This is a genomic window from Sphingobium sp. YBL2, assembly GCF_000943805.1.
Lineage (GTDB): Bacteria > Pseudomonadota > Alphaproteobacteria > Sphingomonadales > Sphingomonadaceae > Sphingobium > Sphingobium fuliginis.
This window is the reverse complement of record NZ_CP010954.1, coordinates 114489-169217: the sequence shown is the minus strand read 5'-3', so window position 1 is coordinate 169217 and position 54729 is coordinate 114489. Positions and strand designations below refer to the sequence as shown.

At 62.2% G+C, this 54729-nt stretch carries 60 protein-coding genes, 1 tRNA gene and 3 pseudogenes (2 of these 64 running past the window's edge); 24 read left to right on the top strand and 40 right to left on the bottom strand.

The window, feature by feature from the left end; genetic code table 11:
* The 4 genes from TZ53_RS00825 to TZ53_RS00810 form a co-directional block, all read right to left on the bottom strand.
* Positions 1-223 carry the 5' portion of an ETC complex I subunit gene (locus TZ53_RS00825; RefSeq protein ID WP_025549586.1) on the bottom strand. It extends 56 nt beyond the left edge of the window, so 223 of the gene's 279 nt are visible here — the first part of the coding sequence; it begins with the start codon at positions 221-223; the stop codon falls past the left edge of the window.
* Between the two features lie 58 nt (positions 224-281).
* Complete coding sequence (hrpB, locus tag TZ53_RS00820) at positions 282-2753, bottom strand: ATP-dependent helicase HrpB (protein ID WP_044660118.1); 2472 nt, start codon at positions 2751-2753, stop codon at positions 282-284.
* A 39-nt stretch (positions 2754-2792) separates the two neighbouring features.
* Positions 2793-3572 carry a TSUP family transporter gene (locus TZ53_RS00815; protein WP_044660117.1) on the bottom strand — a complete coding sequence of 260 codons (780 nt, stop codon included), beginning with the start codon at positions 3570-3572 and terminating at the stop codon, positions 2793-2795.
* A 90-nt stretch (positions 3573-3662) separates the two neighbouring features.
* Complete coding sequence (locus TZ53_RS00810; RefSeq protein ID WP_025549588.1) at positions 3663-4691, bottom strand: polyprenyl synthetase family protein; 1029 nt, start codon at positions 4689-4691, stop codon at positions 3663-3665.
* A gap of 158 nt (positions 4692-4849) precedes the next feature.
* Here TZ53_RS00810 and TZ53_RS00805 point away from each other — a divergent pair, with 158 nt between their 5' ends.
* Positions 4850-5134: a chorismate mutase gene (locus TZ53_RS00805; protein ID WP_025549589.1), complete on the top strand. Its 285-nt coding sequence runs from the start codon at positions 4850-4852 to the stop codon at positions 5132-5134.
* Between the two features lie 2 nt (positions 5135-5136).
* Here the strand turns inward: TZ53_RS00805 and TZ53_RS00800 are convergent, their stop codons facing one another.
* The 5 genes from TZ53_RS00800 to TZ53_RS00780 all read right to left on the bottom strand — a co-directional run bounded on the left by TZ53_RS00800 (position 5137) and on the right by TZ53_RS00780 (position 9259).
* The gene (locus TZ53_RS00800; protein WP_044660116.1) at positions 5137-6033 is read right to left on the bottom strand and encodes a DMT family transporter; all 897 of its coding nucleotides are present in this window, start codon (positions 6031-6033) and stop codon (positions 5137-5139) included.
* 150 nt (positions 6034-6183) lie between these two features.
* Complete coding sequence (locus TZ53_RS00795; protein ID WP_044660115.1) at positions 6184-7056, bottom strand: FAD:protein FMN transferase; 873 nt, start codon at positions 7054-7056, stop codon at positions 6184-6186.
* Between the two features lie 101 nt (positions 7057-7157).
* Positions 7158-8057: a DUF4198 domain-containing protein gene (locus tag TZ53_RS00790; RefSeq protein ID WP_044660114.1), complete on the bottom strand. Its 900-nt coding sequence runs from the start codon at positions 8055-8057 to the stop codon at positions 7158-7160.
* An 11-nt stretch (positions 8058-8068) separates the two neighbouring features.
* Positions 8069-8593 carry a DUF2271 domain-containing protein gene (locus TZ53_RS00785; protein ID WP_044660113.1) on the bottom strand — a complete coding sequence of 175 codons (525 nt, stop codon included), beginning with the start codon at positions 8591-8593 and terminating at the stop codon, positions 8069-8071.
* An 18-nt stretch (positions 8594-8611) separates the two neighbouring features.
* On the bottom strand, positions 8612-9259 hold the full coding sequence (locus TZ53_RS00780) for a PepSY-associated TM helix domain-containing protein (protein ID WP_044660112.1): 648 nt from the start codon (positions 9257-9259) through the stop codon (positions 8612-8614).
* A 260-nt stretch (positions 9260-9519) separates the two neighbouring features.
* Between TZ53_RS00780 and TZ53_RS00775 the strand changes: the two genes are divergently transcribed.
* The gene (locus TZ53_RS00775; RefSeq protein ID WP_044660111.1) at positions 9520-10506 is read left to right on the top strand and encodes an MlaA family lipoprotein; all 987 of its coding nucleotides are present in this window, start codon (positions 9520-9522) and stop codon (positions 10504-10506) included.
* 54 nt (positions 10507-10560) lie between these two features.
* Here the strand turns inward: TZ53_RS00775 and TZ53_RS00770 are convergent, their stop codons facing one another.
* Together TZ53_RS00770 and TZ53_RS00765 are read right to left on the bottom strand one after the other, a co-directional pair.
* A complete protein-coding gene (locus TZ53_RS00770; protein WP_044660110.1) occupies positions 10561-15228 on the bottom strand; it encodes an NAD-glutamate dehydrogenase in 4668 nt (1555 codons plus the stop codon).
* A 342-nt stretch (positions 15229-15570) separates the two neighbouring features.
* Complete coding sequence (locus tag TZ53_RS00765) at positions 15571-16842, bottom strand: PAS domain-containing protein (protein WP_025549597.1); 1272 nt, start codon at positions 16840-16842, stop codon at positions 15571-15573.
* A gap of 183 nt (positions 16843-17025) precedes the next feature.
* Between TZ53_RS00765 and TZ53_RS00760 the strand changes: the two genes are divergently transcribed.
* Positions 17026-17101, top strand: a tRNA-Thr gene (locus TZ53_RS00760).
* A 90-nt stretch (positions 17102-17191) separates the two neighbouring features.
* Here the strand turns inward: TZ53_RS00760 and TZ53_RS00755 are convergent.
* Positions 17192-17383 carry a DUF6961 family protein gene (locus tag TZ53_RS00755; RefSeq protein WP_044662758.1) on the bottom strand — a complete coding sequence of 64 codons (192 nt, stop codon included), beginning with the start codon at positions 17381-17383 and terminating at the stop codon, positions 17192-17194.
* An 891-nt stretch (positions 17384-18274) separates the two neighbouring features.
* Here TZ53_RS00755 and TZ53_RS00750 point away from each other — a divergent pair.
* Together TZ53_RS00750 and TZ53_RS00745 are read left to right on the top strand one after the other, a co-directional pair.
* Positions 18275-18535 (top strand): hypothetical protein, encoded by a 261-nt coding sequence (locus TZ53_RS00750; protein WP_044660109.1) that lies wholly within the window; start codon positions 18275-18277, stop codon positions 18533-18535.
* A gap of 100 nt (positions 18536-18635) precedes the next feature.
* Positions 18636-18902, top strand: coding sequence for a hypothetical protein (locus TZ53_RS00745; RefSeq protein ID WP_044660108.1), 267 nt, complete (start codon positions 18636-18638; stop codon positions 18900-18902).
* Here TZ53_RS00745 and TZ53_RS00740 read toward each other — a convergent pair.
* From TZ53_RS00740 to TZ53_RS26580, 5 genes are read right to left on the bottom strand one after another with little or no spacing between them, the layout of a single operon-like run.
* Complete coding sequence (locus TZ53_RS00740; RefSeq protein ID WP_044660107.1) at positions 18888-21758, bottom strand: hypothetical protein; 2871 nt, start codon at positions 21756-21758, stop codon at positions 18888-18890. The genes TZ53_RS00745 and TZ53_RS00740 overlap by 15 nt on opposite strands.
* Entirely contained in the window at positions 21758-21982 is a 225-nt protein-coding gene (locus TZ53_RS00735; protein WP_052628063.1) for a D-Ala-D-Ala carboxypeptidase family metallohydrolase, read from the bottom strand. Before TZ53_RS00735 ends, TZ53_RS00740 begins: the two co-directional genes overlap by 1 nt.
* 46 nt (positions 21983-22028) lie before the next feature.
* On the bottom strand, positions 22029-22850 hold the full coding sequence (locus TZ53_RS25480; RefSeq protein WP_052628062.1) for a hypothetical protein: 822 nt from the start codon (positions 22848-22850) through the stop codon (positions 22029-22031).
* Positions 22850-23284 carry a hypothetical protein gene (locus tag TZ53_RS00730; RefSeq protein WP_044660106.1) on the bottom strand — a complete coding sequence of 145 codons (435 nt, stop codon included), beginning with the start codon at positions 23282-23284 and terminating at the stop codon, positions 22850-22852. The genes TZ53_RS25480 and TZ53_RS00730 overlap by 1 nt, the downstream gene beginning before the upstream one ends.
* Positions 23281-23430 carry a hypothetical protein gene (locus tag TZ53_RS26580; RefSeq protein WP_157009762.1) on the bottom strand — a complete coding sequence of 50 codons (150 nt, stop codon included), beginning with the start codon at positions 23428-23430 and terminating at the stop codon, positions 23281-23283. Before TZ53_RS26580 ends, TZ53_RS00730 begins: the two co-directional genes overlap by 4 nt.
* A 364-nt stretch (positions 23431-23794) precedes the next feature.
* Between TZ53_RS26580 and TZ53_RS00725 the strand changes: the two genes are divergently transcribed.
* Positions 23795-24004, top strand: coding sequence for a hypothetical protein (locus tag TZ53_RS00725; protein WP_044660105.1), 210 nt, complete (start codon positions 23795-23797; stop codon positions 24002-24004).
* 15 nt (positions 24005-24019) lie between these two features.
* On the opposite strand, the gene TZ53_RS26575 is transcribed toward TZ53_RS00725, so the two are convergent.
* The 3 genes from TZ53_RS26575 to TZ53_RS00710 all read right to left on the bottom strand — a co-directional run bounded on the left by TZ53_RS26575 (position 24020) and on the right by TZ53_RS00710 (position 25218).
* A complete protein-coding gene (locus TZ53_RS26575) occupies positions 24020-24190 on the bottom strand; it encodes a hypothetical protein (protein WP_157009761.1) in 171 nt (56 codons plus the stop codon).
* A gap of 289 nt (positions 24191-24479) precedes the next feature.
* Positions 24480-24851: a thermonuclease family protein gene (locus TZ53_RS00715; protein ID WP_044660103.1), complete on the bottom strand. Its 372-nt coding sequence runs from the start codon at positions 24849-24851 to the stop codon at positions 24480-24482.
* Positions 24852-24969: 118 nt separating this feature from the next.
* The gene (locus tag TZ53_RS00710) at positions 24970-25218 is read right to left on the bottom strand and encodes a helix-turn-helix domain-containing protein (protein WP_044660102.1); all 249 of its coding nucleotides are present in this window, start codon (positions 25216-25218) and stop codon (positions 24970-24972) included.
* Positions 25219-25419: 201 nt separating this feature from the next.
* On the opposite strand from TZ53_RS00710, the gene TZ53_RS00705 reads away from it, so the two are divergent.
* The 4 genes from TZ53_RS00705 to TZ53_RS26570 are packed head-to-tail and all read left to right on the top strand — an operon-like array spanning position 25420 to position 27217.
* Complete coding sequence (locus TZ53_RS00705) at positions 25420-26001, top strand: hypothetical protein (RefSeq protein WP_137710330.1); 582 nt, start codon at positions 25420-25422, stop codon at positions 25999-26001.
* Between the two features lie 3 nt (positions 26002-26004).
* A complete protein-coding gene (locus tag TZ53_RS00700) occupies positions 26005-26280 on the top strand; it encodes a hypothetical protein (RefSeq protein ID WP_044660100.1) in 276 nt (91 codons plus the stop codon).
* Entirely contained in the window at positions 26274-26897 is a 624-nt protein-coding gene (locus TZ53_RS00695; protein WP_044660099.1) for a hypothetical protein, read from the top strand. The genes TZ53_RS00700 and TZ53_RS00695 overlap by 7 nt, the downstream gene beginning before the upstream one ends.
* 2 nt (positions 26898-26899) lie before the next feature.
* Positions 26900-27217 carry a hypothetical protein gene (locus TZ53_RS26570; protein WP_137710331.1) on the top strand — a complete coding sequence of 106 codons (318 nt, stop codon included), beginning with the start codon at positions 26900-26902 and terminating at the stop codon, positions 27215-27217.
* Positions 27218-27952: 735 nt separating this feature from the next.
* On the opposite strand, the gene TZ53_RS00690 is transcribed toward TZ53_RS26570, so the two are convergent.
* The 16 genes and pseudogenes from TZ53_RS00690 to TZ53_RS27885 all read right to left on the bottom strand — a co-directional run.
* Positions 27953-28165, bottom strand: coding sequence for a hypothetical protein (locus tag TZ53_RS00690; protein WP_044660098.1), 213 nt, complete (start codon positions 28163-28165; stop codon positions 27953-27955).
* Position 28166: 1 nt separating this feature from the next.
* A complete protein-coding gene (locus TZ53_RS26565) occupies positions 28167-28364 on the bottom strand; it encodes a hypothetical protein (RefSeq protein ID WP_137710332.1) in 198 nt (65 codons plus the stop codon).
* Positions 28351-28575 carry a hypothetical protein gene (locus TZ53_RS00685; RefSeq protein WP_044660097.1) on the bottom strand — a complete coding sequence of 75 codons (225 nt, stop codon included), beginning with the start codon at positions 28573-28575 and terminating at the stop codon, positions 28351-28353. The genes TZ53_RS26565 and TZ53_RS00685 overlap by 14 nt, the downstream gene beginning before the upstream one ends.
* A gap of 9 nt (positions 28576-28584) precedes the next feature.
* Positions 28585-28971 (bottom strand): DUF5681 domain-containing protein, encoded by a 387-nt coding sequence (locus TZ53_RS00680; protein ID WP_238320091.1) that lies wholly within the window; start codon positions 28969-28971, stop codon positions 28585-28587.
* 213 nt (positions 28972-29184) lie between these two features.
* Positions 29185-29739, bottom strand: a complete 555-nt coding sequence (locus tag TZ53_RS00675) for a hypothetical protein (RefSeq protein WP_044660095.1) — start codon at positions 29737-29739, stop codon at positions 29185-29187.
* Between the two features lie 72 nt (positions 29740-29811).
* Positions 29812-31011, bottom strand: coding sequence for an IS256 family transposase (locus tag TZ53_RS00670; RefSeq protein ID WP_083199228.1), 1200 nt, complete (start codon positions 31009-31011; stop codon positions 29812-29814).
* Between the two features lie 108 nt (positions 31012-31119).
* Complete coding sequence (locus TZ53_RS00665; RefSeq protein WP_044660093.1) at positions 31120-32058, bottom strand: hypothetical protein; 939 nt, start codon at positions 32056-32058, stop codon at positions 31120-31122.
* Positions 32059-32154: 96 nt separating this feature from the next.
* The gene (locus tag TZ53_RS00660) at positions 32155-32544 is read right to left on the bottom strand and encodes a hypothetical protein (protein WP_238320090.1); all 390 of its coding nucleotides are present in this window, start codon (positions 32542-32544) and stop codon (positions 32155-32157) included.
* A complete protein-coding gene (locus tag TZ53_RS00655; protein WP_197565230.1) occupies positions 32537-32737 on the bottom strand; it encodes a hypothetical protein in 201 nt (66 codons plus the stop codon). Before TZ53_RS00655 ends, TZ53_RS00660 begins: the two co-directional genes overlap by 8 nt.
* The gene (locus TZ53_RS00650; RefSeq protein ID WP_044660092.1) at positions 32734-32925 is read right to left on the bottom strand and encodes a hypothetical protein; all 192 of its coding nucleotides are present in this window, start codon (positions 32923-32925) and stop codon (positions 32734-32736) included. Before TZ53_RS00650 ends, TZ53_RS00655 begins: the two co-directional genes overlap by 4 nt.
* On the bottom strand, positions 32918-33190 hold the full coding sequence (locus TZ53_RS00645; protein ID WP_044660091.1) for a hypothetical protein: 273 nt from the start codon (positions 33188-33190) through the stop codon (positions 32918-32920). Before TZ53_RS00645 ends, TZ53_RS00650 begins: the two co-directional genes overlap by 8 nt.
* Positions 33191-33194: 4 nt before the next feature.
* Positions 33195-33410 (bottom strand): hypothetical protein, encoded by a 216-nt coding sequence (locus tag TZ53_RS00640; RefSeq protein ID WP_044660090.1) that lies wholly within the window; start codon positions 33408-33410, stop codon positions 33195-33197.
* Positions 33411-33611 (bottom strand): helix-turn-helix transcriptional regulator, encoded by a 201-nt coding sequence (locus TZ53_RS00635; protein ID WP_044660089.1) that lies wholly within the window; start codon positions 33609-33611, stop codon positions 33411-33413. It abuts the gene before it with no gap.
* 183 nt (positions 33612-33794) lie between these two features.
* Positions 33795-34502: a hypothetical protein gene (locus TZ53_RS00630; protein WP_137710335.1), complete on the bottom strand. Its 708-nt coding sequence runs from the start codon at positions 34500-34502 to the stop codon at positions 33795-33797.
* Between the two features lie 143 nt (positions 34503-34645).
* Positions 34646-35743 carry a tyrosine-type recombinase/integrase gene (locus tag TZ53_RS00625; protein WP_238320089.1) on the bottom strand — a complete coding sequence of 366 codons (1098 nt, stop codon included), beginning with the start codon at positions 35741-35743 and terminating at the stop codon, positions 34646-34648.
* Between the two features lie 9 nt (positions 35744-35752).
* Positions 35753-35986, bottom strand: a pseudogene (locus TZ53_RS27885) (Arm DNA-binding domain-containing protein); the annotation flags it as partial.
* Positions 35987-36351: 365 nt separating this feature from the next.
* Between TZ53_RS27885 and TZ53_RS00620 the strand changes: the two are divergent.
* A complete protein-coding gene (locus tag TZ53_RS00620; protein WP_084694292.1) occupies positions 36352-37572 on the top strand; it encodes a tyrosine-type recombinase/integrase in 1221 nt (406 codons plus the stop codon).
* Here TZ53_RS00620 and TZ53_RS00615 read toward each other — a convergent pair.
* Positions 37485-38696: an IS256 family transposase gene (locus TZ53_RS00615; RefSeq protein WP_011950834.1), complete on the bottom strand. Its 1212-nt coding sequence runs from the start codon at positions 38694-38696 to the stop codon at positions 37485-37487. The two genes, TZ53_RS00620 and TZ53_RS00615, sit on opposite strands and share 88 nt — an antisense overlap.
* A 160-nt stretch (positions 38697-38856) precedes the next feature.
* On the opposite strand from TZ53_RS00615, the pseudogene TZ53_RS27415 reads away from it, so the two are divergent.
* From TZ53_RS27415 to TZ53_RS00600, 4 genes and pseudogenes are all read left to right on the top strand, one after another.
* Positions 38857-39000, top strand: a pseudogene (locus TZ53_RS27415) (integrase); the annotation flags it as partial.
* 76 nt (positions 39001-39076) lie between these two features.
* The gene (locus TZ53_RS00610; RefSeq protein ID WP_044662753.1) at positions 39077-39490 is read left to right on the top strand and encodes an MbcA/ParS/Xre antitoxin family protein; all 414 of its coding nucleotides are present in this window, start codon (positions 39077-39079) and stop codon (positions 39488-39490) included.
* Positions 39484-40209, top strand: a complete 726-nt coding sequence (locus TZ53_RS00605; RefSeq protein WP_171010091.1) for an RES family NAD+ phosphorylase — start codon at positions 39484-39486, stop codon at positions 40207-40209. The genes TZ53_RS00610 and TZ53_RS00605 overlap by 7 nt, the downstream gene beginning before the upstream one ends.
* Positions 40206-41081, top strand: a complete 876-nt coding sequence (locus TZ53_RS00600; protein ID WP_044660085.1) for a 3'-5' exonuclease — start codon at positions 40206-40208, stop codon at positions 41079-41081. Before TZ53_RS00605 ends, TZ53_RS00600 begins: the two co-directional genes overlap by 4 nt.
* A gap of 38 nt (positions 41082-41119) precedes the next feature.
* On the opposite strand, the gene TZ53_RS00595 is transcribed toward TZ53_RS00600, so the two are convergent.
* On the bottom strand, positions 41120-41398 hold the full coding sequence (locus tag TZ53_RS00595; protein ID WP_238320088.1) for a hypothetical protein: 279 nt from the start codon (positions 41396-41398) through the stop codon (positions 41120-41122).
* A 700-nt stretch (positions 41399-42098) separates the two neighbouring features.
* Between TZ53_RS00595 and TZ53_RS26560 the strand changes: the two genes are divergently transcribed.
* The 7 genes from TZ53_RS26560 (at position 42099) to TZ53_RS00565 (ending at position 50225) form a co-directional block, all read left to right on the top strand.
* Positions 42099-42455 carry a hypothetical protein gene (locus tag TZ53_RS26560; protein WP_137710337.1) on the top strand — a complete coding sequence of 119 codons (357 nt, stop codon included), beginning with the start codon at positions 42099-42101 and terminating at the stop codon, positions 42453-42455.
* Positions 42452-43606, top strand: a complete 1155-nt coding sequence (locus TZ53_RS00590; RefSeq protein ID WP_044660083.1) for a hypothetical protein — start codon at positions 42452-42454, stop codon at positions 43604-43606. Before TZ53_RS26560 ends, TZ53_RS00590 begins: the two co-directional genes overlap by 4 nt.
* 298 nt (positions 43607-43904) lie before the next feature.
* Positions 43905-44828, top strand: a complete 924-nt coding sequence (locus TZ53_RS00585) for a phage exclusion protein Lit family protein (protein WP_044660082.1) — start codon at positions 43905-43907, stop codon at positions 44826-44828.
* A 14-nt stretch (positions 44829-44842) separates the two neighbouring features.
* Positions 44843-45346, top strand: coding sequence for a GIY-YIG nuclease family protein (locus TZ53_RS26555; RefSeq protein ID WP_044660081.1), 504 nt, complete (start codon positions 44843-44845; stop codon positions 45344-45346).
* A gap of 3 nt (positions 45347-45349) precedes the next feature.
* Complete coding sequence (locus tag TZ53_RS26550) at positions 45350-45868, top strand: hypothetical protein (protein WP_044660080.1); 519 nt, start codon at positions 45350-45352, stop codon at positions 45866-45868.
* A 72-nt stretch (positions 45869-45940) separates the two neighbouring features.
* Entirely contained in the window at positions 45941-49168 is a 3228-nt protein-coding gene (locus TZ53_RS00570; RefSeq protein ID WP_171010077.1) for a DEAD/DEAH box helicase, read from the top strand.
* A gap of 190 nt (positions 49169-49358) precedes the next feature.
* On the top strand, positions 49359-50225 hold the full coding sequence (locus TZ53_RS00565; RefSeq protein ID WP_044660079.1) for a hypothetical protein: 867 nt from the start codon (positions 49359-49361) through the stop codon (positions 50223-50225).
* A 472-nt stretch (positions 50226-50697) separates the two neighbouring features.
* Here TZ53_RS00565 and TZ53_RS00560 read toward each other — a convergent pair whose 3' ends face one another.
* On the bottom strand, positions 50698-51594 hold the full coding sequence (locus TZ53_RS00560; RefSeq protein ID WP_238320087.1) for a recombinase zinc beta ribbon domain-containing protein: 897 nt from the start codon (positions 51592-51594) through the stop codon (positions 50698-50700).
* A gap of 74 nt (positions 51595-51668) precedes the next feature.
* Positions 51669-51890: pseudogene (locus TZ53_RS27880) on the bottom strand (MipA/OmpV family protein); the annotation flags it as partial.
* Between the two features lie 339 nt (positions 51891-52229).
* Here TZ53_RS27880 and TZ53_RS00555 point away from each other — a divergent pair.
* Both TZ53_RS00555 and TZ53_RS00550 read left to right on the top strand, forming a co-directional pair.
* Entirely contained in the window at positions 52230-53039 is an 810-nt protein-coding gene (locus tag TZ53_RS00555; RefSeq protein ID WP_238320086.1) for a fumarylacetoacetate hydrolase family protein, read from the top strand.
* Positions 53040-53331: 292 nt separating this feature from the next.
* Positions 53332-54729 carry the 5' portion of an FAD-dependent monooxygenase gene (locus TZ53_RS00550; RefSeq protein ID WP_044660077.1) on the top strand. It continues 261 nt past the right edge of the window, so 1398 of the gene's 1659 nt are visible here — the first part of the coding sequence; the start codon lies at positions 53332-53334; its stop codon lies off the right edge, out of view.

Below are 54729 nucleotides of genomic sequence, written 5' to 3'. Positions count from 1 at the left end.
TGACCGTATAGGGAATCCCCTCCCGCTCCGCATAGGCGCGGGCGGCTTCCTCCGAGGAGAAGGTCAGCCTGATCTGCTGCTTCGTGTCGCCGGAACCCGCCCAGCCGGTAAGGGGATCGGGCTTCTTCGCTTCGGCCGCCACATATTCCAGCACCCATTTGCGGGTCAGCGCCTTGCCGGACTGCAGGGCGTTCTTCTGGATCTGATAGATGCGCGCGCTCATCGCGATAGAGACTCCTGAGGGAAGATCGGGTTGCGTTGCACCAGCGACTGGATCGAAGTCAAGGCTTCCCCTTGGCGTCGGCGCGTTTCGTGCGCAGCGTGGCGCCGGCGGCCGCCGGGTCGTCCGGCCAGGGATGTTTGGGATAGCGGCCGCGCATCTCCTTCGCCACGGCGCTCCAACTGCCCTTCCAGAAGCCCGGCAGGTCGCGCGTCGTCTGGATCGGCCGGCCGGCGGGCGAGGTGAGGGAGAGGACCAGCGGAATGCGCCCGCTGCCGACCACCGGATGCTCGTTGAGGCCGAACAGGGCCTGGACGCGCAGTTCGACGCGGGGGCCGCCCTCCGCCGCATAGTCGATCTCATGGCCGCTGCCGGCGGGGGAACGGAATTCGGGCGGGGCCAGCCGGTCGACCTGCTGCTTCCCGTCCCAGCCGATCAGCCCTTCCAGCACGCCCGAAAGCTGCGAGCGGTCGATGTCGGAAAGGCGGCGCCTGCCCTGCAGCAGCGGGGGCAGCCATTCGTCCAGCGTTTCCATCAGCGCGGTATCTGACAGCGCCTCCACCCCGGCGAAGGCAGCGCGCATCCTGAGCGACCGCGCGGCGTCGGACCAGGGAAGCAGGTCCAGCCCGCCCTGCCGCACGCCGTCGGTCAGGGCGGCGACCACGGCGGTCGGATCGGGCCGATCGTCGGAACCGGAAGAGAGCCGCACCGCGCCCAGCCGCCTTTCGCGCAGCGCCTCTATCCCGCCATTGGCGGCCCGGAAGCGCACGGTGCGGTGTTCCGCGACGCGAGCGCTGAACAGGTCGATCACCTCCGCCTCGCCGATCGGTGCGGCGGAAAGGATGCGGGCGCCCGCGGCGCTGCCCTGCACTTCGCCCACCGCCAGCCATTCCTCCCGCGCCAGGGGGCTGAGCGGGTCGAGCCGGAAGCCGCGTCCCCCGACGCTTGCCCAATCGGCTCCGTCCGCAGAGCGGCGCCTTGCGACCCGGTCCGGGAAAGCGAGGGCAAGGCAGAGGCCGGTTTCATGGCCTCCCGCCGCACTGACAGGGATTGCGCCGGATGAATCCGTCGGGGCCAGCTTCGCCCATCGCTTCGCCATCGCCCGCGCCACATCGGCGCGCTTGCCGCTTTCCCGCCGCCAGCGCATCCGCCGCTGCGACAGGTCCGTGTCCTGTCCGCCGATTCCCCGCTCGCCCAGCAGCACGGCAACCTCCGCCGCGATCTCCGCCAAACCCATTTCGCCTGCCCGCACCAGCATATGGCCGATGCGCGGTTCCAGCGGCAAGGTGGCGAGCGTCTTGCCATGGGCGGTGATGCGTCCATCCTCGTCCAGCGCTTCCAGCACCGTCAGCCGCTTGCGCGCCTCCGCCACGGCGGCAGCGGGCGGCGGGTCCAGCCAACGCAGCTCGCCCGGATCGCTCACCCCCCAAAGCGCGCAGTCCAGCATCAGGCTCGACAGGTCGCTCTCCAATATTTCCGGCGGGTCGAAGGGCGGCATCCCGGCCGTCGCAGCCGCTTCCCATAGCCGATAGGCGACACCCGGCCGCTGCCGCGCCGCCCGCCCCGCCCGCTGGGTCGCCGCCGCCTGGCTCGCCCGCTCCGTCACCAGCCGCGTCACCCCCGCCGCCCGGTCGTAGCGTGGCCGCCGGGCCAGCCCGCTGTCGACCACGATCCGCACGCCGTCGATGGTCAGGCTGGTCTCCGCAATGGAGGTGGCGAGGATGACTTTCCGCCGTCCCTCCCGCGAGGGGCGGATCGCCGCGCGCTGCGCCGCCGGATCGAGCGACCCGTGGAGTTTGTGAACCTCCGCCCCGGCATCCTCCAGCCGTTCCGCCGTCCGTTCGATTTCCGCCACGCCGGGCAGGAAGGCGAGCAGGTCGCCTTCCGTCTCTTCGTTGAGCGCCCGGCGGATGGTGGCCGCCATTGCATCCTCTATCCGCTTTTCGGCAGCGCGTCCGACATGGCGCAGTTCCAGCGGCTGGATGCGGCCTTCGCTCTCCACCACCGGCGCGTCCTTCCCGCCATGGGCGAGCAGCGCGGCAAAACGTGCCCCGTCCAGGGTGGCGGACATCGGCACGATCCGCAGGTCCGGCCGCAGCGCGCCCTGGGCGTCCAGCGCGAGCGCCAGTCCGAAATCGCTGTCCAGGCTGCGCTCATGCACTTCGTCGAAGAGGACCGCGGAAACGCCCGAAAGCTCCGGATCGTCCTGGACCCGCCGCACGAAAATGCCTTCGGTCAGGACCAGCAGGCGGGTCCGGGCCGACATCCGCGAATCCATCCGCGTCGCATAGCCCACCGTGCCGCCGGGCTGTTCGCCCATCAGTTCGGCAATCCGTTCCGCCGCCGCGCGGGCCGCAAGCCGGCGAGGGGAGAGCAGCAGCACCTGCCCGGTGCACCAGGGTTCGTTCAGCAGCGCCGGGGCCACTGCCGTCGTCTTGCCCGCGCCCGGCGGCGCCACCAGCACGGCGTTGCTGCCTTCGCGCAGGGCGGCAAGCAGGTCGGGCAGCACGGCATCGATGGGCAGGGCAGTCATGGCTGTCCCTCTCGCGCCATTCCCGGCCGAGTGCAAGGATCAGCCGAACAGCAGCGCGTGGATGGGGTTTTCAGGGTCGAGCAGCATCTTCGCCGTCAGCGCCAGCGACATGACGATCAGCAGCGGCCGGATCAGGCGGCTGCCGAAGCGCATGGCGAGGCGCGATCCGATCTGCCCGCCGGCGATGCTGCCCACCGCCATGGCGAGGCCGACGATCCAGATCACATGCCCGCCCGCGATCATGGTAAGCAGGCCGGCGAGGTTGCTGGCGAAATTGGCTGCCTTGGTCTGCGCGGTGGCGCGCACGAGGCCCAGGCCGCCCAGCGCAATGAAGATGCTGGTGTAGAAGGCGCCCGCACCCGGTCCGAAAAAGCCGTCGTAAAAGCCGATGACGCCGATCAGCAGGCTCAGCAGCACCATGCCGATGCGCTGGTGCCGGTCGATCTCGCTCATCTTGGGCGAAAAGGTGAAATAGGCCGCCAGCGCGATCAGCAGCGCAGGCATAAGCCCCGCGAGGATGGATGGATCGACCCGCTGCACCAGCCACGCCCCGCCGACCGACCCTGCGAAGGCGGCGAATATCGGCCAGCGATAGGCCTTCAGATCCATATGTCCCGCCCGCGCATAGGCCACGCAGGCGCCGAAGGTGCCGAGCGAGGATTGCAGCTTGTTGGTGGCGACCGCCGGAACGGGCGGGATTCCGGCAGCGAGCAAGGCAGGCAGGGCGATCAGCCCGCCGCCGCCCGCCATTGCGTCGATGCATCCCGCCATAAGCGCGGCGGCCATGAGGAAGGCGATGGTTTCAGGAGAAGGGATCATGATCGGCAGGAGGTCTTGGCGGAATGAAGCGCTAAGTGCACCTGTCTGCGCAGGAACACGACGATGGAAACGAACCGGCCTGCCAGACCCTCAATAAGCCCGCGCGATGGCGAACCCGACCGCTTCGGTCAGCGCGGCCTTGGCCTTGCCATTGTCGAACATGCCCAGCGCATCGATCGCTCTCTGCCCATAATGCCGCGCCCGCGCCAGCGTATCCGCGATCGCGCCCGTCTTGCGCAGCAGGCCCGTCGCATGCGCCAGATCCTCGTCGCTCACCCGGTTGCCTGCAATGGCCTGCTTCCAGAAGGCGCGGTCATCTTCCGAACCCCGGGCGTAGGCGAGGATCACGGGCAACGTCACCTTGCCGTCGCGGAAATCGTCACCCGCATCCTTGCCCATGGTCGCGCCGTCCGATTCATAGTCGATGGCGTCGTCGATAAGCTGGAAGGCGATGCCGAGGTTGCGGCCATAGACGTCCAGAGCCTGCTCCTCGGCCTCCGTGCGGTCGGCGACCACGGCGGAAATGCGGCAGGCGGCGGCGAACAGGGCAGCGGTCTTCGCGCCGATGATGTCGAGATACTGCTCTTCGCTGGTGTCGATCTTGCGCTGGGCGGTGAGTTGGTTGACCTCCCCCTCCGCGATCACGGCGGACGCATTGGAGAGGATCTTCAGCACCTTCAGCGATTCCGCCTCGACCATCAGTTCGAAGGAGCGGGAAAAGAGGAAGTCGCCCACCAGCACGCTGGCGCTGTTGCCCCAGATGATGTTGGCGGTCTTGCGGCCCCGGCGCAGCCCCGATCCGTCGACCACATCGTCATGCAGCAGGGTCGCGGTGTGGATGAATTCGACCGCGGCGGCCAGCTTGTAATGACGCGACCCGGCATAACCGACCAGATCGGCGCAGGCGAGCGTCAGCATCGGCCGCATCCGCTTGCCGCCGCCCGCGATCAGATGCCCGGCGAGTTCCGGGATCAGCGGAATGCGCGACTGCATCCGGTCCAGAATGACGGCGTTCACCTGATTCATGCCCTCAGCGACCAGCGCCATCATGGGGGCGAGCGAAGGCGCGCTGCTGGCGCGGCCGATGGGGTGGACATTGCCGGTGGCGGATGCTGTCATGACAAGCGCCATGTGGCGGCGCAAAATGCTAAAGGCAAGCGGGAATAGCTTGCGCGGGCGTCCGGAAGCGGCAAAAAGCGCGCGATATTTGATCGACGCATCGTCAGGGCGCAAAACCCGCGTCCATTTTCGCCGGCGATGCTCTGCGGAGGACCAAAGTGGACGAGACCCTGAAGCGCTATCGCGAGAGCATCGACAATATCGACGCGGCGCTCGTCTTCATGCTGGCGGAGCGGTTCAAGATCACCCAGGCCGTCGGAGAGCATAAGGCGACCCACGACCTGCCTCCCGCCGATCCCGGCCGGGAGGAACGCCAGATCGCCCGGCTGCGCCAGCTTGCTACCGATGCCAATCTGGACCCCGATTTCACGGAGAAATTCCTGCGCTTCATCATCGATGAGGTCATCCGCCACCACGAACGGCTGCGGGAAAGGCAGGGCTGAGTTCAGGCCGGTTCGGCGATGTCCTGATTGCGCGTCGGTTGCGTCGACCGGCCCAGCATCACCCCACCCAGCGCCAGCCCGAAGCCGATGAGCTGCACCGGACCCAGCCGTTCCCCGAACAGCAGCCATGCCTCGACCGCCGCGAGCGGCGGCACCAGCAGCAACAGCATCGACATGCGCGTCGGCCCCTGATGCCGCACCAGCCACACCAGCAGCGACAGTCCGCCCGCCGACAGCCCCAGCACCGACCAGGCAAGGCCGATCCACAGCACAGGCGTGCCGTCCCAGCGATATTCCCCGGCGAACAGCGTGGCCGCGATGGCGAGCAGCGCGCCGCCCCCATTCTGCACCGCCCCGGAAATCGCGATGCCGTCGCCTGCTATCGATCCGCGCTGGATCAGCGTGCCCCCCGCCATGCCGAGCACGGCGAGCACGCCGGCGAGAGCCGGTCCTGTCGCGATCGATCCGGCGCCCGACCGCTCGATCGCCGGCAATAGCACGCAACCGACCCCTCCGATCGCGATCGCCAGACCGACCCAGGCGCGGGCGGGCAGCCGGTCGCCCAGAAAGGCGACGCTCGCCACCGCCACCATCAGCGGTTGCAGCGAACCCAGCAGCGCCATGACGCCCGCTGGCATGCCGTTGTTCACCGCCCACCAGCTGAGCGTCAGGTAGAAGCCATGCAGCATCGCGCCAGCCGCCAGATGCAGCCCCAGTCGCCGTCCACGCGGCAGCGCCTGCCGCGCATAGAGCGCCGCCCCGGCGAGCAAGGTCGTCGTCAGCGCCAGCCGCACGGCCAGGACCAGCTCCGGCGCGGCATGCGGCACCATCGCCCGTGCGACGATGAAGCCGGTCGACCAGATCAGCACGAAGAGAAGGGAAGCCATGGCAGCGATCATGCGCTCGCCTTTGGCCTATCGATACTCGGCTGTCGAGGCGCGCTTTGGGTTGAAGCGCGGTTTGGGTGGCCAAATCGCCGCTGCCAGCACGCCAAGCCGCTGCCTTCGCAGGCGTGCGGGGCAGATCCTCCGCTCGCCACCCGTTCGGGTTCAATCCAGCATCGCGGCCAGGGCAGGCGTCATATATTCCTGCCCGCGATCAGCAACCCGCCGGATCAGGCATGCGGCAATGCCGTGCCGTGTGGCGAGGGCCATGCCACGTTCATGCCCCATTATCGTGATCGCGGTCGCCCAGGCGTCCGCCAGCATCGCGCTTTCGTGGAGCACCGTTACGGAAGCCACATCGTTGGTGATGGGCGCGCCAGTGGCGGGGTCCATGCTGTGGGAAAGGCGGACGCCGCCTTCCTGGCGGAAGCGGCGATAGTCTCCGGATGTCGCGACCGACAGGCCGCAAAGCGCTATCCGGAGCGTAGGGAGCGCAAGGCCGGGCGGAGCCTCCACGTCCACCCACCAGGGCTGAAGGTCGGGCTTGACCCCTTGCCCCTGCAATTCGCCGCCGATCTCGACCAGGAAATGCGCAGCGCCGAGGCCGCGCAGGGCAGCCGCCATTGCATCCACGGCAAAGCCCTTGGCGATGCCTGAAAAGTCCAGCGTCACGTCGGCCGTGCGCCGGGCGCGGTCGCCCTCGATCGCGATGGCGGTCCAGGGCGAGGGATGATGGGGTGCTTCGGAAAGGCCCGTCAGCCCGTCCGGACCGAAGCCCCATTTCGCCACCAGCCGGCCCACCGCCGGATCGAACGCGCCGCCCGACAGCCGGGCCATCTCCAGTCCGGCGCGCAGCACGGTCAGCATCTCGCCGGGCAGCGGCATCCATTGGCCGACCGGCGCGGCATTGAACCGGCTGATGGCGGAAGCCGCTTCCCAATTGCTCATCTGCGCGATGATGCGGTCCAGCACCGTTTCCATCGCCGCCGCGCTGCCGGGCGGGGCGTCGACGATGCGGGCGGACCAGCTCGTGCCCATGGTCGGACCGCCAAAGTCGCTGATCCTGCCAGCCTGCTTGTCTGGCCCGAACAGGTCGGGCGAGAGGCAGGGCGGGATGGCGATGCGGATCGGGCGGGCGGTCAGCCCTGCACCTCCACCGTCATGGCATAGGTGGCGCGGTCCTGGGGCGGGCCCATGGGCGGACGGGGCCCGCCTACACCCTGCGGCTGGCCCTGGGGCCCGGCTGCGCCCGGCGCACCGCCGGAGCCTTCGCCGCCCGGTCCGCGCCGCCCACCGGAACTGAGGCTGACCCAATACATGCCCGCTTCCGGCCAGGTGAAGCTGACCTTCCCTTCGGCATCGGTCTTCGCATCCATCTGCTTGAGGTCCGACCGGTAGCGGATGCCGCCCGGGATGGCGACCACGTCCAGCCCTGCCGCGGGCTTGCCGTTCAACAGGAACTGGAAGGTGGCGGCTTCGCCCACGGCAAGGTCGTTGGGGTGGGTGACGGGCACCATCTCCAGCCCCTTGCCCGTGGTCGTGAAGACCTTTCGGTCCGGCTCGCCCGCCGTCACGAAGGTTTCGATCCGGGTGCGCGCCGTCGCCGTCTGCACGTCCGTCGCGCCCTGCGGCACGGCGGTCGCCAGCGTCGCGGCGGTGGTGCCGCGCGGCAGCATCTTGCGCTCGCCGTTCAGCATGTAATTGCCCATCAGCATCTCGTTGACGATGGCGATCTTGTACGTGCCCTTGGTCCTGATGCCGAGGTCGAAGGTCTGGCGCAGCTTGCCGATGGCGCGGTTTTCCACCTGCGCCGTGCTGCCGTCCGGTGCGGTCACGACCGGCTGCCAGTCCTGCCCCGGATGGTCAAAATAATAGAGATCGCTGGAAATGGCGGCGTCCACCGTCAGCCATTCATTGCCGGAGCCGGCGAACATGGTTTCGGACGGCAGCATCCAGGGCCGCGCCGCGCCCGCCATTTGCGGCAGAGCCATGGCAGCGGTGGCGGCGAGCAGCAACAGCGTCTTGCGGAACGTCATCATGGCTTCCCTCCTCAGCGCGACAGCACGGCGCTGACCGCGCCCAGTTCGAACTGGCCGCCGGCGCTGCCTCTGGCCCCGGCCGCCGTTACGTTGAGCGGCACGCGAACCACCTCGCGCCCGCCGGATTCACGCGCAGCCTCCACCACCAGCGTATATTTGCCGGGGGTCAGGACCGGCATGCCGCCCTTGCCGGCGGTGAAGCTCAGCTTATGGGTGCCGGGGGCGCGGGTGGCGCCGGAAATGCCGTCGGCGGGCAGGGCGAGCGAGCGGCCGGAGGCGCGCCACCACATGCGAATGTCGCGCAGCCATTTGACGCCGCCATTGTTGCGCTTGTCGACATCGTAGAGAACCGACAAAGTGCGGGCGGGCGCGCCCTCCTTCTCCAGCCAGATCGCGACATAGGGACGGTGATATTCCGCCACCGACAGGCGCGGCAGGGCAAGCGTGACGTCCAGGGTCAGGCCCGTGGCGGGCATGGCGACGGCGCTGGCGCCCATGGCCGCGCCGGTCAGGACGATCTTGTGGCTGATCTGCATGAGGTGAAGAACTCCCCCTTAATGGATGAAGATGATGGCCAGGACGGCCGGAATGGCGAGGCCCGCGGCGACCAGCGGCCAGGTGGTCGGGCGCTTCTTGGCATGGAGCCAGAGCAGGAGCAGGCCGGTGAGGGCGAAGAGGAAGCAGGCGACGGCGAAGATGTCGATGAACCACTTCCATATATTGCCGGCGTTGCGGCCCTTGTGCAGGTCGTTGAGATAGCTGATCCAGCCCCGGCTCGTCGCCTCGCTGGTGACTTCGCCGCTATGCCGGTCGATCGATACCCAGCCGTCGCCGCCGGGGCGGGGCAGGGCAAGATAGACCTCGTCCGCCGACCATTCCGCTTCGCCCGCGCCGCTTTGGCCGATTTCCTGTTCCACCCATCGGGCGATCGGGGCGGGGAGGGGCCTCTTGGCGTCGGGCGCCTCGTCCGCCGCGACCTGCTTCAGCAAGGCGGGGGGCAGGGTGGCCGACCTGGTCACCGTCTGCGGCGAACCCTCGACATCGGCGGCGTGGTTCAGCGTGATGCCGGTGAAGGCGAACAGCAGCAGGCCGATCAGGCTGATCGCGGAACTCACCCAATGCCAGGTATGAAGCTGCTTCAGCCAGAAGGCCTTCGGGCTCTTCTTCCTGTTGTTCGGCTGGGTGCGGGCGGGGGCGTGCATCGGAAGCGGGACGAGTCCTGTGGGAGATGAGGCAGGCTGCATAACGCGAACGACTCGCAATTGCAAACTATGGGCGTTGCAAAATTTGTATCAAAATATGCGAGGCAAAGCCGGATCGTTTCCATGGAGCGGCGGCCGGCGCAGGATGGCGGCGTCATGCTATTGACGGGTGACCCCTTCGCAATTAGCCGCCTTAATGAAACGGGCGTGACATGAAAATGTCATCCGCTCCAAAGGGCCTGCCTGCAAGGAATGACGATATGCTGACGCCGGCCATAGCCGCTGGAATGCTGATGATGGGCGCGCAAGCGGGAACGGAGGGGGCGGCGGCGTCCGACCCTGCCGCCGTTGCCGCGCCAGCGCCCGATGCGTCTGCCGCTCCGCAGGCCGCCGCCGGAGGGACGCCGCAGGTGCTGGTCGTGCCGCCGCCGCCGGTAATGCCGAACCTGCCGGGCACGGACGCGCCTGCGGCTGCCGCGCCGCAGCCGGGCGAGATCGTCGTGACGGGCCATAGCCGCCCGCCGCCGGGCGATCCGCTGGAGCGGCTGAACGAGAAGAGTTTCCAGACGGTGCAGGCGGTCGACAAGGCCGTGTTGGAACCGGTCGCCAAGGCCTATAACAAGGGTCTGCCAAAGCCCGCGCGCAAGGGGCTGCGCAACTTCTTCTCCAACTTGCAGGAGCCGGTGGTCTTCCTGGCCTATATGCTCCAGTTCAAGCCGGGCAAGGCGATGGAGACGGTCGGACGCTTCACCATCAACACCACCCTGGGCGTGGCCGGCCTGTTCGACGTGGCGAAGCGCAAGCCCTTCTTCCTGCCCTATCGGCCCAACGGCCTTGCCAATGTGCTGGGCTATTATGGCGTGGGGCCGGGCCCCTATATGTATCTGCCGATCGTCGGGCCGACGACGCTGCGCGACATTGTGGGGGATACGGTGGACAAGCTGGTCGTGCCCTTCGCCGTCGGCAAGCCGTTCAACGAGCCGAAATATGTGATTCCCGCGACGATCCTGAACCAGCTGGGCGAACGCGCCGCCTTCGACGAGACGATCCAGCAGATTCGCAGCGAGGAAAATCCCTATGCCTATTATCGCGAGCTGTATCTGAAACAGCGCAAGGCGGAGATCGAGGCGCTGCACGGACGCACGGTGGAGGAACCGGTGACGCCGGTCTATGGGCCGGGGCTGGGGAAGGCGCCGCCGCCGGAAACGGTCCCTGCGCCGGAGCCGATTCCCACCCCCACCCCATAATCGTCATTCCCGCCTGCGCGGGAATGACGGGGGTTGGAGAGAGCGTAAAGCCTCCTACCGCCCCAACAATCCCCGCGCCTGACCCGCGATCTCCGCCAGCATCGCGACATTGGGCGTCGCCGCCGTCTTGGCGCGCTGGACGAGGGCGCGGAACTGCTGGATGCGGGCGCCCCTTTCCTTCAGCCATGCCTCGACATGATGGGCGATGTCCTTGCCCGTCCCCTGCGCCAGGAAGTCGAGCCGCACCTGCTGCATGTCGCGCGCCACGCCGGAGATCAGCAGCCGCTCCCACGGATCGGACGGCGCCATGCGCGCGGCGGTGGACTGCACCCAGTCGATGCCGACCGCTTCGCCCAGATGGGTGAAGGCGCGGGTCAGGGCGACTTCATCCACCGACAGGCGCCCGGCCAGCGCGGCGATGCCCACCGCGCCGTCCAGCTTGAACAGGCCGGCGGTCCGGCGGGTCAGCGCTTCCGGCGCGCCCAGCGAGAGCAGCCGGTCGGTTGCGGCCGTGACCCGGCGCAGCGCCTCGCTGGTGAGCAGGTCGTCCACCTGCTTCGCCAGCATGCCCACGCCCTTGGCCAGCGCGCCATGGCCCGCCTGCGGCAGCGTGCCGGACGGCAGGCTGCGCAATATGTCCGCGATCTGCGCCCGCATGCCGTTGGCGATGTCCCCGAACAGGGCGAGCCGGGCGGCTTCGGACATCTCCGCCGCGTCGATGTCATCCCATAGCCGGCGGATGTCGTAGAGCCTTTCCGCGATCAGGAAGGCGCTGGCGAGGTCGGCCAGCGAGCAGCCCTCCTCCTCCGCCAGTTCGAACGGATGGATCAGGCCGAGCCGGTTGACGATGCGGTTCGCGACCTTGGTGGCGATGATCTCCCTCTTCAGCGCATGGGCGGCGATGGCGTCGGCCTCCTTCTTCCGCATCGCGGGCGGGAAGGCCTGGGCGAGTTCGTCGTCCATGCTGGGGTCGGTGGCCAGGTCGCCATGCTCGATGGCGTCCTGCAAGGCGAGCTTGGCGGTCGACAGCAGCACCGCGAGTTCAGGCCGGGTGAGGCCCAGCCCCTCCTGACCGCGCCGCAGCAACTGGTCGTTGGCGGCAAGCCCTTCCACCTGCCGGTCGAGCCGGCCCGTCTCCTCGAAGGTTTCGATCAGCCGCACATAGCTCGCCAGTTCCGCCGCGCCGCCCGCCTCCGCGATGGAAAGGCCGAGCGCCTGGAGGCGATTGTCCTCCAGCACGATGTCGGCCACCGCGTCCGTCATGCCGACCAGCAGCCTGTTGCGGTCGTCGAAGGAGAGGCGGCCTTCCGCCATTTCCTTGTTGAGCGCGATCTTTATGTTGACCTCATTGTCCGAACAGTCGACGCCGGCCGAATTGTCGATGAAGTCGGTGTTGATCCGCCCGCCGCGCAGGGAGAAGGCGATGCGGCCCGCCTGGGTGACGCCCAGATTGGCGCCTTCGCCCACCACCTTCACGCGAAGCTGCTCGGCATTGACGCGCAGGCGGTCGTTGGCGGGGTCGCCCACATCGCCATGGCTCTGTGCGGCGGCCTTCACATAGGTGCCGATGCCGCCGAACCAGAGCAGGTCGTTGGGGCTTTTCAGGATCGCGGAGATCAGCGCCGTCGGCTCCATTTCGGCGTCGGTGACGCCCAATATCGCCTGCACCTCCGGGGTGAGGCGGATGCTCTTGAGGCTGCGCGGGAAGACGCCGCCGCCCCTGGAGATCAGCGTCTTGTCATAATCGTCCCAACTTGAGCGCGGCAACTGGAACAGGCGGTTGCGTTCTTCCCAGCTTTTCGCCGGATCGGGATCGGGGTCGAGGAAGATGTGGCGGTGATCGAAGGCGGCGACCAGCTTGATCGCCTTCGACAGCAGCATGCCGTTGCCGAACACATCGCCCGACATATCGCCGCAGCCGACGACGCGCACCGGCTCGCTTTGCACGTCGACGCCCATTTCCGCGAAATGCCGCTTCACGCTGATCCACGCGCCCCTGGCGGTAATGCCCATCGCCTTGTGGTCATAGCCGTGGGAGCCGCCGCTGGCGAAGGCGTCACCCAGCCAGAAGTCGCGTTCCAGTGCAAGGGCGTTGGCGACGTCGGAGAAGGTGGCCGTGCCCTTGTCGGCGGCGACGACGAAATAGGGATCGTCGCCGTCGTGGATGACGACCTGCGCCGGGTGCTTCACCTTGCCCTTGACGATATTGTCGGTGACCGAAAGCAGGGCGCGGATGAAGATGCGGTAGCTTTCCGTGCCTTCCGCGAACCAGGCGTCGCGGTCGACCTGCGGGTTGGGAAGCTGCTTGGGATAGAAGCCGCCCTTGGCGCCTGTCGGCACGATGACGGCATTCTTCACTCGTTGCGCCTTCATCAGGCCCAATATTTCGGTGCGGAAATCGTCCCGGCGGTCGGACCAGCGCAGCCCGCCGCGCGCTACGGGCCCCGCGCGCAGATGGATGCCCTCGACGCGTGGCGAATAGACCCAGATTTCCCGCCATGGCAGCGGCGCGGGCAGGCCGGGGACCTGCGCGCTGTCCAGCTTGAAGGCCAGCGCCTCCTGCGCGGCCGGGCTGTAGAAATTGGTGCGCAGCGTCGCGGTGATCACGGCGCGCAGCAGGCGCAGCACGCGATCCTCGTCTATGGCCGTGACCTTCTCCAGCCCCGCCTCGATCGTCTGTTGCGCGGCGGCGGCGCGCGCCGGTCCATCCTTGGCCTCCGGATCGTGCAGCGCCTCGAACAGCTCGATGAGCTGGCGGGCGATGCCCTGCTCACGCCGCAGCGTTTCGGCAAAGGTCGCCATGCCATAGGCCATGCCGGTCTGGCGCAGATAGCGGAACAGTGCGCGCAGCAGCACGACCGATCGCTGGTCCAGCCCGGCGGTGACGATCAACTCGTTGAACCGGTCATTCTCCGCCACGCCTTCGGTGACCTGCGCGATCGCTTCCGTCACGATGTTGGCGCGGGCGATCACGGTTTCGGCATCGCCTCCCGCCGGCAGTTCCAGGACGAAGCGCTGGACATGGCCCAGCGCGCCCGCCTGTCCCCTGGCTTCGACCGCCGTCAGCATCTCGTCGATCACGCGGAAACCGAAATTCTCGAAGGCGGGGACCACTTCGGACAGGGCGATGGCGTCATGGCTGTAGAGCTTCAGCCGCAGCCGTTCGGGCGCATCCTCTTCGTTGCGATAGATGCGGATCGACTTGTCGCCGGGGGCGGACAGGCTGTGCAGCAGGCGGATGTCGATCGCCGCCTCGGCCGGGCCGGCGCCGTTTCGATAGCCCATGGGAAAGCCGGGGGCGTAGCGCTGCGCCAGCGTCGCGGCCCGGCCGGCCTCCTCGCTTTCGGCCAGCGCCTCCTCGACAGCGGGCAGCCAGCCGCGCACCATTTGCTTCAACTGCCGGTCGAGCGGCTGTTCATCGGGCACCACGCCGCCGTCGCGCAGGTCGAGCGTGATGCGCAGCAGCGCCAGGCCGCTTTCCTCCAGAGCGATCGACCAGCTCAGCACCGGGCCGTTGCAGGCCTGGCTCAGCATGTCCTGCACCGCGACGCGCCGCGCCGTGGTCAGCTCCTCGCGCGGCAGCCAGGCGAAGGCATAGAGATGGCGGGCCAGCGCACTGGTGCCCAGCACCAGTTTCGGCCGCGGCCGGTCGGTCAGCGACATGAAGGTCAGCACCAGCCGCTCCAGCGTCTCGCGGTCGAAGCCGATGAGGATGTCGTGGGGCAGGGCGGTCAGCGCATGGGTCAGCACCTTGCCCGCATGGCCGTGCGGATCGAAATCGAACTTGTCCATCAGCGCCGACAGCGCAGACCGCAGCAGCGGCACCCTGTCGGGCGTGGTCGCCAGCCCGGCGCTGGTCCACATGCCGGCGTGGATGGACAGCGCCGTCACCTGCTTGCCGTCCCGGACCGGCACGATGATCAGGTCCAGCAGGACGGGGCGGTGGACGCGGGAGAGGCGGTTGGACTTGATGATCAGCGGCGTGCGCTTGCCTTCCTCGAACCAGTTGAAGGCCGCCTCCAGCGTCGCGGGGGCCAGCAGGGGCTGGTCGCGCAGGCCGCAGATGCCGATGCCGGCGTCCGCCTTTCCGTCGCGGTGGCGAACCTCATGGCCGATCTGGGTGAAGTGGCGGGCCAGGAACCAGCGCAGCAGCGCCGCCCCTTCCTCGTCGGGCACGGCATCGGCATCGGCCGCCATCGCCTCCCGCATCTTCGGCCAGTCGGACACGGCGGCGCGGACGTCCGCCAGCGTTTCCTCCAGCGCCTTTTCCAGCGCGCGGCGGGCCTTCGCGTCGGCGCGGTCCGCCTCGATATAGATCATCGATTCCCGGCGCGCCCCGGCGGCTTCATTGTCGAGTATCGCCTTCAAATGGCCGTCGCCGTCGCGCTCGACCGACAGGACGGGATGAAGCAGGCGATGGATGATGATGTCGGCGGCGGCCAGCGCATTGGCGATGGAATCGACCAGAAAGGGCATGTCGTCATTGACGATGGCGATCCGCATGTAGCGCCCCGTCGCGCCTTCGCCCAGCGTTTCCATGCCGATGGCGACATGGCCGGGCCGGCGGGTCGCGGCGGTGCCGGCGATGAAGGCCGCCGCCGCCAGCATCGCCTTCTGGTCGAATCCTTCGCTTTCGCCGGGCAGGGCGCCCCGAGCCAGCGCCGCCTCCAGCGCTTCGCTTATGCTGTGGTCAACTTGCCTCGATTCAGCCAATGCCGTCATGCGCCTGCCTCTTGCCCGCGGGTTCAGCCCCGCTTCTGTGAACGGAGAAGGCGCCGGAGAACCGCCACGCGACTTCTCAAACCGATGCCGTCCACTATGCGCCACTGCGTCTTGAGGCTCAACCCAGGATGGGAAATAAAGTTACGTAAAATTGAAATAATATGATGCAGCGCAGCATGGGACGAACGCCCTGGAGAGTAAGCCACGAAATCGGCCCATGATCCCGTTCTGTCAATCCGGCGCGGCCGTTTCTGCCGATGGGAGGGGCCTGGGCCGCGATTAAGGATGCGCCCCGGTTGAATGCACCCTGCTCCCGCGCGGGAGCAGGCCGGGCGACAACGCCTAATTCGCAGCGGCGACGATCGCCCTCTGGCCGATTTCCGACCCTTCCGGCAGCGCGCCGACAATGGCGAGCGATCCGTCCTTCTCCCGCCGGGCGATGACCACCGCCAGCCCGTCGCCATCGGTGGCGACAGTGAAGGGATCGAGCGCGGCGGCCGCCTTCATCGCGGCGCGGGCGGTCTGCTGGCGATCGGGCTTGGCCGGGCCGTCGGTGCGGCGCTGGGCGCGTTCGTCGCGGACCAGCGCTTTCAGCCCGCCGTCATAATTGGCGAGATAGTCGCCGAAGCTGCCCAGGGCTATGCCGTTGGCGCGGGCATGATCCAGCGCAGTGGCATATTCGGTGATGCGCGTCTTGTCGTAGCTGGAGCCGAAGACCAGCTTCACCACGGCGGTCATCGGCGCTCGGGCCTGGACCTTGAGGCCGCTATTCTCCAGCAGTTCGGCATATTCCTCCGGCCGGGCGAGCGTAACCAGCGCGAAGTCGTAGCTGAGCCCGATGGCGCGATAGAGCGCCGCATGGCTGCGGGCCTCGCTGGTGCGCGCCTGCTCCGCGCTGTCGCGGGCGAGGGCCAGCCAATCGGCCAGCGGAGCGTCCTCGTCAGGGCTTTCCATGCCGCCAAGGTCGAGCGTGTCGAAATCCTCGACCGCCGGACCGTCCGCCCAGATCGGCGCGACCGGCGGCGCGGCGGGGCTGGAGAGCAGGGCGGCTTCCACCTCCCGGTCGATCTCCGCCGTGACGGCCTGGCTCGCCGCTTCCTTCCAGTTGATGACGCCGAAGACGAAGTCGATCGTCTCGTCATCGGAGGAGAAGGGCATCAAAATGCCGCGATAGAGGATTTCCGCGTCGCGCTGGTTGACGAAGCCGGCCTCGAACCCGATCGGCGCGGCGTTGGCGATGATCTGGAGATAATGGTCGGTCAGCCGCGACAGCAGCGAGCGGGCGGGGACGTCGTTGATATACTGGATGGGCCCGTCGATCTCGCACTCTTCGCGCAGCGCGGTGCCGAGATAGACGATGGCGGGATTCTCCAGCCCGGTGCTGAAGTCGAGCAGGACGCTGAAGGGGCCGAAATCTTCCAGATCCTGGGGCGCCAGATCCTCAATGGACGGCAGGCTGCGGTCGCCCAGCAGGGACGCCCAATAATTATAGGCACGCACCTGCATCCGGCGCTCATCGGCGCCGACAAGCGGCGGCGTCTCGATCGCTGCATCGTCGGCCGGGCCGAAATCGTCCTCGTCATCGGCGATTTCATGCCCCCGCAGAGTGTCCATCCCATCGGTCCTTGGTTCAGGTAAAAGCTTTTCCTTGAGAATCGACAGTGCCATTGGATGGTAAAGATGGTGTAAAGGCGGGGTGAAATGATGATCCGAAGCGGTTTGACGCTGGATGGGCATGGCAAATCGCATTTGCCCGCTTGTCCTTCCCGCCAAGCGCTGTTATCTGCCCGCCCCAACGCCGCTTTAGCTCAGTCGGTAGAGCATCGCATTCGTAATGCGAGGGTCACGTGTTCGAGTCACGTAAGCGGCACCAGTTTTCAAGCACTTAGCAGCACTCCACGCCAGTCCGTTCAGGTGAACGGCCGTGGATAAGCACGCGATAAGCGCGGGGAGAAAACTCGCGCTACTGGGTCGAATCCTGTCCCATCAGTTGCTCTAGCCGCCGCGCAACCTCCTTCCACAGCGCCACGCCTTCCGCCTTTCCCTCGCTGGCAAGCTGGCCGATCCTCTCCGCCACCACGACCGGCGCACGGTCGCCATGCTGGCGCAGGACCATCGACGCCATGCCCCATAGCTCCTGATCGCGGGTCATCATCTGGGCAGGATAGAGGAAGGTCGCTAGGCGCGATAGGTTTGCGGCACCGTGGCGCGAACCGATTTTGAGCGAAGGTATGTGTATGATGCCCATACCCTGCGGTCGCGGCGGGGATCAGGACAGGCCGAACGGCAATTTCCACCAACGGTGGTAACTGGATCGGCGTCACAGGCCGTTACACCGATCGGCGGCAACTCCCACCTTTGGTGGAAGCCGCAGTTCTTTCCCGTTCCGGAAAAATCTCCCGTGACGTTCGTAACAGTCTGGGACGTACGTCGCGGCACGGCACCGCGCCGGATCAAGCGAACGAATTTCGCCTGGCTGGTCACTGTCCGCGCTTCGGATAGTGGGACGCTGGCGTTCGGCTTGGTTCACCAAATCGGGGGAACCATCGGCACGTCCCCCATTGGGGATCGTGCGATCACGCCCGGCCGCCTGAAATTCAGACGCTTGGGTATTCCCCAATTTCGGGGAGTATTCCGGAAGCCAGCGGATGATCCAAATTTGGTTCATCGTCCGAATTTCGGACGAAGGGTCTATGTTGCGCATAGGGCGTCAGGGAGTTTGCTGCACAGCGCAGCAAATTCATGACGGTGAGCGCGGACGTTGAAACCTTGAAACTTTTTCATGCTGGGGCCGGATCACCTCCCATCGGACAAGACAGGTGCGTCATTTTGTCGCACCCGTCCAAACCTATGTCGCAGCGTGCGACGTTGGTTTCCTGTGCCATGTCGCGGCGCGTGACATGGGTATGCCCAAAACTGGACACACCCCAAGCGAGAACCGGAAAGCTCGTACCATCGTGCGACATGCTTTGTAGCAGCGCGATCTATAGCAGGGCGCTTAAGGGTGTGCATTGAGCGCGCCCCCATGCGAAGGGTATCACTAATAATGATACCCCTTGCGAGCGAGGAAGAAGCTATGCCCGTCCACTCCAATTTCCAGTCCCGCAGCGCTGATGAAATTGACGCCGCTCTTGTGGCCTTGGCGGCTATGATCCGGGTTCTGGGCGAGAAGGTCGAAATTGACACCGACCGGGCGCATCAACTGATGGTGTCCGCCGTGGCTGACCATCCCAATCTGAAGGCGCGTGCGCAATTGTGGATAAACTGGATGGCGGGCTACACAGACGCGGACGGGGAAAAGCAGTAGCGCTTCAAGAAAGTGATGCAGATCGCACCACTTTTACCGGGTGCAATACCGACCCGTCGATAGACTGGCGATTGCCGCGCTGATGCGATAGGCTGAACCCGTGAGCCAGACGACCCTCTCCATCTTCCTGCACGCGTTCAGCTTCTCTTTCGGGATGTTCCTGATCGCCCGCTATCGCCTATGGAAAGCCGGGCGGAGCAGTATCCCGATGGAGTATAACCCCAAGACCGGCATGTACGAGGCTGACCTGACGCTCAGAAAATGGGAGCGTCGGGCCAAGATCGCTTTGTGGGTGTTTATTGCCTCTGCGTTTGCGGTCGGCGTCCCGCTCTTCCTTAGCTTTGATCCCGCCTTAGTGGCCAAATAGCCAGCCGGGCGTCATGCCCCCGATTGCGCCGCCCATCTGGCCGACGACAGGCTCCAGCAAATTCTGGCGAGTCCGGTAGCGAGCCGTCTGGCCCATCAACGTGTCTACGGCGTCGATAATCGCCGCAGTATCGGGACTGAAAAGGCGGGGCGCCAGATCATTGGCCCGTTTCTCAGCGTTCCGGATGCTGCCAAGGCGGGCGCGATCCTTAAGCGCCGCACGGCCAAAAAATCCAATGGTGGATTTGACCGGGACCTTCATGGAGGCGATGTCCGAAATTGCGTCGAGAGCGTTGACGGCGGCACTGTTGCCGAACGTCTCATCGGCAATCATCCGTTGCGCCGTCTTGCTGTTGCCGAGAATGTCATTGGTGGAACGTGCCAGATTGCGCTCAATGTCGCGCTGGCGCAGCAGGCGGCTGACGCCAGGGAAGTTGTCGCCATAGACCGCCGACAGCCGCTGTTCCGCCGCTGGCGTCCCCAAAATGCCCTCGAACGGGTTGGACGAATAGCGCATATCGTTGGCGCGGTCGTTCAGGCCAACGCGATAGCCAAGTCGCATCTGCTCCATCTGTGCGGGAGAGGAGCGGCCCGCGATAGTCTGAACCTCACGGGGACTTTGCTTCACCGCATCACGACCGGCCGCCAGCGCGTCGCGCAACTCCATTGGCCCCTGATAGGCGGCGCGGGCCTGCGCATAGGCCGGGTTCAACTTGTCCAGTTCGGTGAGGAAGTCTGCGCGCACGCCGTTTTCCGCCCGGCCCGCCGTGGTCAGGTCCAGCTTGCCGGTGATGGGGTTACGATACTGCTCCAGCACGTCATCCATGCCGCGCTTCGCATAGTCGAGCGTTTGCGTGGTGTAGCCGGGCTGTTGAACGGGTGCACCGCCTTCTCGCCCTGCACTGGTAAGCGTCATCGGCACGGTCGGCTCCAGCACCACATTGCCGTCAGCGTCCAGACGGAAGCCCATGGCCGCAGGATCGCGACGTTCGTTTGCCGCGATCGTCCGTGCCTTGCCGACTGCCTGCCTACCGAACGGGGTATTGATGAGCGAATCCAGTGTGGGCGTGCCAATGACAGGGGCTTTGTAGGCCCGCTCATAAAGCGGAGCCGCAGCGGTGCGCGCCTGCGCCAGCAAGTCATCGCTCTGCTGCATGGGATTGGACAGCGGCCCCAGATCACGCTCAACGGCCTGTGCGAAACGGTCGATTTGGCCCAGTGAACGCGGAAAGAGAACATCGCTCGCCTGCTTGACGGCCTGCGGGGAAAAGCGCGTAGCCGATCCGGCAAGGGCCGTCAGCGCAGGATCAGCATCCGCCAGCGTCATGGGGATATTCAGGTCGCGGGCTTCGACCAGGCGATTGCGGATGCCGCCATAGCCCGCACGATCGATCACTCGCGACAAGGTATCGTCCACCGGGGCAGGCCTGCCCGGCAGGCGGGAGACGCCCCGCAGCCCAGCGCCAATACCACCGCCGAGAACGCCGCCCAAAACGGCACCGCCAAGGCGATGATCGTTCTCCTCCAGCGCTCCGCCAATGGCACCTATGCCAACATCGGAAAGGAGGGGGAGCTTGGAACCGACGCCAAGCGCGCCGCCCGCGCCCGCCGTCGCCAGACCGCCCGCAATCTGCCCGATATTGTAGGACCAAGGGTTCTCCCTGCCGATCGCATGCTTGTTGCGATTGGCTTCATAGAGGGCCGTGCCATAGGGAATATCGGTGAACGCAGAGCGACCAGCGGCGATGGCTTCATCCAACCCGCCCAAGGTGACGCCGTTCATTATGCCCGTCGCCGCTCCGCCCACTGGCCCAGCCGCGAGTTGCCCGGTTAGCGTCGGCTCCCGCCGACCCGAAGCAGGAATACTAAGCTGGGTCCGCAGGCCGCGTGCCCGTCCCTCGATTGCGCGGTCAAGGTCGTCACCAAATGCCGGAGCGCCAAAGGCCGCTGCAATGGCGTCCATCTGCTGACGGTTCGCGCCGTTATTGAAAGCGGCCTGCGCCACGGCGGCATACTGTCGGTCCTGATCGGTGGAAAACTCATCACCCCCTGTCGGGTCGACTTCCTGACGGCGTTCTGCTGGGGGCAGAGTGGACTGCGGCAATGCGTAAGGCTGGTCCCGCAGGCTCATGCCGCGCCGACCGATTATCTCCTGATAATCGCGCATCTGCTGATCGTTGAAAGGGAAGGAACCGACGACATTCAGGGGCCTCAAGCCCTCGTCCCCCGCAATCCGCTGATAATCGCGCCGCGCCACGCCGTAGCTCTTGGCAAGCTCCGCCATCTTGGTGTTCATTTCACGAATCAGGCCGTCACGAACCGACTGTGCAAGGCCGCCGCCGTCATAACCCATCTGCTTCTTGATCGCCGCCACCCGCGCATCCCAGAAGGAGGCGCTATCCGCCGCCCCCTGACGCTCCGAATCGCGCACGACCGAAGGCGGGTCCATGACCTTGGCATAGTGATAGAGCAGCGCGTCATCGCCCTTGGGATCAGGGACAGCCTTCAGCCCAGACATGAAGATCGGCACGACGCTGCGATATTGTGAAACCGCGTCCACCTTATCGAACTGTGCGCGAAGGTCCTGCTCACGCTTGGGCTTATAGCCCTCCACTTCCTGCGTGGTACGGGTCAGGGTCGCCACGGCTTGAGGCGCGGCAAAAGGAAGGGTTCCGGCATTGCGCTGGTTGTCCAAATCCTGCCCGCGCTGCTGCACCTGTGAATTGGCGACCTTAGACGGGTTGGGCGCCACGACAGAGGGCGCCGACTGCCTGCCGCCGTCCGCGTAGCCGACCACCCGCACATTGCCGTCCGGCAATTCCTCATAGACCACGCCGTTCTGCGTAAAGCGTCCCATTACATTGTGCCCTTTCGACCATAATAGGGGACGCGCCCATAACCGCGCTGACCCACATGGATGTGATTGCCTTCGTTCAGAATTTCGGTTGCATTCGGGAAGTAGGATCGAGCCTGCTGGTACAGGTCGATCATGCTCTGACCCTGCGCGGGTACGAAGTCGGCCGCGTCCCCTGAGAGGTGCAGCGAATTGGTAACGCCGCCCACCGCTTGGTTGCCAGCCACGGTCCTGCGCCCGCTCGTCATGCGCCCAGCCGAGAAGTTGGCCGGATCAACGAAAGCCGCCGGTAGCGTTGCCGCTACCGCCTCCCTTGCGAGGGTCAGGCATGATCGCGCCGATAGCTGGACGCTCTGTCGTTGCCATGGGGCTAGAGGAGCGCGGGACCTCAACCCAACGCCCGCCGCCCATGCCGTCAGGGATGAAGTTCATCTTAGGCGATGGGTCGTCATAAGCGACGTGCGGCTGTCCGTCTGCGCCCATTTCCATCAGGCTTCCGTCATTGCGCTCCCAGCGGTAAGGCGCGGCGGTAGAGGGCTTGGGGTGCCCCACCTGATAGTCCCATTGGCGCTGCCAATCTTCCCAGTCTTGCTGCCGCTGTAGCTGCCGCAAGCGCTCCTGATAGGCCATTTTCTGGCGCTGCATTTTCATCTGCGCATAGAGACCCGGCTGTCCATTGAATCCGGCCATCGCATCGCCAATCGCGCCAACTATATCCCAGCCTACGCCACCGTTGCCAAAGAACCCCGGCTTTTTCGGCTCCACGCCGGGCAGCGGCGCCATGGGAACAAATTCCGGCCCCGGTCGGCTCTCAGGCATAATGGGTTTTTGCAGCGGCATATCGAGCGGCATCAATGAGATGGGGGAACCCTGATTGCTGGGGAGGCCACCGGCAGGCGGGCCAGCAGGGGAAGCCGCCCCGGCCTGCGCACCAAAACGCGGGACGCCAAAGAAGCCGAGGCCTTGGGGCATGCTATCGGATGCCGGGGTATTGCCGCCCACAGGCAACCCGTCACCAATCCCCGGCGTCGAATAGCCAGGAGGCAAGCCGAACAGGCCGGGCACGCGACCAACACCGTTGAATGCCATCGCCATTATGCGATCTCCTTAGCTTTTTGAAAGATGTGCGGGCCTACCGTTTGCGCCATGAGGTTCAGCCCATCCGCAGCGACTTCATTTCCATCCGATGCCAACCGGTCCAGCAGGGCGGTTGCTTCGGCCAATAGGTCATTGCCGTAGACCGCGCCCTCGCTGTCATAGCCCCAATACTCTGCCAGATAGGACAGCGCGGCGATGAGGATCAGGATGTCTTGAGCTTCCCCATGGCTGGCCGCCAGCCGCGCCCAAATCATCATTTCAATTGCGTGGCCGTGGGCGGCTGCAAATGCGCCTCGCGAGACAGCATCCTTCATCCCTTGCCACGAAAGCATGCAGCCTTGCCGCTGGGCCCCCAGATCGCCACAGGCCGCGCTCCGGATAAGCGGAGATACATCACCAATGGCCGCATTGGGATCGAAGCTGATATTCATGCCGCATCCCTCACTTCCTTGCGCACCGCATGGCGCAGCAGTTCCGATAGCGTGACGCCTTCCCTCTTCGCCTTTGCAGAGGCGGCGGCGAGCAGCGCCGGGTTGATCCGAAAGGCGGTAAGCGATGTGTGTACCTGTTCCCGCATAACTGGCTCCTTTGACGGGTATCAGAATACCACTCATGTTATACAGGAGCAAAGAAAATCGCGGTTTTCTGCCTTGCCCACCGCTGCGACAAGGCAGGCACGGGCGCAGCGCAAATGTCATCCTTGCGCCAGATCGGGACAGCGCCGAGGCCGGACTTGTCAGCTTGCGGGAGTCATGGGAAATTGGGCGCTGGACGACAGGGGGCTAGAACATGAATTGGACAATCGGGGGTCTTCTATCGAGCGTTGCCAATGCTTGGTCCGGAGAACATTGGCTCTACACCCTCGCGTTCTGGATCATCGTCGGCCTAGCCACCTGGGCTTTGTCGCGATCATCAAAGGACCGGGACGAGCAGGACGGCGCATGAATTGGCGGAAAGGCTTTAGGCGCATCGGGCTTGTACTCTTCGCCCCTATCGCTCTGTTATTCGTCATCCTGACGATGGGTCAGTTGCTTGGCGGAGCCATATTCTTGTTGGCGCACTGGCTCGAACTGCTGCTGATATTCGTGCCGCTGATCACAATCATTATGATTGTCCGTTGGGTCGCGGCTGGCTTCAAAATGAGCAGTTAGGCGAATCCAGACCGATTAGGTGATCAGGCCCGCGATCCAGTGGCCCGCCGAAAAAATGCCGATGGCAATCGCCGCAAGAGACAGGCCGAGCAGTATGGCAAACTCAATCAGTGGCCACGGGCTTTCCCGGCGTCGGGTCACAAGATCATCATGCCGGTCTTTCCAGCGGTAGCGATAGCGGCTCATTATTTCCGTGTCTCCTCGCAAACCTTGATCCCGCCCAGCCCAGGGCGAGCTTCGCACTTATACCCGCACTCGTAGTCGCCCCCATCAGGATCGGGCAGCGATCTCAGGCGACCGATCGCGGCGCTCTGGCAAAGCTCGAACGTCTTGAATCCGGCGATCTCTTCATGCTTGGTCAAGTCGTTCGCATCGGGATATATGAAGGCATCCCACTGATCTGGCCTGCTTTCGCAACCGGAGAGGAGGCAGGATAAACCAAGCGCAGCTATTAGCCGGACTTGCTTCGAACGCATCACCGGCAGTCCGCCACCAGCCGCCCACCATTGTCCCAGGCTGGCTTGTAAACTGCCAGCCCGTTCCTCAGCATCTCGCATGCGACGTTCTTCCCACCGACATAGACCTGCGCCACGGTCCTGCCGTAGCGGTCGCGGGTGACAGGCGAGATCACCACGCCCGGCGCGATCAGTCTGGCGAGTTGGGCTTTGCTCTTCTCCGGATCACCCGGCGCGCAGACCCGTCCCTTGCGGCAGTGGCCAGCCATTTCCGGAGCGTCGATTCCCAACAGCCTTACCCGCCCGATCTCGGAACAGCGCAGCGTGTCGCCATCGATCGCGGTGCAGATCGTTGGAGGCTGGTAGATGCTGATGAAGAAGGCAAGGATCATAAGTGCGGGTTGCCAAGTGCTGACGGTCCAAGGCTGATGCGGCAGTTACGCGCGCGCACGCACGCGCACGCGTTATCTGTCCGGCGACCGTGCGCCCCATAGATGTCAACTGCACCACTCATCTCTCCACACCCGCGAACCTAACACCAGCGCCACCGGACAATGACGCTTCGCCATCAGCGATGAACACCACGCCAGCCGCCTCCAGTGCGCGTTGGATCGCGGCAAGGTTGTTCGGCACCGGCACATATTTCCCGGCCTCGTAATTCTTCACGGTGGATAGGCCAACGCTGGCCGACGCCGCCAACTCAGCCTGCGTCATTCCCAAAAGGCCGCGACCGGCGCGACATGTTGCTGGTGTGATCATCAGAGGAGCATGGCATCTTTTTTGGATAACATCAACTAACCGGGTTGACTGTGTGCCGTTATGGGAAGATAACCATTTTAGCTAACGAAGTCCGCTAGCGACCGAGCGGCAAGGCTGCAACCGCGCCACCCGGTCTAACTCCAACCCTGCTTAGAAGGGATTGAAGCTATGCACGAACTACACAGTTCGCGGCGCACTGTCATGCGCGCTCTGATTATCGCACCGTCTCTAATTGCGACACCTGTTGCCAGCGCCGCTACCGGGCTGGTCTGCACCCCGACCACCACACAAGACCCGGCGTGGCTGGGGCTGCTGGACGATGAGCGCGAAGCCTCCTCTGCCTACAACATGGCGCTGGAGGCGGAGGATCAGGCTTACGATCGCTATTTCGCGGCGTCGAAAGCTGCGGAGGCGAAATGGCAGGCCGCATGGGACGAGAAAGCCGGGAAGCCGCATGAATTCATCGACGCCCGGCCAGCCCACGAAACCGGCGATCTGCGCGTGACCAATGGCATTGCTGACCACAATGCATTTTGCGCCCGGATGCGCGCCGAGCGCGATACCTTGGAGGAATCTTGCGACCGGGAGAGCGGCCTTCCCGCTGCTAAAGAAGAGTGTCGGGCGGCAGGGCAGCGCCAAGGAGCAGCTATCCGGGCGATTGTTGCCTATCCTTCCCGCGATCCTGACATCATCGCCCACAAGCTGCGGCTGCTGATTGGCGAGTACGGGGATGACGAAGGCGACCTTACGCCCCTGCTGACCTCCATCGTCGGGGAGGCCTGAGCCATGCACATCGCGAACATTCATCAGGGGGCTTCGGCCCCCACCGATGGCGCACGCCCCTTTGACCCCGCCGAATGGCTGGCCCGCTATGTCGAGCTTGGCGGCGGCTACACGGTCAGCCCCGCATCCGTCTGCCTGCACTGGTCGCTGCGGATCACCGCACAGGAACGGGACGCCCTTGCCCAGCATGAGCGACCGTTGCGGCGCGACCTCACGAAGCGGGAGGCCGTCAAATCCCTCCTGCTTGCCTCCAGCCCAAAGGAGGCAATGCCATGCTGATCTATCGGCAGAACTATTCCGCCCTGGCCCATGATCGCGGTCCCGTTGCGCCGGACCCTGACATCGCATGGATTGACCAGCGCTTGAGGGAGAAGCGCGACCGGAAAACGGATGCCCCCAAGCTGGTTCCCGTCGCGCCTGCGCAGCCCGAACAGCCGCCCGTCACGCTACAGAAGCCCAAGCCGCGCCCAGCCAGATCGCAGCGAAACTATGCCGCGCCGATCCTGATGGAAATTGAGCGCTGGTTGAAGAAAGCAGGAATGCCCGCAAGCAAGTTCGGGCGCGAAGCCGTGGGGGATAGCCACCTTTTGCGCGACCTTCGCAGGGGCCGCGATCCATCCTCCCGCGTCGTCGCTCGCGTCCGGGCCTACATGAAGAAGGAGGACGAGGCGCAACAGCACAAGCCAAGACCGAAGGGTAAGGCGGTCTGTGCGCTCGACCTCATCCCCCGCATCGAAAAGGCCATAGCGGAGCGGGAGATGCTGCCAAGCCGCTTCGGGCGGAATGTCGCCAATGCACCAGACCTTATCGACAGGATCAAGTCAGGGGCAGGCATTCGGCAAGAGACGCGGGAGAAGATCGTCGCCTATCTCGCCAAGCTGGAATGGAGGCCCTGACCATGGCGAGCAAAGCACCACGCGCCAGAGCCTACCAGCCGCGCAGGAACCCCGCCACACGTCGACGCAGGGACAAGCGCCAGCCTCAACCCGTTCCGACGCTGGCGGCCCTCCTGACGGTCATTCCGAGCCTGTCCCGCCCAGAGCTTGGGCGACTGGTTCAACGGATGATCGACCACATGGACGACATGGACAGCGATCCCGATCTTGAAGATGGAGACGTGGATTATTGCCTTGCAGGAGATGACGGATGCGGGGCGGTCGTGATCGATGGTCGCACCTATTGGGGATCGAGCGTCGAGGCGATCAACGACCTCTAGCGATTGCCATCATGGCAACACCTCCGCCCCGGTTCGGAAGGATCGGGGCGTTTCCCGTTCATCGACTGAGCGATTCAATCCGAACGCACTGATTCGAATTGTCAATTTCCGCTCAGGTCACGCCGACAGGATAATCTCCCCATGCGGTACAGCCTTATCATTTTCGCCCTCGCGCTGGGCATCCTTGGCGTCGTCACCGTCGATGCCATGTTCAGCGCCGCCACCAGCATCATGCAGAGCGCGGCGGCGCAGCCGTGATAGCAGACACCCCTGACACAGCCCCGTCTATTCCATCCAATCCGAATCGATGCGGCGGGGGTAAGTGAAAGATGCGACCCGGAGGCTTACAGCCTTCTCCTTGGCCCGGCGGGAAACTGCCGGGCTTTTTTCGTGGGCAAAAGCAAAACCCCGCCTCCGGGGTAGGAGACGGGGCAGCAGGAGCAGAATGACTATAGCAGCGGGCGGGGGCCACATCGATATGGCGCACGATGTATGCCGGTCGGGCCGCCTGCAATTCCGGATTATGTCCTTCGCTGAATGGTAGAATCGGGCGGGGTGGGACATGATGCTCCTCCCTCCCCCTTGGAGGGTCCCGTAGCCCCGCATCGACCCCCTTCATGATGCGGGGCTAATCGTATTTCCACCTCTATTTTAGACGGGCACGGCTAATTTTTGCTACTTTAGCAAAGCGGCGACCGCTCTTTGATAACGGATGATTGTTTTTCACCCGTTATTTTATTCAGCGCGCACCATCGGCAATATCTCCGCTTCCGGCAGCACGCCCACCAATTCGATGCGTGTCACCAGGCCGTCTGGCTTTTGCTGCTCGCGTGCAGCCGCCTCGCTTTTCGTCAGCGTCGGCCCGCCCACAATCTCGATGATGTACGGCCCGGCATCCGCTCCCGACACAGCCTCCAAGGCGCTGATCCGCTTTTCGATATTCCCCACTTCACCCTCCTATCTGCACCGCGTAATCCACAATCTTGCGAATGATCAGCCTATCGGTTGGTGCGATCCGATCATGGCCATAGGCATCTAGCGCCTCGTCTTCCGTCTGGTCGGGCTGTTGGATGATCCGCCGCCATATCGCTGGGCCAATCGGGCTTGCCTTTTCCAGCGCAGCCAACCGGCTTTTAATATTCGACATGACACCCGCCTATTTCAGACGGCAGACCCCTTGAGCGCCCATCGACCGCACCAAGAATATAATCCCATACCGCGCCCCGGTCCGCTGGGTTGCCGCTGTCGGACAGCAGCCAAGCGGAAATGTCAGCCTCTCCCGCAAACACGGCATCCACCCGCTGCGGATCGCTATAGCCAGCCTCCAGCGCAGAGAGCCGCTTATCGAAGTTCGCCATACTCACCTCCTATTTCGCCCTGGCTTCCAACGCCGCGATCCGGGCTTCATGATCGCCAGCCTCCACAATGGATTTGTGCGCCGTCAGCAGCGCCATGACGCGCCCCGCTTCATCCGGGGTGATCTCCCCCGCCGCAACCGACGCGAGAATGGCCGCCGACGCTTCGACCGCATCAGCCGCAGAGCGAACGGCAGGCAGAGCGATCGAGACGGGCGCATCTTTCCGGGGAGGGGCCAGCCTGTCCAGGCACAGGCGAAGCGCAACCATGTCACCCTCCAGCGCCTTTTCGATGGCCTTGCGGGTCAGCGCCTCATGATCTTTGTCCAGCAAAGCTTCGATTGCCCGCGTGATCTTGTGGCGTGCACCGGCAGGCTTTCCGGCAGGATTGCCGCTCACGCCAGGCTTGAATCGTCCGCCCTGTTTCCGTCCTGTATTTTCAGGTTTCTTCGCCATCACCTAACCAGTGCGACAGACCGGCGGACACGTTCGAGGGGAAAACGAATGACTGCACAATCCGGATCTTCGCGTTGGCCCGCGTCACTGCGGCGCTGCGGGGCGCTGCGGGTTCGCTCAGGGAAGTGAAAATTTGCTGGCACCATTATAAGCTCCTCAGCCTTCGTTTGCTGCTCGATCGAGCCAACCGTTCCATGAAACATCCTCGGCCAAGCCCGTGCCCTTGGGCACGGCCGCGTGGCTAGGTGACTGGGAGGAATCGTTGATGTCACGTTGAACTCCACGTTGAACCAGCGTTGAAGTCACATTGAAGTCTGCTAACCTGCGGTCTGCCGTGCTCAGCAGCTCTGGGCGGCCATCCTGAATGATCTCCCGATAGCGCTCAATGTATTCTCGTCCCTCAACATGAAGCTGTTGAAGCCAGCGCGCTGAATTGCTGGTTTTCGCACGGTATCGTAGCCGAGGTACCCCGAAAAGTTGCACCTTCCGCAGTAAGCGTTCCGCAGGCAGCAAAACCTTCGATGTGCACCTGTCCTCATAGAACGCGGCAAAATATTCCTGCTCGGAAGTCGTGTCATCATAGAGAGCGACTGCAGCACGGATTGCGTAGCTGCCTAAGATCGTCTCAAATTCCTGCCAATCGACGCCACCCTGCCGTTCAACTGCAATAGGATGAATCAACAGTGATGTGTCGGACTCATCCTCAGCCAAGTAATAGACCCATTGATCGTGCCCCGCGGGATGGTGTAACAGCGCGGATCCTTGGTAGAGGATCGGACTGGATCAGGCCGCCACGCCGGGCAGCTTGATGAGAGGATTGTCGCTGACTGGCGCGAGACTTTCAAGGCTCATGTATCGGCGGGATACGGCCCATTCGTCCTGCTGTTCGAGCATCAGGGCGCCGACGAGCCGGATCACGGCCGCATCATTGGGAAAGATGCCGACGACGTCGGACCTTCTTTTGATCTCACCGTTGAGGCGCTCGAGAGGATTCGTGCTGGAGATCTGGGGCCAATGGTCCTTCGGGAAGGCGGTATAGGCGAGGACATCCTCTCGTGCGGCGTCCATCATTTCGGCGAGCCTGGGAGCGCGGTCGCGTAGGGCATCGGCGATTGTCCGCCACTGCTTATGGGCCTCCTGAGAGGTCTCCTGGGCAAAGATCGTCTTGATCATGGCCGTGACCGCCGGCCGCTGCTTGGTCGACACATGCGCGAGGGCATTGCGCATCCAATGGATTCGGCAGCGTTGCAGAGTAGCATGGAAGACCTTGCTGGCGGCGGCACGCAATCCTTTGTGATCATCGGCGATGACAAGTTTGACGCCCCGCAGCCCGCGATCGGCGAGAGACCGCAAGAAGCCCTTCCAGAAGGTCTCCGCCTCGGTGGGGCCGGTGGCGACACCCAACACCTCACGGCGGCCGTCGGTGCTCACCCCGACAGCGATTATTGTCGCCGTCGACAGGATCCGACCCGCCTGGCGGGATTTGATGTAGGTGGCATCGAGCCAGACGTACGGAAATTCGCCTTCTATCGGCCTGTTCAGAAAAGCGTTGACCCGCTCGTCGATCTGCTCGACCAGCCTGCTCACGGAACTCTTGGAGATGCCTGTGAGGCCCATGGCCTTCACCAGATTATCGACCGAGCGGGTCGAGATGCCTTGTACATAGGCCTCCTGAATGACCGCGGTCAGCGCCTTCTCAGCGGTACGCCGGGGTTCAAGGAAGGACGGAAAATAGGACCCCTTGCGAAGGCGGGGGATCTCCAGATCAATATGGCCGGCCCTGGTCTCCCAAGAGCGCTCACGATAGCCGTTGCGCTGAACTTGCCGCCCTGAGGGATCTCGAGCCCCATGGGGAGCGCCGGTTAGCGCCTGCACCTCGGTTTCCATCATCCGTTCAGCAGCGAAGGCCAGCATCTCGCGTACGAGATCTGCGTCTGCGCCCTTTTCAACCAGCTCGATAAGCGCCATTCTGTCTGTGGTCATCGTCGTCTCCGATAGGTTCATTGGTTTCGCAACCCGAACTCTACCGAAGATCGGCGATGGCCGCCAAGACAGGGGCCATGTCATTGCTGGGACTTAAGGCTCCGGTCGCTACGCTCCCTGCACCTCAAGCCCCAGCAATGACGCTGTTACACCATGCGATGGGACGCGGCCGACCCATTCAATCAGCCCGGCATCCTTAAGGATGCGCAGGCGATCGAAAAACTCGACAGCATGGTTCTTGCCTGCAGCTTTCTCCTCTGGGGTAGGATCGCGTCTGTGGACATCAAAAGGACCGCCCCAGCTCACATATTCGTTATCATAGGTGAAGACCCAAAGCTGATAGGCGCCAGTTGCCCGAACAGTCTCTCGGTTAAATTTACGGCGCAACCACCTACGATCAACTCCACCCAGCTCGGCAAGGTCCTGAATGCCATACAGATCAACCAAAAGCCTAAAGGCCATTGGATCGCGTGCACGCCTCACTCGTTCTACAGGGGGGCGCTCGCCGTCAGCACCATCGACCAATGTCTTCGGCATCCAAACCATCTGGAGCTTGCGCGGGGGCGGCAATGCGTAAGAACCATCAGGGTGCTGGATAAGATAACCAAGCTGGCGCGCTCGAGCTGCCGCAGCTTTCTGCGAAGATCCAATCGGTTGCTTCCCATCCTGTACCAGATCGACCGTCTGAGACGCCATCCCGCTGATCGGCGGCAATTTCTTCTCGACCGGAATAAGGTCAAGTCGCGGGCGAGCGCCCTTCCTGATCCACGACACGAAACCGGCCTCAACCAACTTATCGATGCAATCGCGCGCTTTCCGCCAGTTCAGCGACGTGCGCCCGTTAATTGCCTCTCGGGACCAAGTCGAAGTACGATTGTCCACACCCGTCCCGGCAGCCAGAATTAGATAGCTCGCAGCTATATCCGGATCCCCGAGAGAACAGACGGCATGATATGTATCAAGATCGACGGCGAAGAAGTTCCCGCGCTTCTTGGCGGGCGTAACTTCGCCTGCCTGTTCAACTGTGTCTGCGTCTTCGTTTGCCATTCACTAACCTCCGGATCAACAGCATCGCCAAGCTACCAGAGTCATGCTTTGTTCGCGATCTCAAATATTCGCTCGAAACCCTACAATAGGTGCGCGTCATGCACCGCTCTCGCGATCATCCGATGTGAAGCAGGCCAGAACCCACACCACCGCACGCTTGTGGCTGGATGGGTTCACCCGGCGCTTACCGCTATCGGCGATCAGGCCCTTGGCCTTCAGTTCCGAAAAGCGGGGCTGGACGGACACGCGATCGATGGCGAGCAAATCCGCCGCCTCTTCCGGAGTCAGCCCGTTGGTGCCACGGCCCTTCACCGCATTGAACACCTGGCGCTGGAGCCTGCCCAGCTTATCGCTGATCGCTTCTGCGGCTTCCCGGCCCGTCTCCGCCGACCCCTTGAAGCCGGGAGTATTGGGATAGACATGGCCGGGAGAGGAATAGCCGCCTGCACGGCTTGCATGGAATTCACGGTCGAACAGATCAGACATTTTCATCTCCCGCGACAGGAGGAAGCCCGGCCCGGTCCAGCAGCTTGGCAAGCCATTCAGCCTGCGCCGGGGTCATGGGCGTTGGATCGACGGCGAGTTGACCAAGGAAGGAACCAGCCTTCCGGGTCAGGCGCTCGCCGCTGTTCAGCAGCGCCACGGCGGCTGCGCTATGGTCGATGAAGGGGGCCATCATGCCTCACCCCCTTCCGCTGTCTGGTCGATGACGGGCCAGCCATGAGCAGCGTGCCGGGCGTCGGCGCAGCGCTTGGCCTCGCCGTGGTGGCGAAATTCAAGGCTGGGCCATGAGACCGAGCGCGGCTCAAAGCTGACGAGGAAGCGGCCACCGATCGCGGCCTTGCTGATGACGATCTGATCAGGCATGGCCAGCGCCTCCTTCGCCGCGAAGGAATGCGCCAGCGGCGGCAGATGCTTCCCGCTCGCGCTTTGCCATGACGACGAGCATACCGCCGATCCCGGCCAGCATGGCAGCATCCTCAAGGCCGATCTTGCCGCGATGATCGGCAAGGAACTGCGCAAGTTGCTGGGCGGAATCGAGCCAGAAGCCCGACACATCCCAACCATCCGGAAGGACAATTTCATGCAGCATGATCGACAGCATTTCCGCCGCTTCGGGCGTGACCAACATGGGATTAGGCATGACGACCCTCCCCGAAATGGAGGGACAGGATCAGGTCGCCAACGCTGGGCGAAACGCGGTGGCGCTGCATCAGCAGTTGCGCCCGCCAGTCTGAACCCTTATCCTTGCTGCTGTCGTGGTTGACGAAATTCGCGGGGCTGGGAATGTGGCGTTCCCGGCCCCTTTTCTTTCCGGCGCTATCGGCGCGCCGTGCCGTCACCAGCGGCATTCAGGCAGCGGCCTGCGAAGTGGATTCCAGAACATGCTGGCTGGCCCACGCGTCCAGGTCCTTGACCGCATAGGTGACGATCTTGGAACCGAGGCGACGGAATGCTGGCCCGGTGCCCTCAATGCGCTTCCGTTCCAGGGTGCTTTTGCCGATGCCAAGATACTTCGCGGCATCAGGCGTGCGAAGATATGCCTGCGTCATAATCGATCCTTCGCCCAGATCATGACCAGCGAAATTGCGTGGTTACGTCTGAGGTCGGATGACGATCTGCTGCCAGAATTTCGGGCTGCGGAGAGGGTAACGGGGTAACCCCCAGGCCACTGGGTTATGCCAAATTGGGGGGTACCCCTATGTCAAACCCGCAGAAAACCGTTGATTGAGGGGTTACCCTCCCTTCATGCTTTGGTCGGAAATTTCCCGGATGAAGGTCGCCATCACCCCATGGGCGGTTTCACCTAAAGCGGTCAGCCCTTTGTCGGGTCGCCACGCTGCTTTCTCCGCCTTCCTATTAGGATCACCGGCATAGGGGTTGCATTGCAGGCCGAAGCGCGGGGCAATCTCCTCTATGGCGCGTTCAACTTCGATTTTCTTCGGCTGGGGGCGCTGTCTGAGTCTGTCGCCAAACTGCTCGATCACCGCCAGCATGAGTTTCATGTAGGGCGATAGGTGCAGCCGTTCGGCCGTCGATGGAACGGCAATTTCTGGTTCGCGGATCAGCGCCAGCCTCGCCATCAGTTCATCGCGGCCTATGAAAAGGAAGTAGCCGCCAATCTGGCCCGCCGAGAATGCAGCGTCGTGCGCGGCCTTTCCGAACCAATGGCCCTGCTCCACCTTCAGCATTCGCCCGGACTTAAGTGTGAACGCAGCAACCCGACTATTACGTAACTCATCTCCGAACCATTCGATTGCGGCACTCACGCGCTTATGAGCATTCCAATTTCCTTGCCATTTTTTAGCCTCACGGTCCCAAAAGGCGTCATCTTCTTTCACCGGACTGCGGGCTTCGGCCCGCACCATCTCGGGCGGCCTTTGTGGCACCAACGCGAGAAGATCATAAAACGACCATTCATCACCATGGAGCGCTTTACCCACCTCTATTAGAGCCTGCCAGCAATAGAGATATTCGTCAGATGCTACCGGCCATGACGAGGCGTCCGACGATATTGGGATATTTAGCAGGCGCCCGCCATAGCAGGACCGAGTAGGGTCTTGCGGAGGCGTGATGCTAACCCCCCTCATGCTTGCCGCCTCGCCAGATCAATGACATTCGCCGGGCTGGCCTGCCGTGCTGCCAGTGTTTTCACCCGCTTGCCCCACGCGGTAAGCGCCTCCGCCTTTTCGTCTTGGAAGCGGTAGACCTGATAGACGCCGACGATCCCGTCGCGGGTGCCGGATCGGTGATTCAGAATTTCCTCTGTGACTTCGACCGGAACGCCGAGCTTCTGACAGCCTACGGCCAGCGTTCGGCGCAAGTCGTGGAAGCGCCAATCCTTTAACTGCACCTTCTCGACATCGCTCCCGGCCGCCTGGGCGACTTCCTGCATCTGCGCTAATATGGTTGCGTCCAACTTGGCCTTTGGTTTCGAGAAGGCGGTTAGGGCCGTTCCACTCGATGACGGGAACACAAGGTCATGGTCATTCTTGATCTTCGGCAGATCGGTTATGATTGCCAAGGCTTCGGGGCTTAGTGGGACAAGAGTTGTCTGGCCGTTCTTTGTCCGCTCGCCAGGGATGAGCCACGTCGCGGCTTTCAGGTCCAGTTCCTTCCATTCCATATGTGCCACTTCGCGGAGGCGCTGGCCTGTCAGGATCAGGAGGCGAATGATGGGGAGGAACGGCCAGCCCATACCGCCCGCAGCCTGCCACACCCCTGCAAGTTCATCGTCCGCAAGATGGCGCTCGCGCTTCGCGACCGTGCCGGGGCGCTGCACATCGGACAGCGGCGATTGCGCGGCCTTATAATGCCTCTTCTCCTTTTCCAGCGCATAGACGTCGATAGCCCGCAGGACATTGTATGCGCGCAGGGCGGTGGACGATCCGCGCTCTCCGATCTGGTCCAGCAGATCGGAAATGTCCGCCGATGCGATGGAGGGGAGGGGGGTAGAACCAAAAGCCGGTTTCAGGTCGCGGGCGATCACGCCCTCATACTCTTTCCAGCGCTTGATGTTCTTCTTCGCATAGCCGCTGATGAAATTGTCCGCGATGGTATCGAAGGCGAGGCGGCTCAACACGACTTTCTGCGCCGCCCTACTCTCCTTCTCTGCCTTCGCTGTTTCGACCTTCTCCCGCTCAGTGTCGAAGGGATCGACCTTGCGTCGTACCTGTTCCAGCAATTCGGATGCCCGGTTGCGTGCCGTCTCCGGCGTCCATGGCGATCCATGCTTCCCGATGGTCACGCGGCGGGTAGGATTGCCGCGTCCGCCGATCCGATATTGCAGGATATAGGACCGTGCGCCCTTGTCCGTCACCATCAGGCCGAAGCCCTTTAGGCTGTCGTCCCATAGGTGGCTGCGCTTGCCGGTCGCCGGCACCGGCACCGCATCGACAGCCCTTTTCGTGATCTTCCCTGTTGCCATGGGCTTATCTCCATCTGGATAAGCACAGGAATATCACGCTGGCGGTTGCATGTGAATACGTCTGAGGACGAATGACGAAACACTACGGGAACACCTAAGAAACAGAAGTGATACGCGATGGCGTATGATTGCGCTTGACTATACCGAACCTCTTATTCGTAATGCGAGGGTCACGTGTTCGAGTCACGTAAGCGGCACCAGGAACGCCCCTCCAAAGGGGCCTAAACCCTCGAAAATCAGCCAAAAATTTGGTATGCTTGAGCATCGGCTTTCCGGTGAAGCCCCCACGCGTCCACCTGCATCCAGGTGATTTGGGGGCCCCAAATCCGGGGGCCTAAATGACATGCTTGAGTCGAGGCCCCCAGATGCTGACTGCAGTTCAGATCAAGTCCCTAAAGCCCAGGGAAAAAGCCTATAAGGTCGCCGACGGCGCCGGGCTCTATCTCCTGGTCAACCCCAATGGCTCGCTGCTCTGGCGGGTGAAGTTCCGCTTTCACGGCATCGAGAAGAAGATGGCGCTGGGGCGCTATCCCGACATAAGCCTGCGAGAGGCGCGCGAGAAGCGCGACGAAGCCCGGGAATATCTTGAGCAGGGCGTCGACCCTGTTGCGCACAGGAAGCAGGAAAGGCTGAAGGCCGAGGCTGCGGCCCGCACGACCTTCCGGGTCGTGGCGGACGAATTCATCGCGAAGATGGAGATTGAGGGCAAGGCCCCCGCCACGCTCAAGAAGATGCGCTGGTTTCGCGACGTGCTGGACCCCAAGATAGGCAATCGGCCCATCAAGGATATCACGGCCCATGAGTTGCTCAGGGCGTTCAAGCGGTTCGAGCAGAAAGAACATTATGAATCTGCCACTCGCGCCCGTGCATTTTCCGGCCGCGTATTTCGTTATGCGGTGGCAACCTTACGGGCGCAGCACAACCCGGCTGACATTCTGCGTGGTGCGCTGGTCAGCCCAAAGGTAAAGCATCATGCCGCCATCCTGAAGCCGGAGAAGGTTGGCGAACTGCTGCGTGCGATCGATGGCTATGGCGGCAGGATTGAAACGCGGTTTGCTTTGCAGCTGGCCCCGCATGTCTATCTCCGTCCTGGCGAATTGCGGAAGGCAAAGTGGGACGAGATTGATTTCGAGGCGGCGATTTGGCGCGTCCCTGCCGAGCGCACGAAGATGCGCAAGCCTCATGTCTTTCCCTTGTCGAAGCAATCGCTCGATCTGCTGCAGGCTCTCCGGGCTTTGGGAAACCGGGGTGACTATCTGTTTCCTGCCAACAGTACATGGCTCAAGCCGATCTGCGAAAATACGCTGAACATCGCCATCCGGCGCATGGGCTTCACGAGCAACGAGATGACCTCGCATGGTTTCCGATCCACTGCGAGTACGCTTCTGAATGAAAGTGGGCTCTGGCATCCTGATGCTATCGAAAGGTCCCTGGCGCATCGGGAGGGTCGCGTCCGTCAATGTGGTGTAGAATTGGGTGTGGCCAGCGGGCTGCATTTTCAGGCGGCCTTGGGTGTAATCTGTAGCGGCTGTGCCTCCTCGATCATTGGTGTAGCAAGGGCGGCCATGCCCTCGATCTGCATGTAGCGGTGCTGGAGCTGGTATTCGTCATTCTGCTCCAGCAGGACGGCGCCGACGAGGCGGATGATGCTATCCTCGTTCGGGAAGATGCCGACGACATCGGCGCGGCGCTTCACTTCCTTGTTCAGGCGTTCCAGTGGATTGGTGGAATGTAATTTGACGCGGTGCTGCTCGGGGAAGGTCATGTAGGCCAGCACGTCGTGCTCGGCATCGTCCATGCAGGCGCCGAGCTTTGGCCAGCGGGTACGCAACTGGTCGGCGACCTGGCGCCAGACCTGTGTCGCGGCGGCATGGTCGGGCTGGAGGAAGACCTGGCGGATGGCAGCGGCGACGACGGTGTTCTGGCCCTTGGGCACGTAGGCCAGGGCATTGCGCATGAAGTGGACGCGGCACCGCTGCCAGGTGGCGCTGAGCACGCGAGTGATCGCTGCCTTGAGGCCCTCGTGGGCATCGGAGATGACCAGCTTCACGCCGGTCAGTCCGCGGCGTGCGAGGTCCTTGAGGAAGCTCGACCAGAATGGCTCGGCTTCGGAGGGTCCAATGTGAAGGCCAACGATTTCGCGCTTGCCCTCGGTGTTGACGGCAACGGCTATTATCGCGGCGACACTGACGATCCGCCCGCCCTCGCGCACCTTGAGGTAGGTAGCATCGAGCCAGAGGTAGGGCCAGTCGCCGGTGAGCGGCCGCTTAAGGAAGGCATGGACACGTTCGTCGATATCCTTGCACAGCTTGGACACCGAGGATTTGGAGATGCCGGTCATGCCCATGGCCTGCACCAGCTCGTCGACACGCCGGGTGCTGACGCCGGCGATCCACGCCTCCTGGATCACCGCGACCAGCGCCTTCTCGACGGTCTTCCTGGGTTCCAGGAAGCCAGGGAAGTAGGCGCCGGTCCGTAGCTTGGGAATCCTCAGGTTGAGCGTGCCGAGCCGGGTATCGAGGCTGCGGTCGCGGTAGCCGTTCCGCCAGGTCGTCCGGTCGCCGGAGCGCTCGTGTCGGCTAGCGCCGACCAGGCCATCGACGTCGGCCTCCATGATGATCTGTAATACGCTCTCGGCGATCGTGCGCAGGAAATCTCCATCTCCAGTCTTCGCCATCAGCTCGGCAAGCGGTAGTCTGTCGTCGGTCATCGGGATCAACTCCTCGGTGGGCGTGTGAAGTGTGGTAACTCCACCTTACCGATGAGCCCGGTGGCCACCGAGATCGAAATCGCATGGGGTGGGGCATGCCCCACCCCATGCGATCATCTCAATCTACACCAGAAATTACACCACGAGCGCGGACGCTAACCATCGGGAGCGTGACAGCGTCCGGGCTGCTTATCATCGTGGGGCTCATTGGGACGAGCGGGTTCGCATGGCGCAATGGTGGTCGAATTATCTCTGTCGGTTGCGGGATGGCGCGGAGGTGATCCATCCCATGTTCGGCACCTGAACCTTCTCGGCTACCACTTTTGTGTTTATTGCCAAATGGCGTCTTATGAATTATATCATGCCAAATGGAGGCGCTTATGGCGATGTTGCAGCCGATCGACACTGTTCCGGCCCCTTTCCGGCCGGAGCCGATTTCGCAGGAAGAGGGTGGCGCGCTGTTTCGTTCGGCGCTCAACCTCTTTGCGCGCTGGGGTATCACGGATGAGCAGGCTGCCGTGCTGACTGACATGCCGGTGCGGACCTACCGCAGGTGGAAGGCGGAGGGGCCGGGACGTATCTCGCGCGACGGGCTGGCCCGGCTTTCCAACTTGATGGGCATCCACAAGGCTTTGCGGATCATCTTTCAGGAGCCGCAGCGCGGATATGACTGGATCAAGGCCCCCAATGCCGCTTTTGGCGACGCCAGCGCTTTGCAGGTGATGATTGGGGGTGAACTGACCGATATCATGCGGGTCCGGCGCTATCTCGACGCGGAGCGCGGCGGCTGGTGACGACGGCAGACGAACCGCCGGTCAGCAAGGTCGAATGGGAGGGGGCGGTCAGGATCATCCGCAGCATCTATCCTCCCATCGACCTGTTCGAGGATATTGCCGACCCCGCCGACTGGCCCCTTCTGCTTTCAGCCGAGCAGAAGACGAATCCGCGCATCATGGCATCCGTCGGCAATATCGATCTTGTGCCGTCGGGACGGCGCGTTGGAGGTGCCGGTGCCTCATATCTGATGGCATCGTTCACGCATGTCAGCATCGATCGGCCGAGCCGCTTCTCGGGCGGAGAATTTGGCGTCCTCTACGTGGCACGCTGCTATGAAACCGCGCTGTTCGAGACGATCCATCACCATGCGGCCTTCATGGGCAGGACCAGCGAGCCTGCGGGATGGACATCTCAGTTCCGCGAGATCCTGATGAAGGTCGATGCCGAGCTTCATGATCTTCGTGACGACAGGAAGGAATTCCGGGCCTGCCTTGACGCGGATAGTTATCGAGCGGCGCAGCAACTCGCGGCGCGCCTGCGCGCCGGTGGGTCGAACGGCATTGCCTATCCGAGCGTTCGGCAGACTGGTGGGGAATGCGTCGCTCTCTTCTACCCGGATTGCGCGTCCGGCCCTGTTCAGGGGCGGCATCTGGATTATCACTGGGATGGAAAGCGGGTCGATCTCGTGCGTGATGCAGGAAGCGGCGCCGTCTTCAGGGTCGTCGAGGCAGCATGAACGCCGTCCATGATCGCCATGCACATGCGGCCGAATTGTTGGGCGCACATCCTGACTTCCGTGTGCAGCGACGCCTCATGCCGGTACCGGCGTTCCATGAGGCGGTCCCATTCGTCCCGAGCCGGATTGGCGTCGTGATCGACGTTGAGACAACCGGGCTGAACCACGATGCGGATCGCATCATCGAACTGGCTGTCCAGCGCTTCCGGTTCGACGCACGGGGGCGCATCATCCAGGTAGGCACGCCCCGCGTCTGGCGTGAGGATCCGGCCATGCCGCTGGACCCCAGGATCACGATGCTTACCGGCCTGACGGCGGAAGACCTTGCAGGTCAGGCTATCGACGATGCTGCGGCCGTGGACATACTTGCCTCTGCCGACATCGTCGTTGCCCATAATGCCGCTTTTGATCGACCGTTTGTCGATCGTCGCCTGCCGGCCATTGCCGGCAAGCCATGGGCCTGTTCAATGGCCGAACTGGACTGGCTCGAGCTTGGTTTCGAGGGGCGGGCACTTGCGCATCTCATTTCGCAATGTGGATGGTTCTACGAGGGACATCGGGCCGAAAACGACATACTCGCCCTTCTGTATCTGCTTTCGCACGGAATGCCGGACGGCGACACGATCCTTGCAAAGCTCATTGCTTGCTCGGAGCAGCCAACCTGGCGCGTCAACGCCATCGATGCGCCTTTCGATGCCAAGGATCGTCTGAAAGCGCGAGGGTATCGCTGGGATGCTGCCTTGCGCTTCTGGTGGAAGAGTATCGGCCAAGGGGAGGCAGATGCCGAGCGCGGCTGGCTGCTCAGTGAGGTTTATGGTGGATATGGCGAACCAGCGTTCATACCCGTCACGGCCTGCGAGCGGCATCGATAAACCGTAGGTCGCATTCTTACGCCGAGCGCTCGCCGGCTTCATGCCGCCCAGCGATCAAGGTCCGGAAAAAGCGGCAACGCCGGCGGATTGCCGGGCTCCGCGACACGAGCATCGAATGCCGCGACAGTCAGCCATTCGATGCGCCACTCGACACGGGTAGCATTGCCCTCGAAATGAACGAAGCCGGCACCATCGCGAGCGACTTCCCAACGGCAGCGCATATGCTTGTCGTAGGAGCCCATCAGCAATGTGCCGTCGCTCAGGCCAACCAGAAATCGATCGTCATTTTCATAGGGCACTGCCAACACCGTTTCCACGTCGCCGGTAACCCGCAGGCGGACACTATCCGAAATCGGGGGTGATCAGAACGCACATCGCCGAATCCCTCTTCCCTACATTAGAACAAATAGCGAACATATCGAGCAGGAGAGGAGTCGGCAATGCTGATTATAGACGGATCGTTTCTTCTTGGGGTGGCTGCGGTGCTGACCAGTCTGGCGACGCTGTGGCGGGCCGTAAAGGAGCGAAGGTAGCAAATCACAGTCTGATGTCGGCTGGGAGACAAGGTCCGGCATATGGCTATATTTGGCTTTGGATTCTGTGGGAGTTTCAGCACCGACAATCCGTTTCCCAATTTCCAGTTTTGGCCGATAGGCGAATGTCTGGTTCGGAGCTGGGATGTGGGGATAGCTGCCGTTCGCGCGCGTCGGCTGCCGACCAATGCACGAACCCGCTCCGCGGGAGGGTCGCGTGGGGCACTGTAATGCGGTAAATATGGGCCTTTGGCGGGGCGAGGTTGCCCTTTGAGGTTGGAAGTTCCTTCAGCGAAGAGGAACTTGCCATGACTATCTCGATCCTGCTCGCGCTATGCCGCGATCCAGTCTAAGAGCGAAATGACGACAGACCAACGTATTAGGGTTGGGTCAACAAAGAGGGGCGACGTTGCAACGGCTGACTGCAGAAAGTGACGGAATCGTATTTGGCTACACGTCTCGGAACGCGCGGACTTACAAGTCCATGAACTATCATCGTCAAAGAATTAAGTCCGGAAAAACGCTATGGGCTAAGACAGTGGCAGTTTCTGAAGAGGCGGATTTCTTCGATACGAGCGATGATAAAATCTGGCAATGCGACCAAGATAATCACTGGTGGATTTCCCATAACGCCTCTCTCATCGTAGGAGAATCCGGCGAGCGGGTCGCCTTTTTTCCTTATTGTGGCAATCATCCCGGGCCTTGGCACGGCTACCCAGTGTCGCCTTCTAATGACGAGCATTATGAGATCCCAGAAGAGATTATCTCAATGTGGGAAGCAGGCGATGAACCGCAAATTGACGAGCTGATCGCTGGACGCATCCGGAAGGGCAAAATATGAGACGGAAGACGCTCAGTCTGCACGGATCATACGTTGAGTGCTACCTATATTTCGATTTTGCATGGCTCATCTCGAAAGATGGCCTGATTCGCGCTTTCGATATTGAAGAATTCTGTAACAAGCGACTGAATGGAAGTGGCAACGCTGCCGGCAAACTGTTCGCCGACAACCGCAGAATTGTTCTCGGCAGGCCGGATCAGGAGATTGATCGCCTACTAGAAGTAGATTCAACAATTGATGTCAGCGAAGATGACGTCGAGCGGTTTTCTTACACTTTCGACAGAAAAATTGATTTTAAGTCAGTCCTAGATATTCGTTTTTATTATGGCCGAGCATACTTAAGCACCGAGAAGAGTATTCATCAGTTTACAGCGCTTGACCGTGACAATCTGGAATTTGGCGGTATCGGGCGCACTGCCAGAGTTTCACTTAATCAACGACGTGTGTCGGATTTGGCCTGTCGGCAGTTTCGATGCCGTTATGGTGCAGTCAGCGCCGCGTGCGGAAAAAACGGTGGACTGATCGCGTTTGGGACGAGCACAGACGAAAGCGGTTGGGAAATAGCGTTCCAAGAGTTTGCTTCGCAGTCGTATGGCATCGAATTGAACACGGATGCCATTTCGAATCTGCGGACGCCCACTCAAGTAGAATTCTACCGCGCAAAATCTGGACGTGCTGCTTTGGCCGTGGAAAACAGGTTTGAAGCTGAAGAAAGCAAACAGGATAATGTCGAGCTGATGACGGTCAGCGGGTTGGATTACACAGATCAGTCGGCACTCTTTAAAGAGTTAATCGAACATGCCGGGTCATCCGCTAAACGGGTATTTCTGTTCAAGAGCACCATCTGGGTGGAGTTCCAAAACGGTACCATCAAGCGTTTGGCTGCTACTGATAGAGATCAAATTGTAGAAATCCCTCGGGAGCTAGGAAGCTTCACAGCGCCGGGCCGCGTTTTGTCAACGGATAATACAAAAATGGGCGTTGTCGTTGAAAGCGACGATAGCGTTTTCCTCCGCCGACCGAAATTATGGGTAACCTTGGTGAATGATCAAGTGCATTCGGTGCGGGGCTACATGAACTCAAAGCGCTATCAAAATATCGTCACCGCTGTCAGGCGTGAATGCGTCGAGTTGATTGCTCTGGTCCCATGAGACGGGCCGCTGTTTAGCGGAAGATCGCGGAGCTCGAGCAATCAGATAACTTCGAGCTGAAAAGGTCGAACGCGGCGTGTGGCTCAGGTGGAACCATCAACGATAGCGATGGCGCTCTCTCTGTTCGCCATGACCGAGGTCACAATTTGTGGCCCAGCGAGCCCACGCTCGACCTGCTGCCTTGTGGATTGAACACCCGCGACATCTTTATACCCGGCTTTCACCTCGATAGGATCATGTTGAAAGCCCGAGATTATTAATGAATCCGCTTCCTGTGCCCCTCCAGCAGTGAGATTTTATGCCGACTGAACCGTCCGATCAAACGATTGTGCTGAGCCTATTGCGGGGCGCCGTTCCAGAAAAGGCCGATGAGCTTTGCCGACTGTGGGCCGACCATCAACATTCCGTTGAAGTCGCCCCGAGCGGCGCTGGCCTGACATTGAACGCGACCAGCAAGCGGATCAAATTTGACACCAAGACGGTGGATTTCTTCTGGCTATTGGGTTTCGCCGCCTGGCACGCAATCGAGGTCTACGCCCCCGCGCTGATCCTTGTCACCAGTACCGGCGTATCGATCGACGCGGCGCTCAAGGCTGATCACGGCCGGGGCCAGTTCGAGTTCGACTTCAAGCAACGCATCGCTGCCGCCCACAGTCTCCGGGCGGCGGGTAGCACCGCCGCCATCCAATGGCCCGAAGACATTCCCATGCCGACCGCTGACCGCGCCAGCCTGGGCGACGCGCGAGCGATGGCGGCCTCCGACCTTGTCGGCCTGGCCTTCGCCTTCGCACTCCTTCACGAGCTGAAGCACGTCATCTTCCGCGCGGCCGGTAACGCACCCGAGGAAGGCTATGAGGAAGAGTTGGCCTGCGACACGTGGGCGCGCGAAACGATGACGAGCAACTTGGCCGAATATGCCCGCGACAACGGCCACACCTTCGCGCAGGTCGCTCAGAAGCGGGCCATGGGCATCGCCCTCGCGGCGATCATCGTCCACGCAATGACACCCGTCCATGCGCAACGGGGAAATGCCGACTACCCGCCAATCGGAGAGCGCATCCGAGCCATGATCGACGGCCATGGCCTGTCAGAAGGATCTCCCTTCTGGACCTTCACCGCCTGCCTGCTCATCGCGATCATGCGCCAAGAGAGCCGACCGCTGGACCTCGTCGCGACATCGGACAAGGCAGTGGTCGAAGGCCTTCTCGACCTGATCGGCTGAGGTGGACGCGAGCGATGCCGGTCTATTTCATAGGCGAAGAGGACAGCGGCTATTGCCGCATCAAGATCGGCGTCGCCAAGGACATCGAAAAGCGTCGCGGCAACCTCCAGACTGGCAATCCCTCCGCTATCCGTCTCCTCGGATGGATCAATACCGAGGAGACGTTCGAGCTGGAACGTCGCCTGCATCGTCACTTCGCAGCGACACGGGTTCGCGGCGAGTGGTTCGCGCTCGAGCCGGCAGACATCCTGCCAATCCTCATGCGCGCCACCAGCGACGGCTTTGTCGCGAAGAATGCCGACGCCTTTCAGATCGTCGGGTACGATCGCGATGCCGTCCCTGAATATCTCGGCGTCTGGGAATGGGGCGATCTCGAAATCGACGAGTGTTGCCCCTTCTGCGGATGTTTTTGCGGCATGGCCTTTCAGGATGCCTCGCAGATGTATCATTGCATCAACTGCGACGCGCTCACCGACTTTTCGGAGCTGAGCCGGCGCAACGACGAACCGGAGGACTGATCGATGGTGGAGAAGCCAAAGAGCGCAAGCGAAGCGTGGCTGGAGGCGAGAGCCCCGGGGTTTCAGGATCTACCCAACGACGATCGCCGAGCGATCTTCGACTTCGCCTTCCTCTGGAGCCTGTTCGAGGCCGAGATCATGGAAGCGAACGCCCGCGTCGATCGCATCACCGAGAAAGTCGATGCCTGGGCGGGCTCCGACATGCTGGGTGCCGACCTCTATGACGCGGAGCTGGCATACTTTCGCGACCGCTATTTTGCCAACGGCGAGCTGACCTACCACTATCCATTCCTGGACCTGCGCAAGTACGACCACCCCGACCTTGTCGAAGCCGTCATTCGGGGTGCGAACAACGATCCGCGCGACCGCATTCTAACCCTGCTGATGATCGTCTGGCGCCTTCGCAACAATCTGTTCCACGGCGCGAAATGGGCCTATCAGATCAAGGGTCAGCGCGATAATTTCACTCAGGCGAACGCCGTCCTCATGCGCGTGCTCGAACGCCACGGCGGGTTAGCCTGATTTACGCTTTTGTGGGCTTACGATTTTGAGTGGCAGGCCTGCGAGAAGGCTATCAAGGAGAGGGACCGGACGTTGATTGAGGCACCGATAGACAGCATAACCGAGGAGCATCTGCAGCGGCTTCTCGGCCGCCCTGAAAACAGGCGCCTGGACTTCAAAGCGGACCTGCCTGACCCCAAGGAAAAGAAGGAATGTAACGGCATGATCGCAGACATCGTCGCCTTCGCAAACAGCGAGGGCGGCGACATTATCTATGGGATCGAGGAGGAGGACGGCGTTGCTGCCCGGATCAGGCCGGTCACGCGCACCATCAGCCTCGATAAGGTGATCCAACGAATCTATAGCTGGGCTCAGGACAACATCGACGTTCGACTGCCCGCGTTCCAGGTGCATGCGGTCCCGCTGGCGCCGAAGCCAGGCGAAGCCGAGGATAAAGCTCCCGGCGAGGCGCTGGTCATCAGGGTTCCTCCGAGCCTCCTGGCCCCACACAGGAGCACGATGAACGGCACGAGTCGCTTCATGGGCAGAAACAGCCGGGGGAATTTCGAGATGGATACGACGGAGTTGCGCGAGGCGTTCGGCGCTGCCGCCGCGATCCCCGAGCGCCTCAAGGCGCTGCACGACGAGATGCTGTCGCGATGCGAGCGCATCCGCCTGCCCTTCACGCCGCCAAAGAATGATCCGCGCCTCATCGTCACCGTCGCCCCGCTCTCTGTGTTGCGGCCGAACCAAGACATAGAATTTGCGCGTGTCGATGCTAGTGTTCCGGTCTCGCCCGGCGGTCAGTTCGGCCAAGTCCACGATACGCCGAGCCTGGAAGGCTACATCATGCACCGCGCCCATCCGCGAGAGCCGCAGAATCCTCGTTCCGCGATCTCCTGGGCGATCTCACACCGCAAAGGCTATATCGATCAGGGGTGGAGCATCACCGATCTACACGCGACCGATGGAAAAACGATCTCCAAGGACGCTGTCGACAGGACGATGTGGGCCGCCGTCAGCGGTGCAGTGATGAAGCTGAAGAGTTATCGCGTCGAAGGTCCGTGGGTCATCATGGCAACCGCGTTTGCACGGGATGATCTTCCCATGCGCCTAATGATCGAGGAGCTAACCCGCACAGAAAGCCGCACCGTAACGTTGAATGAACAATCGGTCATTCTCACGGACTTTCAGCATCGCCTGTGGACGAAACTCGTCGCCCGTCAGCGATTGGCCGTAGCCGCCCCAACTTCAGCGGGCAAATCTTTCGTGCTTCAGAATTTCCTCGCGAAGAAACTGGACGAAGGCGACCTCCGCACGGTAGCCTACATCGTCCCGACGCGAGCCCTGATATCACAGGTATCGCGGGACCTGCGCCGATTGCTAGCTGCAAGATCCAACGATGGCTATACCATCGATGTCGTGACCGTCCCGGTTGAAAGCGAGATGGCACTGCCGAGCCGGGCCGTCTACGTGATGACCCAAGAGCGACTGCAGCTGATGTTGGCCCAACACGCAGCGTTCTGCGCCGACATCATCATCGTCGACGAGGCTCACACAATTGCGGAAGGCTCACGTGGCATCTTGTTGCATTGGGTGCTTGAGGAGCTTCTCGGCAGAGCGCCTCAGTCGCAGCTGCTTTTCGCAAGCCCAGGGGTTCGCAACCTCGACATCTTCGGCCGTCTCCTCGGCCTCTCCGATGTCGAGCCCATGCCATCGCGCGAAGCAACCGTCGGACAAAATTTCCTTGCCGTTCGCGTCGAGAATCCTCAAACCGGAGCGATAGCAGTTTACCTGCGCGAGCGGGGGATGCAGCCCACTTTAATCGCTAGACGAGAACTCGGATTGCGAACGGTCACGCGGGCCGAAAAGCTGGTCAATTCCGCATGCTTATTTGGCGCCGGTTCGATCAACATCGTTTATGCCAATGGCCCTGGAGATGCCGAAGACATCGCCTTGCGGCTCTCGAAGCGCTTCGAGGGTCGCAGACCAACTCCAGCTCGGGAAGCGCTGGCCGACATGATCGCAGAGGCGGTGCATGGCTCCTACGCGCTTGTCGATTGCGTACGCAAAGGCATCGGCTTCCACTATTCGAACATTCCGACACAGGTTCGTGAAGCGATCGAGAAAGCGGTAGCAGGTGGCGACATCGACTATCTAGTATGCACCAGCACCTTGCTGCAGGGCGTTAACCTCCCCGCAAAGAACATTTTCATGTGCTACCCGAAAAAAGGAAAGCACTCGGCCATCGCATCGGTCGATTTCTGGAACCTGGCTGGTCGAGCTGGGCGCCTTTTGAAGGAGTATCAGGGCAATATTTTTCTGATTGAATACGAAAACTGGAAGAAGCAGCCACTGAACGACCAGCGCGCTACCAACATCATTCCTGCGATTGAAGACAGCGTCCTGAACCGGAGTACTGCGCTCCTGCGGATCATCGGACAGCCTGTCAAGAAATCGGACGACGATCTGGAAGCTGCGTTCGTACGCTTATTACATGACCAAAAATGCGGGACGCTGGAATCAGCGTTGGAGCGCATGCAGGCTGGCCAGCGGATATCCGATGAGATTTTAGCGTCTGTTCGCAGTGCCATAGTAGCCGTTTCCGACCAGATCACAATCCCGGCTGACGTCCTTCGCAAGAGTCCGAATGTGTCGGCGCACCGACAGCAACGGCTCTACAGCATCATCATGAAACGGGCCAGGCAGTCACCGGGCGCCGCTAAGGAATTGCTGCCAAAACATCCGAGGGACGATGGCGCCTACGATTCCTACGCCATGATCCTGCAACTATGCCACCGCGTCATCTTGGGGTTGAAGCGCGAGAGCAAGTTCCATCGGTTTCTCGCTCTAATCGCGCTGTGGTGGATGGAAGGTCGGCCTTTACCTCGCATCGTCCAGAACCAACTCGACAAGTATCCGGACGATGATCAGCGCGAGGTCGTACGCAAGACCTTAGAATTGGTCGAACGCGAGGTCCGATACCAATGCGTGCGCCTTTTCAGCTGCTACACCGCCATATTGCTCCAAGTCCTTGAAGACTTGGGTTTCGAGGACGTCAGGAACGCTGTTCCATCGGTTCCGCTATATCTGGAGATAGGTGCGTCTGACCGCACCATGATTAGCTTGATGGCATTGGGGGTGTCCCGCGTCGTTGCCATGAAACTCGCGCCAAAGGCACCGTCCAGAAACCTCGACGTGGCAGCAACTCGCAACTGGCTGCAGTTCCGTCCGCTCGATAGCCTTGGACTTTCGGTGGCTTTGCAGCAGGAGCTTGCCGAAATCCTTGCAACATTCGGGGAGCGGCCAGCGCTTCGCTGAGCCGATTGGTTAGCCGACGGTTCGCTGTTGGGGAGAGGGGTTTAGAACCTGAAGGTCTCGGATGGGTCGATTTCGGGGGGAAGTGTGCCCTAGCAGCGCTCCACGACCTCAATTGATATCCTAAAAGCGGTAATGCAATGTATGCGATCAGATATTGGATATCGCAAGCCAATAAGCGAAAGGAGGTTTGATGACGCTGGTTCTGGCCTGGCAGATGATAGAGGGACTCGCTGTCGTTGCGGACACGCGTTTTGGCTCGGCGTCGAGAACGGTCGGCGAAGCAGGTCCCAAGATCTTTTCTGTACCAATTGTACTCAACAAGCATGGTAAATTCGTTGAGACTGAAAAATGCCGACTACCCAGTATGGGATTTGCATTTGCTGGCAATGTATTTGCCGGGCAGACCGCCAACGGCTTAGCAAGCACGTGTCTTCAGAATCTTCTTGTGGTCAATGATTTCGATAATGGACCAACGGTATCGGAGGTAGCTGACCTCTATGCACGCTGCGCCGCGCTCGTGGTCAATGAGCGACGCCGCTGGGAAAAAACAGACATCCATATATTCGATGGGCTGGTCTTTGGTCGCAGTACGCCGGCATCGCCCGCCCAAGCGTTTCACATCAGCATCGAAATAAACGAGGACGCCGTCGCTATCAGCAAGGCGAGTGAAGTCGCTCAAGTTGGAAGCGGTGCGCTGGTTTGCTTGGGGTCGGGAAATGCGAAGGTTGCGGAGATTGTCGAAAAGGCTCGTGAGACGGAAACCGATGTGATGCCTACGATCCTCGACCCGCTTAAGATACTCCGCGAAGTAATGGACGACCCCGACGTACCTAGCGTCGCCGGTTTCCAACAGTTCGCGGTCGCCACGCCCAGTGGAGTGGAGCTGCGTCCCGGGCTTCGACCCATTATGTCAGAAATGGTCAATCCATTTCTCGAAGGGGGCCCTTCAGTACTTATGCAACAGCGGCTTGAGTATCAGATCCTAGGGTTCGACATGGGTGATATCGGCAATGTCGGTCAATATTTTACGGGCGCAACGCATTTTGCATCGGGCTAGTCCGAGGCTCGCTGTGAAAGGTGAGTAGCACGTCATGCTTGCGCAAGGCGGAATAGCCAACGCTCGGTTTGGTAACTTCGATCAGCCAGGGTCAGCTACAGTCTCATCGCCACTCAATATTCGGTCCGCTAACCAGACGTTGCGGCTTATTGATACAGCTAACCGGCTATCTCATAACCGAGTGGCTACTTAGCCCGATCTCTATCTCGGATCTGCCAGTCAGCAACTGGCTAATCTTACGAAGGCCGAAGCAAGAATAGCGGACGGTCTGCTGCCGGGGAACGAAAATCGATCGCTGAATGGCCGCAAAGGGTCGTCAGCGGCTTCGAATTCTGATGGAGGTCGCAGCGGAAAAAGGAAGAATCGCCTTCTCCAAGGCGTGCCAAGGACTCGAATTCGTGCCGAATTGGCTCGAAATTTTTTGGGGGCTTATCCGGGGGCCTTTGTCATCCTCTAGTACAAATTATCTAGCTTAATCAGGATGATAGAGTCGCTTTATGAGTCCCGTAAGCCACCATTTCGGTCCAAAACCACGAGTCCCTAGCACCGCCGCCTCTACGCCAGAGGCGGCGGTGAGGGTTCGCAACAATTCCGTGCGATTGCCACGGATGCGGACATCGGTTTTGCTGATCACTTCCACCCGCTGCGCGACCGCGCGAATTTGGTTTCGGGCATAGGTGCCATCCTCGTGCCGTAGCTTGCGGCGAACGGCTCGGGCGAAAGTGCCGAGCGTGTGTGGCGTGATTTCTGGACCGATCCGCTCGATGTGCGTGACCGCTCGCTCGGCGTCACCGCGAGCCTGATTGCGGATGGCCGTCAGTTCTGCGATCCGCGTTTTGAGCGATGCGTCGCCAATATCCACTAGGCCGTTCTCAATCGCTTCGTAGAGCCGCGTCAGCTTGGCCTCTGCCTCGGTCGCGCGACGCTCCATCTCAGCGACGTGTAGACGGCGTTCTGCCGCCCATTCGTCGCGTCGGTTGAGCAGTTGATCCATCAGACCTTCCAGGCGCGCAGTATCGAGCAGTCGCTTCTCCAGATGGTCGACGACCGCCTGGTTGAGCTGATGCATCGGAACTGAGACGCCCTTGCAGCCAGTTTTCCCCTTCGTCGCCTTGGTCGCGCAGGTGTAGTAACGGTATTCTTGCCCGCTTCGGCTCGTGCCCGTGCGGAGCGTCATGGCGCCGTTGCAGCTCGCGCAGAAGCAGATGCCGGTCAGTAGCGTCGATCCCCCGACCGCGCGCGGTGGCATCATTTTGGGGCTGCGCGCCTTCAAGGATCGCTGAACCGCCTCGAACTCAGCCACGCTGATGATCGGCGGCACCTCCATGACGGCATGCTCTTCCGGCGGCTTGCGGCGCTTCTTCTTCACATCATAGGTGTTGAAGCGGTGCGACGCCGCGCCCGATCACTGGCGCCACGTCCATAAGGTGTCAGACGTTTCGTCTAGAACTTCCGAACGATAGCCAAGCCGAACCCCAGTTGGCTTGCCGTTCCTACCTGGCGAACGATCGGGCTTTTGGCGGTGCTATCGAGCAGTCGCTGATAGTTGAGGAAACCAATGACACTCCACCGTTCGCTGGCTCGGTAAAACAGCCCCAGAGACCATTCGACGGTTTCAAGTCCGGACTTGGCGGCATAGGCAGGTATCCAGCCTTTGGAAACCCTGCTGGCCCTCCGGCCCGTCGAGAAGAAGGTTCATATCGGCCCCATCTGCTCAAGAGTCGAAGCATGGGGCAAAGCCGGCGCTGTTCACCGCCTGCTCTGATGCATGGCGGCTATCACCTGGTCTATTCCTCTATCTAGCCGCTCCGCTCCGCAACGCCGATGCCGGGCTGACATGAGACCGTGAAGCGGTGCCTTAGTCGATGTCGAAAGGGAAGAAGCACGGATGGCGCGGCGCCTTCACGAAGGGGACAATGGCAGGCCCTTGTGCGGCCCCAGATATGAGAGAGGTTCGACATGAAATTATTACGGTACAGATCGGCAAACGGCATCGGCCTGGGCGTGCTGAAGGATGATGGCATCGTCCCGCTGGCGGAACTGCACGACTACCCCACCATGCTTTCAATCGTCGCCGGCGGCGAGACGGCGCTGGGCCATATTGCTGCATTTGTCGCGTCCAGAACGCCCTCCATCCCCCTGTCCGATGCGCAACTTGTCTGCCCCATCGAACGGCCCGGCAAATTTCTTGCGATCGGCATGAACTATCGCAAGCATGCGGAAGAGGGCGAGCGCCACGGCATTCCGGCCCCCAAGCAGCAATTGTGGTTCAACAAGCAGACGACTTGCCTTTCCGGGCCATTCGATCCGATCGATCCGGGTGTTACGGAAAAGCTGGATTATGAAGTCGAATTGGGAGTGATCGTCGGGACGGCCGCAAAAGGTGTCACCGCAAGTGCGGCCCGGTCGCACGTGTTCGGCTATGTCGTCGTAAACGATGTCTCTGCGCGAGACTGGCAGTTTCATTCGCCGACGTTCACGGTCGGGAAGTCCTTCGATACCCACGGACCGATAGGCCCCTGGATCGTCACGGCCGATGAAATAGCCGACCCGCACGACTTGCGCATCCGATGCCTGGTCAACGGCGAGGTTCGGCAGGACAGCAATAGCAACGAACTCATTTACAATATCTGGGAACAGATCGCCTATCTCTCGACGGCCTTTATGCTGGAGCCCGGCGATATTCTCGCGACCGGCACGCCAGAGGGGGTTGGTGTCGCGATGGACCCGCCCCGCTTCCTCAAGCCGGGCGATGTCGTACGATGCGAGGTCGACAAAATCGGCGCTATCGAGAATGTCGTGTCCGCCCCATAGCATGGGACAGTGCCGTCGGCAGACGGCACAACCGGCAAGGATTGCACGCGGGACCGGCTCAATCCTCCAACATGCGGCAGGTCAACTATTCAGGCCAGCGCAGCGGTTTGCCATGGCAACCGCTGCAACGCTTTGCCCGAGCGATTGATGAGCTTCTGACGGTGCAGACCAAGCGTTGTCGGCCGAAATGTTCCCCGTCCGGCATAAGGGCATTCCGCTCGATAGTTCCCAGGCATCACTCTTTATCTTCTGCCATATCTCGATGCGTGATCGGACGCGGTAGCGTCGGTTCATGAAAACGAAAAACCCTTCCCCTGATCTCTCCGCCCAGCGCCCTCGTATCGTCATTGTCGGTGGCGGTCCAACGGGCCTCGCCACCGCACTCGAACTTGGCATGCGCTCCATCGACTGTCTGCTCATCGAGCGGGAGTCGAGGGGCGGACATGCCCCCCGGGCCAAGACCACGCATGTCCGGACGCGTGAGCTGTTGCGTCGCTGGGGACTTGCCGATGTCCTCGCCCAGGCTTCGCCGTTCGGCATCGACTACCCCACGGATGTGCATTTCGTTACCCGGCTGAACGGCTATCCGCTGGCCCGCTTCGAAAATGCGATGCAGGGTTCGCCGCGGCGTGACGAACGCTATTCCGAGCATGGGCAGTGGATCCCGCAATACAAGCTCGAGTCCGTCCTCAGGGAACGCCTTCTCGCCATCGATTGCGTCACCATGGCGCATGGTTGCGAATTCATCTCCTTCGAGCAGGACGACATGGCGGTCCGGGTGACCGTCAAAGCCGTCGATACGGGCGAGGAGCATGTGATCGAAGCGGACTATCTGGTCGGAGCCGACGGCGCGCGCAGTACCGTGCGTGAGGCGATCGGGGCGAAGATGGAAGGGCGGTACGGCCTCTCGCGCAATTATAATATCATCTTCAGCGCCCCGGGCCTCGCCGACGCGCATCGGCAGGGGCCAGGAATCATGTATTGGCAGGTCAATCCGGATGTGCCGAGCGTGATCGGTCCCATGGATGAAGGCGATCTGTGGTTTTTCATGCCTTTGAGTCTGCCGCCGGAAAAAATGTTCACCGATGAGGAGGCGCTCGACCTCATCAAGCGTTCGACCGGGATCGACCTGCCTTACCGAATTCTGAGTTCCGACCTGTGGGTCGCCAGCCGCCTTCTCGCGGACAAATATCGCGACGGGCGCGTCTTCCTGGCGGGGGATGCCTGTCATCTTCATCCGCCTTATGGCGGCTTCGGGATGAACATGGGGGTCGCGGACGGCGTCGACCTGGGGTGGAAGCTTGCGGCCGCGCTGCAAGGATGGGGCGGTCCAGCCCTGCTGGACAGCTATGAGGCCGAACGGCGACTGATCCACGAAATCGTGTTGGACGAAGCCGAAGGCAATCACGGCACCCAACCGGGCAATCTATTCCGCAGCGGGATAGAGGATGATGGCCCGGAGGGCGATGCCGTCCGGCGTGAGGTGTCCGACCTGATCGCGCAGACCAAGCCAAGGGAATTTTATACGCTCGGTGTCGTGCTTGGCCTTCGTTATTGGCGATCACCGGTCATCCGGGACGACGGCACGGGAGCCGATTGGCGACTGTCGCTCGATTATACGCCAAGCGCCGCACCCGGCAGCCTGGCTCCGCATGCATGGCTCGCTGACGGCTCGTCGCTTTATGATCAT

What these genes read in the sequence shown, in the direction of transcription:
- hrpB (WP_044660118.1), bottom strand. Translation starts at nt 2,753, where the DNA reads ATGACTGCCCTGCCCATCGATGCCGTGCTGCCCGACCTGCTTGCCGCC.
- TZ53_RS00815 (WP_044660117.1), bottom strand. Translation starts at nt 3,572, where the DNA reads ATGATCCCTTCTCCTGAAACCATCGCCTTCCTCATGGCCGCCGCGCTT.
- TZ53_RS00810 (WP_025549588.1), bottom strand. Translation starts at nt 4,691, where the DNA reads ATGACAGCATCCGCCACCGGCAATGTCCACCCCATCGGCCGCGCCAGC.
- TZ53_RS00800 (WP_044660116.1), bottom strand. Translation starts at nt 6,033, where the DNA reads ATGATCGCTGCCATGGCTTCCCTTCTCTTCGTGCTGATCTGGTCGACC.
- TZ53_RS00795 (WP_044660115.1), bottom strand. Translation starts at nt 7,056, where the DNA reads ATGGGCACGAGCTGGTCCGCCCGCATCGTCGACGCCCCGCCCGGCAGC.
- TZ53_RS00790 (WP_044660114.1), bottom strand. Translation starts at nt 8,057, where the DNA reads ATGATGACGTTCCGCAAGACGCTGTTGCTGCTCGCCGCCACCGCTGCC.
- TZ53_RS00785 (WP_044660113.1), bottom strand. Translation starts at nt 8,593, where the DNA reads ATGCAGATCAGCCACAAGATCGTCCTGACCGGCGCGGCCATGGGCGCC.
- TZ53_RS00780 (WP_044660112.1), bottom strand. Translation starts at nt 9,259, where the DNA reads ATGCACGCCCCCGCCCGCACCCAGCCGAACAACAGGAAGAAGAGCCCG.
- TZ53_RS00775 (WP_044660111.1), top strand. Translation starts at nt 9,520, where the DNA reads ATGCTGACGCCGGCCATAGCCGCTGGAATGCTGATGATGGGCGCGCAA.
- TZ53_RS00770 (WP_044660110.1), bottom strand. Translation starts at nt 15,228, where the DNA reads ATGACGGCATTGGCTGAATCGAGGCAAGTTGACCACAGCATAAGCGAA.
- TZ53_RS00765 (WP_025549597.1), bottom strand. Translation starts at nt 16,842, where the DNA reads ATGGACACTCTGCGGGGGCATGAAATCGCCGATGACGAGGACGATTTC.
- TZ53_RS00755 (WP_044662758.1), bottom strand. Translation starts at nt 17,383, where the DNA reads ATGATGACCCGCGATCAGGAGCTATGGGGCATGGCGTCGATGGTCCTG.
- TZ53_RS00750 (WP_044660109.1), top strand. Translation starts at nt 18,275, where the DNA reads ATGATACCCCTTGCGAGCGAGGAAGAAGCTATGCCCGTCCACTCCAAT.
- TZ53_RS00740 (WP_044660107.1), bottom strand. Translation starts at nt 21,758, where the DNA reads ATGGGACGCTTTACGCAGAACGGCGTGGTCTATGAGGAATTGCCGGAC.
- TZ53_RS25480 (WP_052628062.1), bottom strand. Translation starts at nt 22,850, where the DNA reads ATGGCGATGGCATTCAACGGTGTTGGTCGCGTGCCCGGCCTGTTCGGC.
- TZ53_RS00730 (WP_044660106.1), bottom strand. Translation starts at nt 23,284, where the DNA reads ATGAATATCAGCTTCGATCCCAATGCGGCCATTGGTGATGTATCTCCG.
- TZ53_RS26580 (WP_157009762.1), bottom strand. Translation starts at nt 23,430, where the DNA reads ATGCGGGAACAGGTACACACATCGCTTACCGCCTTTCGGATCAACCCG.
- TZ53_RS00725 (WP_044660105.1), top strand. Translation starts at nt 23,795, where the DNA reads ATGAATTGGCGGAAAGGCTTTAGGCGCATCGGGCTTGTACTCTTCGCC.
- TZ53_RS26575 (WP_157009761.1), bottom strand. Translation starts at nt 24,190, where the DNA reads ATGAGCCGCTATCGCTACCGCTGGAAAGACCGGCATGATGATCTTGTG.
- TZ53_RS00715 (WP_044660103.1), bottom strand. Translation starts at nt 24,851, where the DNA reads ATGATCCTTGCCTTCTTCATCAGCATCTACCAGCCTCCAACGATCTGC.
- TZ53_RS00710 (WP_044660102.1), bottom strand. Translation starts at nt 25,218, where the DNA reads ATGATCACACCAGCAACATGTCGCGCCGGTCGCGGCCTTTTGGGAATG.
- TZ53_RS00705 (WP_137710330.1), top strand. Translation starts at nt 25,420, where the DNA reads ATGCGCGCTCTGATTATCGCACCGTCTCTAATTGCGACACCTGTTGCC.
- TZ53_RS00700 (WP_044660100.1), top strand. Translation starts at nt 26,005, where the DNA reads ATGCACATCGCGAACATTCATCAGGGGGCTTCGGCCCCCACCGATGGC.
- TZ53_RS00695 (WP_044660099.1), top strand. Translation starts at nt 26,274, where the DNA reads ATGCTGATCTATCGGCAGAACTATTCCGCCCTGGCCCATGATCGCGGT.
- TZ53_RS26570 (WP_137710331.1), top strand. Translation starts at nt 26,900, where the DNA reads ATGGCGAGCAAAGCACCACGCGCCAGAGCCTACCAGCCGCGCAGGAAC.
- TZ53_RS26565 (WP_137710332.1), bottom strand. Translation starts at nt 28,364, where the DNA reads ATGTCGAATATTAAAAGCCGGTTGGCTGCGCTGGAAAAGGCAAGCCCG.
- TZ53_RS00685 (WP_044660097.1), bottom strand. Translation starts at nt 28,575, where the DNA reads ATGGCGAACTTCGATAAGCGGCTCTCTGCGCTGGAGGCTGGCTATAGC.
- TZ53_RS00670 (WP_083199228.1), bottom strand. Translation starts at nt 31,011, where the DNA reads ATGACCACAGACAGAATGGCGCTTATCGAGCTGGTTGAAAAGGGCGCA.
- TZ53_RS00665 (WP_044660093.1), bottom strand. Translation starts at nt 32,058, where the DNA reads ATGGCAAACGAAGACGCAGACACAGTTGAACAGGCAGGCGAAGTTACG.
- TZ53_RS00660 (WP_238320090.1), bottom strand. Translation starts at nt 32,544, where the DNA reads ATGTCTGATCTGTTCGACCGTGAATTCCATGCAAGCCGTGCAGGCGGC.
- TZ53_RS00655 (WP_197565230.1), bottom strand. Translation starts at nt 32,737, where the DNA reads ATGATGGCCCCCTTCATCGACCATAGCGCAGCCGCCGTGGCGCTGCTG.
- TZ53_RS00650 (WP_044660092.1), bottom strand. Translation starts at nt 32,925, where the DNA reads ATGCCTGATCAGATCGTCATCAGCAAGGCCGCGATCGGTGGCCGCTTC.
- TZ53_RS00645 (WP_044660091.1), bottom strand. Translation starts at nt 33,190, where the DNA reads ATGTTGGTCACGCCCGAAGCGGCGGAAATGCTGTCGATCATGCTGCAT.
- TZ53_RS00640 (WP_044660090.1), bottom strand. Translation starts at nt 33,410, where the DNA reads ATGCCGCTGGTGACGGCACGGCGCGCCGATAGCGCCGGAAAGAAAAGG.
- TZ53_RS00635 (WP_044660089.1), bottom strand. Translation starts at nt 33,611, where the DNA reads ATGACGCAGGCATATCTTCGCACGCCTGATGCCGCGAAGTATCTTGGC.
- TZ53_RS00620 (WP_084694292.1), top strand. Translation starts at nt 36,352, where the DNA reads ATGCTGACTGCAGTTCAGATCAAGTCCCTAAAGCCCAGGGAAAAAGCC.
- TZ53_RS00615 (WP_011950834.1), bottom strand. Translation starts at nt 38,696, where the DNA reads ATGACCGACGACAGACTACCGCTTGCCGAGCTGATGGCGAAGACTGGA.
- TZ53_RS00610 (WP_044662753.1), top strand. Translation starts at nt 39,077, where the DNA reads ATGGCGATGTTGCAGCCGATCGACACTGTTCCGGCCCCTTTCCGGCCG.
- TZ53_RS00600 (WP_044660085.1), top strand. Translation starts at nt 40,206, where the DNA reads ATGAACGCCGTCCATGATCGCCATGCACATGCGGCCGAATTGTTGGGC.
- TZ53_RS26560 (WP_137710337.1), top strand. Translation starts at nt 42,099, where the DNA reads ATGAACTATCATCGTCAAAGAATTAAGTCCGGAAAAACGCTATGGGCT.
- TZ53_RS00590 (WP_044660083.1), top strand. Translation starts at nt 42,452, where the DNA reads ATGAGACGGAAGACGCTCAGTCTGCACGGATCATACGTTGAGTGCTAC.
- TZ53_RS00585 (WP_044660082.1), top strand. Translation starts at nt 43,905, where the DNA reads ATGCCGACTGAACCGTCCGATCAAACGATTGTGCTGAGCCTATTGCGG.
- TZ53_RS26555 (WP_044660081.1), top strand. Translation starts at nt 44,843, where the DNA reads ATGCCGGTCTATTTCATAGGCGAAGAGGACAGCGGCTATTGCCGCATC.
- TZ53_RS26550 (WP_044660080.1), top strand. Translation starts at nt 45,350, where the DNA reads ATGGTGGAGAAGCCAAAGAGCGCAAGCGAAGCGTGGCTGGAGGCGAGA.
- TZ53_RS00565 (WP_044660079.1), top strand. Translation starts at nt 49,359, where the DNA reads ATGACGCTGGTTCTGGCCTGGCAGATGATAGAGGGACTCGCTGTCGTT.